This is a genomic window from Pseudidiomarina indica (assembly GCF_900104245.1).
Taxonomy (GTDB): Bacteria; Pseudomonadota; Gammaproteobacteria; order Enterobacterales; family Alteromonadaceae; genus Pseudidiomarina; species Pseudidiomarina indica.
Map to the genome: position 1 here is coordinate 57672 of NZ_FMXN01000001.1, position 57671 is coordinate 115342.

Sequence of the window (57671 nt, forward strand, 5' to 3'; positions counted from 1 at the left end):
ACGCTCGGATCACTTTTAATAAACCCGCCTGTTTCGGACGGGGATACCGTAAGTGGGCCTTCGCGCTTCCATAGATACTGAATGAAGCCTTTGGTCATTTGAGCCAAGCCTCGAGGTGTGATGCTGATGCCGTCTTTTAAGCGGTTATGGCAATGCACCATGACATCAACATGCTCTTGAAGGTTTTGCCCTACCTCGGCGCGATTGGCTACCACCGGAATATTGAATTCTGCTAAGTGCTCAGCGGGGCCAACCCCTGACAACATCAGCAGTTGGGGGGAGTGAATGGCACCACAGGCCAGAATCACCTCACGGCGGGCGGTTGCTACCTGGGAGCGGCGCCGACGTTTAAATTGAACCCCCGTGGCACGAGCCGGAATGAGGGTTTGATCAAACAGCACCCGTTCGGCCTGACAGCCGGTCAACACCGTGAGATTGGGACGGGTTAAGGCAGGCTCTAAAAACGCTTTGCGCGCACTCCAACGTTGATGATCTTTGATCGTGAACTGGTAGGGGCCGACGCCTTCTAGCTGCGGGCCGTTAAAGTCAGGGTTGTAGGGAATACCAGCCGCCACCGCAGCTGCCACGAATTGACGTGCAACGGGAAAGTAGGTGGGCACATCGCTCACATGCAAAGGCCCCGCGGTGCCGTGGTATTCCGAGGCACCCCGCTGATTATTTTCCAATTGTTTAAACCGTGGCAGGACGTTGCGCCATGCCCACGCGTCGGAACTCACGCTCGCCCAATGATCGTAATCACTCGGCAAGCCGCGGGTATAGATCATGGCGTTAATCATACTACTCCCGCCTAAGCCCTTGCCGCGAGGGGTGTAGAAGCCTTGTCCTGCCCGTAACGGACCTGGGTCACTGCTGCGGAGTAACCAATTAAATTTACGACTGTGCATAAAGCGGATCACGCCACCGGGCATGGTACTAAAGAACGAGCGACCGGAGCCGCCTGCTTCAAGGAGCAACACCTGATAACGCCCACAGGCGCTCAGACGATTGGCGAGCACGCAGCCCGCGGTACCGCCGCCAACAATAATGTAATCGTAGGAAAGATTAGAGCTCTTGAACGTAGCGGTAGAGGTCATGGAGCACTCGCTGGGCGGATGGATTCTCAGGGTGTTGTAGCAATGCAGCTTCAAGCTCTTGCACGAACTGTTCGGCACCAAGCATGCGGCCTGGCGGGTCCATTAGACGTTGCTGGCAGAACTCTCGCCAGCGCAGCATTTCCTGCTCAGTGAGGGTGGCTGGATAGTTGCGCGCGCGATAACGAAACAACATTTCCGGCAAACGTGGGTCTTCAAAATTCAAGCTTAGGCCAGCTAGCTGCTCGGGCGGTGTGGCACGAATGATGTTCATACTGGAGCGATCTTGGTCACTAAAAAAGGAACCACTGTAAAGCATGAAATCAGGATCTTCTAACGCGTCATATTGCCGTTGGTAACTGGCGATTTGTAGAATACGGTCGCGTAATTGCGGTTGTTCCAACAATAATTGACGGTGCTGTTCGCATTGCTGTAAATCGATGTCCCAACGTTCTTGATTGGCGGCATCGAGCACATTTAAGGGGGCAATAAACGGGCATTTATTAAGCTGGAATTGTCCCCCTGCAAATGGCGGCAAGCCTTGTTCTGCGAGTTCAGCACGACGGGTAAAACGGTGTTCAATCAGGGCTTCATCCGAGTGGTTTGTCAGTTCACCAGGGTGATAGCGTAAGTCCCAATAGATGACGTTATTCGGTTGCTCAGGGTGGAAGCCTAGCGGCATGATCACACTGACATAGCCCTGCGCCGCACCGTAATACACGCTGACATGCACCAGTGGGGTAAACTGGATCAGGTTCACTTGGGCGGCCACGGCTTGTTTGCGGCGTAAATTCAGGGCGTATTGGAACAGCCGTGGTTGTGCTTGCTGAATTTTCTTCGCCAACTCGATGGTTGCATGCACATCGCTAAGGGCATCGTGAGCGCGGCCATGATCAATCTGGTTGGCCCGCGTTAAATCTTCCAACCGCAAGCTGACCCGTCCATCTTCGTGATAGGGCCATTCGATGCCTTCAGGGCGTAGGGCATAACAGGCTCGCACTAAGTCGATTAAATCCCAGCGGCTGGACTGGTTCTGCCACGTGTGGGCGTACGGGTCGATAAAGTTCCGATAAAATAAATGGCGGGTGACTTCATCGTCAAACTGAAGATTGTTATAACCAACGCTAATGGTTTCGGGCTGCTGCATTTCGGCGGCAATTTTTTCAGCAAAAGCCGCCTCACACATGCCTTGGTTTAACGCATGTTGGGGTGTAATGCCCGTTACCAGTGCCGCTTGTGGGTGCGGTAGAAAATCAGGGGTCGGCTGTGCATAAATGCTGAGCGGCCGCCCCACTGGTGCAAAATCGAGGGTGGTTCGCAGACCCGCAAACTGAGCCGGTCGATCAAACAGTGGATTCGCTCCCCAAGTTTCGTAATCATGCCAGTAGAAGGTTGGCTGTGTCATAGTAATACGAAGTTCTCTAAATAAATGAGTTTATTCACGTCAATTTACCTGAATTGAGCGGTAAAACAAAGGTTATCTCCTATCGGCACTGAGGGCTCTTTGCTATGATTCAATCACAGTTGATAACAATAACAGGGGGCAATATGAAACGAATCATTGGCGCAGGAGTGCTGGCAGGGCTAGTTGGGTTAACGGCAACCCCAGTGGCGGCTGAAGAACCATTTGCTATCGCAATTCACGGGGGCGCTGGAACCATTACACGCGCTACCATGACACCGGCGCGTGAAGCGGAATATCACGCCAAATTAAAAGAAGCGGTGGATGCCGGTTACGCCATTTTGGAACAAGGTGGAACCAGTCTTGATGCGGTCACTGTCGCGGTACAAGTGCTGGAAGATTCGCCGCTCTTTAATGCGGGGCGTGGGGCGGTGTATACCTGGGATGGGCATCATGAGTTGGATGCCTCCATTATGAATGGCGCCACGGCTGAAGCGGGTGCGGTAGCAAGCGTGACCACGGTGAAAAGCCCGATTGCATTGGCGCGTGAAGTGATGGAAAACTCCGTGCATGTGATGTTGACGGGGCCGGGAGCTGAAGCGTTTGCCAAGCAACAAGGGCTCGAATTGGTCGAGAATAGCTATTTTAATAGCAAATCACGTTACGAAGCCTTGCAACGCATGAAGAAACAGGTCGGTAACCCCCAAGATAAAACCGCGTGGCAGCAACTCCCTGCCGATTATAAGCATGGTACTGTGGGGGCGGTGGCTTTGGATAAAGACGGCAATTTGGCGGCGGCTACCTCCACCGGTGGGATGACCGGCAAGCGCTGGGGCCGGGTCGGGGATGCCCCTATTATTGGCGCTGGCACTTGGGCTGATAATGAAAGCTGTGCGATTTCAGCAACCGGACACGGGGAGTATTTTATTCGGTACCATGTGGCTGCGGATATTTGTGCTCGGGTGAAATACCTGAATCAGGATATTTTTACTGCCGGTGATGCCGTTATTTTTGATGTATTAGAACCCGTCGGTGGCACCGGTGGCGTGATTATTGTGGATCCGCAAGGTCAGGTGCATATGCCATTCAATACCGAGGGCATGTATCGTGCCAAACGGCAAGCAGGCCAAGCGGCGGAAGTTGCGATTTATAAAAATTGACTATACTGATGACTGTGTTACCCAACAACAAGGAGGGGGAATGCAGTCATTAAAAGTCAGTGATTACATGAATCCGCAGCCCGTTACCTTTGCCCCGGATATGTCCATTGAAAGTGCCGTAATGCGATTATTGCAGACCGGCCAACGAGGAGGCCCTGTGGTGGATCAACAGGGGCAGTTAGTCGGGTTTTTTTCGGAGCAAGATTGCTTAGCCACCTTGCTTCTTGAAACTTACCATAATGAGCAAGGCACAAAGGTGGGCGATTGCATGTATCAAGGGGCTGTGGTGACGGTCGCTGCTAATGCAAGCATTGCTGATTTAGCCCAACAGATGACCAATAATCGCCCTAAAATATATCCAGTGATGGATGACAGCGGCCAATTGCTTGGCGTGATTACGCGCACGGATATTTTACGCGCCATTAAAGATCACTGTCAGACACTGTCACCGGGTAAGGTCTCCGTCGCCTCGTAATGACAATCATTAACAAGCGAAGCTGGCACTGGTAAACTAGGGCCAGCTTTTTTTATTGTCTGAAGGATCGTTGTGCAGTCCATTTCATTTCCGAACGATTTACCCGTTGTTCAAGAAAAACAACAAATACAAGATGCTATCCGTCAACATCAGGTGGTGATTATTGCTGGTGAAACGGGCTCTGGTAAAACCACTCAGCTTCCCAAAATGCTGCTTGAAATGGGGTATGGCAGCCGTGAAAGCGGTCAACTCATTGGGCATACGCAACCTCGTCGGTTAGCCGCTCGTAGTGTGGCTGCGCGTATCGCGCAGGAGTTACAGAGCGAATTGGGGCAGTTGGTAGGCTATAAGGTTCGCTTTCAAGATCAAACCGCGCCCGGCACCCGCATCAAACTAGTGACTGACGGCATGCTGTTGGCCGAACTGCAAAATGACCCGTTGCTGCGTCAGTATGATGCGTTAATCATTGACGAAGCTCATGAACGCAGCCTCAATATCGATTTTTTATTGGGGGTATTGGCCACCATTTTACCGAAGCGGCCAGAGCTGAAACTGATTATTACGTCGGCCACCATCGAAACTGAACGCTTCGCTCAACATTTTAATCAAGCGCCCATTATTACCGTCACTGGCCGAACTTATCCGGTTGAAATCCGTTATCGACCGCTGCATGACGCGGAACAAGGGCAGGATGATTCCGATAACGACGTGATCAGTGGGGTGACGCAGGCGGTCACAGAATTGATGCAAGAGCCGCCGGGCGATATTCTGATTTTCGCCAGTGGCGAGCGTGAAATTCGAGATTTTGCTGAAGCGATTGGCGAGCTGGGGCTGCACCGAGTTGAGGTGTTGCCGTTGTACGCACGGTTGTCGGCGGCAGAACAAAATCGTATTTTCCAACCTCATCAGGCGGCGCGACGCATCGTGATTGCCACCAACGTGGCCGAAACCTCGTTAACGGTACCAGGAATCCGTTATGTGATTGACCCTGGTACTGCTCGGATCAGCCGCTACAGCTACCGCACCAAAGTGCAGCGGCTGCCCATTGAAAAAATATCTCAAGCAAGCGCCAATCAACGGGCAGGACGTTGTGGGCGGGTGGCACCTGGAATCTGTATTCGGTTGTACAGTGAAGAGGATTTCTTAGCCCGTCCTGAATACACGGATCCGGAGATTCTACGGACAAACTTGGCTGCTGTTATTTTACAAATGACTGCGGCTAACTTAGGCGATATACGACACTTTCCATTTATTGATCGTCCAGACGAACGCTTCATTAATGATGGCATTCAGTTATTACAAGAATTAAATGCCACCACCCATGGGCGAGGGCAGCGAGCACGCCGCGGCGGCAAGCGTAGTACTAAGCTTACCCGTATTGGTCGGCAGCTGGCTCAGTTACCCTTAGATCCGCGCTTGGCCCGGATGGTGCTTGCAGCCAATGAATTTGGTTGCATGCAAGAGGTGATGGTGATTACCGCTGCCATGAGTATTCAGGATCCGCGGGAACGCCCGCAACAACAGCGCCAAAAAGCGGACGAGTTGCATCAGCGGTTTCATGATAAAGATTCTGACTTTATTGCCTATTTGAAGTTATGGAATTACCTACGGGAATGCCAACAAGAACTCTCGAAAACCCAATTCAGAAAGCGGGTGAAGCAAGAGTTTTTACATTTTTTGAGGATTCGTGAGTGGCAAGATATTTACACTCAAATTCGGCAAACCGTGCGTGGGCTAGGGCTGCGGATTAACCAAGAGTCGGCCAGTTATGAAGCCATTCATCGCGCCTTACTCACTGGCATGTTGTCGCAAATTGGTCAGAAGCAAGAAGGGCATGAGTTTTTAGGTGCACGGAACCGAACGTTCTACATTTTCCCAGGGTCTGGCTTATTTAAAAAGTCACCGAAATGGATCATGTCAGCGGAAATGGTGGAAACATCGCGGCTGTTTGCCCGCGTTAACGCACGAATTGAACCCGAATGGATCGAACCTGCTGCGATGCATTTGGTGAAACGCCAGTATTTTGATCCTCACTTTTCACGCCGCCAAGGCTCTGTGGTTGCCGATGAACAAGTGACTTTGTATGGCCTGATTGTGGTGCCACGGCGCAAGGTGCAATACGGGCCGATTGATGGCAAAGCAGCGCGCGATATTTTTATTCGAGAAGGCTTGGTACAAGCGCAATTAAAGCGAAAATTGCCTTTTATTCAACACAACACCGCATTGATTGATGACGTTAAAGCGTTGGAAGAAAAATCCCGTCGGCGTGATATTTTAGTGGACGATGATGCCTTATTCGACGCCTATGATCGGGTGATTCCTGCAGATATCTATAATGAGCAATTGCTGGCTGGCTGGTGGCACAAAGCAGTGAAAGAGCAGCCGCAGTTGTTGTATTTCACCCGCGATGACTTGATGGCGCAAAGTGCCGAGCATGTCACTGCCGCAGACTACCCCGAGACGTGGCAACAGCACTCGTTACGGTTGCCGTTGCGCTATGTGTTTGAGCCAACAGCGGCGGATGATGGAGTGACGGTGATGATTCCGGTGGCGCTGCTGAATCAAGTGACTCCAAGCGGCTTCGATTGGTTAATCCCAGCACTGCGGCATGACTTAGTGGTCGCTTGGATTAAGTCGCTCCCAAAACCAATTCGCCGGAACTTTGTGCCTGCGCCAAACTACGCGGCGGCATTTTTGGCTGACTGTAGCGCAGAAACCATCGCCACCCAGCCGTTGTTAAAGGCTTTATCGGATAAATTGCGACGGATGACTGGGGTGACCATCGACCCTGACGCCTGGGATGCTGACCAGCTGCCTCATCATTTACGTATGAACTTTGAAGTGGTGGATGAACAAGGGAAATCCTTGGGCATGGGGCGCGATTTGGTGCACTTGCAGCAGCAGCTGCAAGGCACGGTAAAACAGGCCATTCAACGGGCTGTCGAGCAGCCTGAAGCCGCGCCTCAAAGTGTGAATGAATGGGCATTTGGCAGTTTGCCGACCACGTTAGAAAAAAATCAGCATGGCTATGCAATTAAGGCGTATCCTGCGATTACTCCGGCCAAAGACGGGGTCAAGCAGGAGTTATTTGATAGCGAACTGGAAGCCCAGCATGCCCATCAACAAGGGTTGCGGCAGTTATTATTGATTCAATTGCCATCCCCGATCCGTCATTTGCAGCAATCCTTGTCGAACAAAGCCAAGTTAGCGATGTATTACAACCCGTGGGGGCAAGTGAACGAGCTGATTCAAGATTGTGTTGTTGCGGCCTTGGATGAATTTATTCAAGCGAACCCAGCACGAGACGCCACGGCGTATCAGCAACTGTATGATACAGCTCGAGCGGAGTTGAATGAGCGGGTGACCGCCATTGCGACCTTGGTAGAACCCTGTTTGGTGCTAAGCCAAGCCATTCGTAAGCGCATTAAAGGCAAGGTGACGCTTGACCAAGTGCAAGCCCATGCTGATATTAAATCCCAACTGGATGGATTGATTTTTCCTGGCTTCGTTAGTGACATTGGTGCCCAACGTTTACCCGATGTGGTGCGTTACTTAACGGCCATTGAACGCCGGTTGGAGAAATTACCATTGGATCCCACCAAAGATCGCGCGCATTTGGTTGTGTTGACGCAATTGCAGCAAAATTATCGGGAATTGTTGCAAAAAGTACCGAAAGGGCAGCCGGTACCGAGTGAGTTAATCGAGGTGCGTTGGATGATTGAGGAATTACGGGTGAGCTTTTTTGCGCAAACCTTGGGCACCCGTTTCCCAATCTCTGAAAAACGGGTGCGGCAGGCGTTAGCTCGCGTACAACTCTAAGTTGGCGCGGGCGTACGCTTCAAAGTCATCACAGCCACCAATGTGTTTTTCATCGATGAAAATTTGTGGCACGGTCAGTACGGGCTTGCCGACTGTTTTTTCTAAATCAGCTTTGCTAATACCTTCGGCGTGCATATCGATATAACGGAATTCGAAATCATCGCGTTGTTCCGCTAGTTTTTCTGCGATTTGTTGGGCACGAACGCAATAAGGGCAACCTGGGCGACCAAAAATAACCGTAAACATGAAAACTCCTGTGTTGAATATAATACGTCGTCAATCTGTCTATTTTCCTATATTCCGTGGTGACTTGCCAATGTGTTTCATGAATATAGTTAATCGACAAAAACGATTTATTGCTTAATTTCAACGTCTGAGATGGGGGTACAGCAACAGGCCAAACAATCACCGGGACGAATGAAGGCTAAAGGATCGGTCAAGTAACTGACTTCCCCTTGAATGAGCTGCACCCGACAAGCGCCACAAAAGCCATTACGACAGTGGTAATGAGGCTTTAAACCAGCTTGCTCCATGACTTCAAGCAATGTGGTCTGTTCGGATGGTTCAACGGTCAGCTGATGCTGACCGTTGACTGTTACTTTGTAGGAATCAGCCATGGGGGATTACAGTTCAAAGTCTCCCAAATCAGCAACACTCACTTCACTATCAATTTGGCCGACCAGATAGGAGGTGATTTCAGCTTCTTGTGGAGCAACTTGAACGTTGTCCGATACCAAGTACTTATTCATCCAGGGTAACGGGTTGCTCCGCTGCTCAAAGGGAGCATCGAAACCAAGAGCTTCCATTCGCATGTTGGCAATGTACTCGACATACTGACACAGCATTTCTTCGTTCAAGCCAATCATGGAGCCGTTACGGAATAAGTAATGGGCCCATTCTTTTTCTTGTGCGACTGCGCTCATAAAGATATTGCGCGCTTCGTCACGGAGCTCTTCGGCAATTTCTTGCATTTCTGGGTCATCTTTGCCGTATTGCCAGAGGTTCAGAATCTGCTGCGTTGACACTAAGTGAAGGTTTTCATCGCGCGCAATCAAGCGAATGATTTTGGAGTTTCCTTCCATTAAATCACGCTCAGCAAAGGCAAAGGTACAGGCAAAACTAACGTAGAAGCGAATGGCTTCGAGCGCGTTGACTGAGTTCATGCATAAAAATAAGCGTTTTTTGAGCTCACGCAAATTGACGACGTGTTTTACCCCATCAATTTCCCATTCACCTTCGCCCAATGTTTGAGCTAACTGGGTGTAGAAAATCAGGTCGTCGTAATACTTTGAAATATCATTCGCTCGTTTTTGAATTTCAGTGTTGATCACAATGTCTTCAAAAACTTCACTGGGGTCGGTAAATAAGTTACGCAGAATATGCGTATACGACCGTGAGTGAATGGTTTCGAAAAACGACCAAGTCTCAATCCAAGTTTCGAGCTCTGGAATCGACACAATGGGTAAGAATGCTACGTTGGGACTCCGACCTTGCACGGAATCGAGTAAGGTTTGATACTTTAGGTTTGAAATGAAAATGTGCTTTTCACTGTCAGTCAAACCTTGGAAGTCGACGCGGTCACGACTGACGTCGACTTCTTCAGGACGCCAGAAGAAGCTGATTTGTTTTTCAATCAGCTTTTCAAAAATGGCGTGCTTCTGTTGGTCGTAACGGGCAACGTTAACTGGATTCCCAAAGAACATCGGTTCATGCAGGGGATTGACCTGATTCTGATTAAATGTTGAATATCTCATAAGTTAGCGCACCTCCATTCCTGCCAATCACATTAAATTTTACAAGCACCGCCGGCACAGTCATCATCTTCTTCAATGACAGCAACTGTGGCTTGTTGGTTTTCTTCAGCTTGTGTTTTGGCATCAGCTTTATCGCGAAGATCGACTTGGTTATCCGATGCTCCATCGCGGGTATTGTGGTAGTACAAGGTTTTCACACCCAGTTTGTACGCATACAACAAGTCTTGTAACAGCTGCGTCATGGGAACTTTACCACCCTCGAATTTACTTGGGTCGTAGTTGGTGTTCGCAGAAATGGTTTGGTCAACAAACTTTTGCATGATCCCAACCAACTGCAAGTACCCTTTGTTATTCGGAATTTGCCAGAGCAATTCATAAGCGTCTTTTAAGCGCTCGTACTCAGGCACCACTTGCTTGGTAATGCCATCTTTAGAAGCTTTAACACTAATGTGGCCCCGCGGCGGTTCGATGCCGTTGGTGGCGTTCGAAATTTGCGACGACGTTTCTGAAGGCATTAATGCCGACAGGGTCGAGTTCCGCATGCCGTATTTTTTAACATCCTCACGTAAGGCGTCCCAATCAAGCTGCAATGGCTCGCTACAAACAGCGTCAACATCGCGCTTGTAGGTATCAATGGGCATGATGCCTTTCGCATAGGTGGTTTCGTTAAACTTCGGACAGGCACCGAGCTCTTTGGCCAAGTTCATGGACGCCTTCATTAAGTAGTACTGAATGGCTTCAAAGGTACGGTGGGTGAGGGCATTGGCCGACCCATCGGAGTAACGTACCCCATTTTTTGCCAAATAGTAGGCGTAGTTGATCACACCAATACCTAACGTACGGCGGCCCATGGTTGCATTGTAGGCAGCTGGCACTGGGTATTCTTGGTAATCCAGTAAGCTATCTAAGGCACGCACCGCTAGATTCGCAAGTTCTTCAAGCTCATCCAGTGAATCAATGGCGCCAAGGTTAAAGGCTGATAAGGTACACAGCGCAATTTCACCTTCTTCATCGTTCACGTGTGATAACGGCTTGGTAGGCAAGGCGATTTCTAAGCACAAGTTGCTTTGACGAATTGGGGCAACGGCCGGGTCAAATGGACTGTGGGTGTTACAGTGGTCCACGTTTTGTAAGTAAATTCGGCCGGTGCTCGCACGCTCTTGCATGAATAAGCTAAATAGTTCGATAGCACGGATACGTTTTTTACGAATACTCTCATCCGCCTCGTATTGGGTGTACAAGCGCTCAAAGGTGTCTTGATCAGCAAAGAATGCATCGTATAAGCCAGGAACATCCGATGGGCTGAATAGGGTGATGTAATCGTCTTTGATTAAGCGCTGGTACATTAAGCGGTTAAATTGCACACCGTAATCCAAATGACGGACACGGTTTTCTTCCACCCCACGGTTATTTTTCAGCACTAATAAGCTTTCTACTTCTAAGTGCCAAATAGGGTAGAACAAGGTTGCTGCACCACCGCGCACACCGCCTTGTGAACAGCTTTTCACCGCTGTTTGGAAATACTTATAAAACGGAATACAGCCTGTATGGAATGCTTCACCACCGCGAATTGGGCTGCCTAAGGCGCGAATACGGCCGGCGTTGATCCCAATCCCTGCACGTTGTGAGACATACTTCACAATGGCACTGGCCGTGGCGTTAATAGAGTCGAGGCTGTCATCGGTTTCAATTAACACACAGGAGCTGAACTGTCGGGTGGGTGTCCGAACACCAGCCATGATGGGCGTCGGCAAAGAAATTTTAAACAGTGACGCGGCATCATAGAAACGCTGGATGTAATCCATCCGAGTTTCTTTGGGGTAGTTCGCAAACAAGCAGGCAGCCACAAGTACATACAGGAACTGCGCGCTTTCGTAAATTTCACCGGTCACCCGGTTTTGCACCAGGTATTTCCCTTCTAATTGTTTCACGGCAGCGTAGGAGAAGTTTAAATCGCGCCCGTGATCAATAAAGGCGTTCATTTGCTCGAATTCTTCACGGGTGTAATCCGTGAGCAAATGACGGTCATAACGGCCCGCTTCAACCATCTTGGTAACTTGGTCGTACAAGTGAGGTGCTTCAAACTGGCCGTAGGCTAATTTACGTAAATGGAAGATGGCAAGCCGAGCTGCCAAATATTGGTAGTCGGGTGCTTCTTCAGAAATGAGATCGGCCGCTGCTTTAATGATGGTTTCATGAATATCTTCAGTTTTAATGCCATCATAAAACTGAATGCGAGATTTAATTTCGACTTGAGAGACCGAAACATTATTCAGGCCTTCAGCGGCCCAGCTGATCACACGATGGATTTTGTCTAAATCGAGAGGTTCGCGTTGACCGCTGCGTTTGGTGACGAAGAGCTGTTGATTCATGAGGCACATCCATATTCTGTCGTTAATTATTCTGTAGAGAGCCACAAGATATGGTGGGACTTGGGGTTGTTCGTGTAATTTTCACACAATATCTTGGGGTGCTGCATTTATCAGTATCCTAGCAGTTATCGCCCTATGATCAAGCCCAATTATGTAAAAGGTAGGGTAGTTTTATGACAAAAAAGTACTTGCTTTCGCTGTAACGCTTATCAGCTGTGAGTCATAGAAATTTGCGGTCGCTAAAAAAATAAACCGTCAGCCTATGACCAGAGTTGAAGTAATTCGAGGGGGTGGTGAATGTGCTTGTCAGCTCCCCATTGTGCCGGTTGGTCGTCCTCACTGAGATACCCATAGGCGGCTAACACGGTGGTCATTTGAGCGCGTTGACCGGCTTCAATATCGCGTTGTGCATCGCCCACATACCAGCACTGTTGCGCTGGAATCGCGAGTTGCTCAGCGGCGAAGAGGAGAGGTTCAGGATGTGGTTTCGCCACCGCCAGGGTATCGCCACTAACCACCACCTCAATGGCCGCCAGTTGTGGGAAGTAGGGCAGCAATTGGTTGGTCAGCGCGCTGGGCTTGTTGGTGACAATGGCCACCGCAATCTGTTGTTCGACCAGCTTGTTGAGCAAGTGAGATACGCCATCGAACAGCCGCGTATGTTTCGCAATCGCCGTGGAGTACGCGGTTAAAAATGCGCGGCGCAGTTCTTCTTGGCGCGCGTCAAACTCTTCACCGAAAGCGTGCTTTAATAAGCGCACCGAACCATGGGACGCCAGCGGGGTGTATTCTTTTGCGGTCACTTCAGGACGTTGTTCCGCCCGCAGCACAGCATTCAGTGCCGCACCTAAGTCGGGGGCGGTATCCAATAAGGTGCCGTCCAGATCGAACAGAACGGCACGAGGTGGGGTTAAGCTGGTTTGCGTAAACATACGATATAGTTGACATCCACGTTGTTGGAATCAAGGTAGAAACCACGCCAAGGCAAGTAATGAATACCTGTCATTGCAAATGGCTCAAGCCCAGCCGCATCGGTCATCCGTAATAATTCGGCCGGTTGGATAAACTTTTGGTGTTGATGGGTACCTTTGGGAACCCAGCCCAGCACGTACTCAGCAGCCACAATCCCCAGTAACCATGATTTAATGTTGCGGTTCAGCGTCGAGAAAAAGACATAACCACCGGGTTTCACGGCATCCGCTGCGGCTTGTACAATGGCGTTTGGGTCAGGCACATGCTCAAGCATTTCTAAGCAGGTGACCAAATCAAACTGCGCCGGATGGGCCGCCGCAAACTGCTCGGCAGCAATCAGCTGATAGTCAATCGTCAGCTGGCTTTCGAGGGCGTGTAAGCGGGCAACTTGCAGGGCTTGCTCGGCTAAATCAATGCCGGTTACCTGAGCACCAGCCTGGGCTAAGCCTTCGCTGACCAAACCGCCACCACAGCCGATATCAAGGGCAACTTTACCGAACACACCGTCACATTGTTGGGCGATATAATCGAGTCGTAACGGGTTGATTAAGTGCAGGGGTTTAAACTCACCTTGCGGATCCCACCAACGGGATGCGATGACACTAAATTTCTCAATTTCAACAGGATCTACATTCGATTTATAAGTCATAGGGCTTCTGCTACGGCCAAAAAGTCGGTACAGTGTACTCAACCTCACAAGATAAAAAAAGATGCGAGAGTGGCCTGCTACGGGTACAATGCGCTATTAGACGATAATAAAGAAGACCAGAGCTTTTAGGGATATAACGATGATGAGTGATCTCGCTAGAGAAGTCGTTCCGGTAAATATTGAAGATGAACTGAAGAGTTCATACCTCGATTACGCCATGAGCGTAATTGTCGGGCGTGCATTACCGGACGTACGTGATGGGCTCAAACCTGTTCATCGCCGCGTATTGTTTGCGATGAACGAATTACGTAACGATTACAACAAGCCATACAAGAAATCAGCGCGGATTGTAGGTGACGTGATTGGTAAGTATCACCCTCATGGTGATATCGCGGTCTACGACACGATTGTCCGTATGGCCCAGCCGTTTTCATTGCGCTATATGCTTGTTGATGGCCAAGGTAACTTTGGTTCCGTTGACGGGGACTCTGCAGCAGCCATGCGTTATACCGAAATTCGGATGGCGAAAATTGCTGGCGAATTGCTGTCAGATCTAGAAAAGGAAACCGTCGACTTTGTTCCTAACTACGACGGCACAGAACAAATTCCAGAAGTCTTACCGACTCGGGTTCCCAACTTATTGGTGAACGGTTCATCCGGGATTGCAGTCGGTATGGCGACCAATATTCCTCCGCATAACTTAACTGAAGTCGTCAATGGCTGTTTAGCCATGATTGATAACCCAGCCATTGAGCTGGAAGAGTTAATGGAGTACATCCCAGGGCCTGACTTCCCAACTGCAGCCAGTATTTCAGGCCGTGCAGGCATTATTGAAGCCTACAAAACCGGCCGGGGCCGTATTCACTTACGTGCCAAAGCCGACATTGAAACCGATAGCAGTGGTCGCGAAGCCATTATCGTGACTGAAATTCCTTACCAGGTAAACAAAGCTCGACTGATTGAAAAAATTGCCGAGTTGGTGAAGGAAAAGCGTTTGGAAGGCATCAGCGGTCTACGCGATGAGTCTGACAAAGACGGCATGCGTATTGTGATTGAGCTGAAACGTGGCGAAGTTGCAGAAGTAGTGTTGAACCATTTGTATGCGAACACTCAAATGCAAGTGGTGTTTGGCATCAACATGGTGGCATTGGATAAAAACCAGCCGCGCTTGTTCAACTTACGTGACATGCTGGAATGCTTTATTCTGCACCGTCGTGAAGTGGTTACCCGCCGCTCGGTGTTTGAATTGCGCAAAGCGCGTGAACGCGCTCATATCCTAGAAGGTTTGGCCATTGCGTTAGCGAATATTGACGATGTGATTGAATTGATTCGTCGTTCACAAACAGCCGCGGAAGCCAAGCAGGCCTTATTGGGTCGCGCCTGGGTGCTGGGCAATGTTGCTGCCATGCTGGAACGCGCGGGTGTTGACGCTGCGCGGCCAGAGCATTTAAGTGCCGAATTTGGAATTCGCGACGGTCAATATTACCTGACTGAAGAACAAGCCCAAGCCATTCTTGACTTGCGTTTGCATCGCCTGACTGGCCTTGAGCATGAGAAGATTTTGGATGAGTACAAAAATCTTCTGCAACAAATTGAAGAATTACTGCATATTTTGAATAGTTCTGAGCGGTTGATGGAAGTCATTCGTGAAGAGCTTGAGCAAGTGAAAGCTGAATATGGCGATGCGCGGCGGACGGAAATTACCGCAGCTGCTCACGATATCAGCATGGAAGACTTGATCAATGAAGAAGACGTGGTGGTGACCCTGTCACACCACGGCTACGTGAAGTATCAGCCGCTGACCGAGTATGAAGCTCAGCGTCGTGGGGGCAAAGGAAAATCTGCGACCCGCATGAAGGATGAAGACTTCATTGAACGGTTATGGGTGGCCAACACGCACGATACCATTCTCTGTTTCTCAACCCGTGGCCGTATCTACTGGATGAAGGTGTACCAGTTGCCGTTAGCAACCCGTACTTCACGTGGACGCCCGATTGTGAACTTGCTGCCGCTGGAAGAAGGCGAGCGGATTACTGCTATTTTGCCAACCCGTGATTATCCAGAAGATAAATACGTGTTTATGGCAACCCGTCAAGGCGTGGTCAAGAAAACGCCAATGGAGGCTTATTCACGGCCACGTAATGGCGGGATTATTGCGCTGAACTTAAATGATGGCGATGAACTGATTGGGGTGGATGTGACCACCGAAGGCGACGAGATCATGTTGTTCTCTGATGCTGGTAAAGTGGTGCGCTTCAGCCAAGAACAAGTTCGTTCCATGGGGCGGACGGCCACTGGTGTCCGTGGTATTCGTTTGGATGAAGGCCAGCAAGTGGTGTCATTGGTGGTACCGCGTGGTAGCGAAACCGATGAAATGCCATGCATTTTGACCGTGACTGAAAATGGTTTCGGAAAACGCACGCCGATTGTTGATTATCCAGCGAAGAGCCGTGCAACCAAAGGTGTGGTTTCGATTAAAGTGAGCGAGCGTAATGGTGCCGTGGTCGGTGCCATGGAAGTTCTCGACGCCAACCAAATCATGCTGATTAGTGACAAAGGAACACTGGTTCGTACCCGTGTTAGCGAAGTCTCCGTTGTGGGTCGAAATACCCAAGGGGTACGGTTAATTCGTACCGGTGAGGACGAGCACGTGGTTGGCATGCAACGCATTGATGAGGTTGATGAAGACGACGAAACCGATGTGTTGCTCAACGAGCCCGTCGAAGGTGACGACAACCACGAGCCGCTTGATGATGAAGCGGATGAGGATGTGGTTGACGACGATAGCGAGGAATAACGCCATGAGTGCCCCGTTTAATTTTTCTGCGGGGCCGGCCATGTTGCCGGCAGAGGTCATGCAACAAGCCCAAGAGGAATTCCTCAATTGGAACCAATTGGGCATTTCCGTGATGGAAATTAGTCATCGGGACCCGGTGTTTGTACGAATGGCGGAGCAAGCCGAGCAAGATTTGCGTGAGCTGATGGCCATTCCAGAAAATTACCGAGTGTTGTTTATGCACGGTGGTGGGCGCGGACAGTTTACCGCTGTGCCGCAAAATATCGCCGGTCCAGAAGACACGGTTGATTATCTTGACAGTGGCATTTGGTCGGAATTTGCCATTCGTGAGGCGAAAAAGTACGTCAAGCACGTCAATGTGGTGGCGGGTGCGGTAACCACCGAACAAGGGAAAGCCATTGCTGCGGTCAACGATTGGCAGCTTTCGCCTCAAGCCGCTTATTTTCACTATTGTCCCAATGAAACTGTGGATGGGATTGCACTGCACGGTGTACCGGATGTGAACGTTCCCATCGTCGCAGATATGTCCTCTAATATCTTATCGGAGCCCCTCGATGTGAGCCGCTTTGGCGTGATTTACGCTGGTGCTCAAAAAAATATTGGGCCATCGGGATTTGCGATAGCGATTGTGCGTGATGATTTATTAGGTCGAGCCCAAGGGAATACCTCCACCATCATGGATTACACGGTGCAAGCCGCTGAAAACTCCATGTATAACACGCCCAATACCTTTGCTTGGTACTTGGCTGGGTTGGTCTTTCAATGGCTAAAACGTCAGGGTGGGGTTGCCGCTATGGGCCGTCTCAACCAGGCCAAAGCTGCGAAGTTATACGATTATATTGATCAATCATCGTTTTACCGTAATCCCGTTCATCCAGCATATCGTTCCATGATGAACGTACCGTTTTTGTTGGCTGATGAAGCACTGAATGATGCATTTTTGGCGCAAGCCGAAGCTGCGGGGTTGCTGGGCCTGAAAGGGCATCGTTTTGTGGGCGGGATGCGAGCTAGTATCTACAACGCGATGCCGATGGCTGGCATTGATGCCTTGATCGAGTTTATGCGTGAGTTTGAGCGAAACGCCTAACCATAAAAAATAATAATTATCCAGAACAACAAGTAGGTCATCATGAGTTCATTTAAAGCAGTTGATTTAGCGAACCCAGGTGTTCGTACCTTAAGCCCTTATCAAGCGGGCAAACCCATTGAAGAAGTTGAGCGGGAGCTGGGCATCAAAAATATCATTAAACTGGCGTCCAACGAAAATCCATTAGGCTTGAGTCGCCAAGTGAAAGCGGCCTTGCAAGAGACGCTGGCCGGGTTAGCTCGTTATCCTGATGCCAACGGCTTCTATTTAAAATCAAAATTAGCAGCCAAGCATCAGGTGGCAGCGAATCAAATCACCTTGGGTAATGGCTCCAATGATGTGTTGGAACTGGTCGCGCGCACCTACGTCAGCGCCGATCATGAAGTAATTTTTGCGCAGCACGCATTCGTAGTTTACCCTTTGGTCACGCAAGCCATTGGCGCAACCGGTGTGGCCGTACCAGCAAAAAATTATGGGCATGATTTGCCGGCCATGCTGCAAGCCATCACGCCGCGCACGCGGATGATCTTTATTGCCAACCCCAACAACCCAACAGGCACCTTTTTAACGGCCAGCGAGCTGTATGAATTCTTACAGCAAGTGCCAGCCAATGTGCTGGTGGTGTTGGATGAAGCCTATTATGAATACGTGGACGAAGCCGAGCGTGCCCCTTCCATTCAATGGATTGCGGAGTTCCCGAATTTAGTGGTGTGTCGCACGTTCTCGAAAGCCTACGGGTTAGCGGGGTTACGAGCGGGTTATGCGGTGACTCATGCGGATGTTGCCGATTATATGAACCGGGTACGACAGCCGTTTAATATGAATAGCTTGAGTTTGAAAGCTGCCGAAGTGGCGTTGGATGATGTCGAGTATTTGGCGGAATCCATTCGCTTGAACCAATTAGGGATGGCGCAACTGGTAGAGTTTTGTGAGAGCAAAGGGCTGCCTTATATTCCGTCCCATGGCAACTTTTTAACCATTGAAGTGGGCGATAACGCGGCAAAAATCTATCAGCAGCTGCTGCAAGCTGGCGTCATTGTTCGGCCGGTTGCGGGCTATGAATTACCGCGGCATTTACGCGTTAGTATTGGTTTGAAACATGAGAACCAAGCCTTTATCGATGCGATGTCAGCGCTGTTGTAACCCTGACAAGAAGGTGGCAGTGTGAATACCGAGTGGGCTGAAATTACCTTAAAAAACCTACGCCAATGCCAGGGAGAAGTGATTTTGCCTGGCTCTAAAAGCATTGCGAACCGCGCGTTGCTAATGGCTGCGTTGTGTGACCAAGGGCAACGAACCACGCTCACTAACGTTCTACGTAGCGATGACACCGACCGCATGATCGAAGCATTGCAAGCGCTCGGGGTTCGGTTAGAAGTTGAGTCGGCGACCAGCACCACCGTGCATGTGCATGGCTGTGGCGGACATTGGCCGCAGCAGCCGGCAGAACTTGATTTAGGCAATGCCGGAACGGCGATGCGGCCGTTGTTGGCGGTATTGAGTGCCACGTGGCAGGCCGACGCTCGAATCACCTTAACCGGCGACGCTCGTATGCAAGAACGTCCCGTTGCGGCATTGGTTGATGCCTTAGTGCAGGGCGGCGCGCCACTTCAATGTTCGTCTCAGTGGGGCTATCCACCGGTTCGTATCGCCGCTGGGTTACAAGGCGGCACCTTTACTATTGATGGCTCCGCATCAAGCCAATATATCTCTGCGTTACTCATGGCCCTACCATTATTGCCACAAGATTCCGTCCTACGGTTAGTTGGGGAAGTGGTATCGCGTCCATACATTGAATTGACCTTGGCCATGTTAGCCCGCTTTGGCATTGATATTATCGTGCAAAACGACCATCAATTCCTGATCGCTGGAGGCCAACGTTATCAAAGCCCAGGTCACTATTGGGTGGAAGGGGATGCCAGTGCTGCATCCTATTGGTTGGCTGCCGCTGCCATTGCGGGCGGACCGCTCACGATTCGTGGTGTGGGACGGTTAAGTATTCAAGGGGATGTGGCCTTTGCCGATTGCGTGGCACAGATGGGCGCCAAGGTTACTATCCATGACGAATACATTGAAGTGGAAGGGGCGGCCTTGTACGCTCTCGATGCCGACTATAATGCCATTCCCGATGCCGCCATGACCATGGCCACTTTAGGCTTGTTCGCGACTGGCACCACGCACATTCGTAACGTTGCCAACTGGCGGATTAAAGAAACCGACCGCTTGGCGGCAATGGCCACTGAGTTGCGCAAAGTGGGGGCGCAAGTCGAAGAAACTGCCAGTAGCATTCATATTACGCCCCCCGCCGAGCTTCGTCATGGCGTGATTGATACCTATCATGACCACCGCATGGCAATGTGCTTTGCCTTGTTGGGTTTCAGCAACGCTGGAGTGACCATTCGTGATCCGTTGTGCTGTGCTAAAACCTATCCGACATTCTTCGACGAATTACTGCGTTTAACCGCAGCTGAGTAAGCTTATTCACCTATCCTTAACCAAATTGAGATGCAATTTTTTACTAAAAACGTATAATTGCGGCGCTCATTCTTGGTAGGGGACCCCATGAATAAAAACATTCCAGTGATTACCATCGACGGACCTAGTGGTGCCGGTAAGGGAACTGTTTGTCGCTTGTTAGCCGAGCAGTTAGGCTGGCATCTGTTGGACAGCGGAGCGATTTATCGCGTGTTGGCATTAGCTGCAATTCACCATGGCTTTGCTGCGGATGACGAAGAAAGTTTAGCAGCCTTAGCAGGGACTCTGGATGTCAAATTTGATGTGGAAGAAAACCCAGCGCTAACGCACATTATTTTAGAAGGCGAAGATGTGACCATGGCCATTCGCACCCAAGAAGTAGCGAACATGGCGTCTAAAGTAGCTGCTTTACCGCGAGTTCGGGAAGCGTTGCTACGCCGCCAACGTGCCTTTAAAGAACTGCCAGGATTGGTGGCCGATGGGCGCGATATGGGAACCGTGGTGTTCCCGGATGCTGCGGCCAAAATTTTCTTAACGGCCAGTGCTGAAGAACGTGCCGAACGTCGCTTTAAGCAATTGCAGGAAAACGGAATCGATGCTAAAATTGACCAATTAATCACCGAGATTCGTGAGCGTGATGAACGTGACACGAATCGCTCTGTTGCTCCTTTGCGGGCGGCAGAAGGTGCACTTTACATTGATTCGACAGATTTAAGTGTCGAGCAAGTCATGGATCAAATTTTGCAGTTTGCCCACGGTAGACTGACACAAACTGAGACAGGCACCTAATTAACAAGGGGCCGGCTTCGGGGTCTGTAGCAAGGAAAGCTCACAGATTAACTTTAACAACCCCGCCAATCGGGACTGCTTGGTGGACGTACTTAACTTATAGTAGTTAAACTTTATGATCGAAAATTTTGCACAACTGTTTGAAGAAAGCCTCAAAGAGGTTGAAACCCGTCCAGGTTCTATCGTTAAAGGAACCATCGTAGCCATCAACCGTGATGTTGTTCTTGTTGATGCCGGCCTGAAGTCTGAAAGTGCTATCCCTGTTGAACAATTCCGTAACGCTGACGGCGAGTTGGAAGTTCAAGTAGGTGACGAAATTGATGTGGCTTTAGACGCGGTTGAAGACGGATTTGGTGAAACCATTCTGTCACGCGAGAAAGCGAAGCGCTACGAGGCTTGGTTAGTACTAGAAAAAGCTTACGAAGACCAAGAAACTGTTATCGGTTTAATTAGCGGTAAAGTGAAAGGCGGCTTCACAGTTGATTTAGGTGGTGTTCGTGCGTTCTTACCAGGTTCATTGGTAGACGTTCGTCCAGTGCGTGAAACCACACACTTAGAAAACAAAGAATTAGAGTTCAAAGTTATCAAGCTTGACCAGAAGCGCAACAACGTTGTTGTTTCACGTCGTGCAGTGATTGAAACTGAGAACAGTGCAGAGCGTGATGAACTGCTTGAGAACCTACAAGAAGGCCAAGAAGTTAAGGGTATCGTTAAGAACTTAACTGACTACGGCGCATTCGTAGACTTAGGCGGTGTTGACGGCTTGCTGCACATCACTGACATGGCTTGGAAGCGTGTGAAGCACCCAAGCGAAGTAGTGAACGTTGGTGATGAAATTAACGTTAAAGTATTGAAGTTCGATCGTGAGCGTACGCGTGTGTCTTTAGGTCTGAAGCAATTAGGCGCAGATCCATGGGCAGATATCGCTGCACGTTACCCAGAAGGCCACCGCTTGACGGGTCGTGTGACCAACTTAACAGACTACGGCTGTTTCGTTGAGATCGAAGAAGGCGTTGAAGGCTTAGTTCACGTTTCTGAAATGGATTGGACAAACAAAAACGTTCACCCATCTAAAGTTGTGAACTTAGACGACGTTGTTGAAGTGATGGTGCTTGAAATTGATGAAGAGCGTCGTCGTATTTCTCTGGGTCTGAAGCAGTGTAAACCAAACCCATGGGAAGAGTTTGCGAAAAACTTCAACAAAGGCGACAAAGTTTCTGGCAAAATCAAGTCAATCACTGATTTCGGTATCTTCATCGGTTTAGATGGTGGTATTGACGGTCTGGTTCATTTGTCAGATATCAGCTGGAACGCAACTGGCGAAGAAGCGGTACGTGACTTCAAAAAAGGCGAAGAAGTAACAGCAGTCGTTCTGCAAGTTGACGCAGAGCGTGAGCGTATTTCTTTAGGTATCAAGCAACTTGAAGAAGATCCGTTTAACAATTACCTAGCAGCGAATAAAAAAGGTGCTATTGTTAAAGGCAAGGTAATCGAAGTCGATGCCAAGGGTGCTAAAGTTGAGTTAGCTGATAGCGTTGAAGGTTACATTCGTGCTGCCGACATTTCACGTGACCGCGTTGAAGACGCGAGCACTGAATTGAAAGTAGGCGACGAAGTTGAAGCTCGTTTCATGGGCGTAGACCGTAAAAACCGTACCTTAAGCCTGTCAATTCGTGCTAAAGACGAAGTTGAAGAGAAAGAAGCGATTGAGTCAGTGAATAAGCAGCAAGACGAAGCTGACTTCACTAACGCAATGGCTGAAGCTTTCAAAGCGGCTAAAAACGACGAGTAATTCGACTAAACGTGGGCTTGATGCATTGACGCATAAACAAGGAGCAATGTGATGACAAAATCGGAACTGATTAACCAGTTGACGAAGTCGTACCCAGAGCTGTCTTCGCGTCAAGTAGAAGAGGCAGTGAAGGAAATTATCGAACAGATGGCCCAACAAATGGCCGCTGGTGGACGTATTGAGATACGTGGCTTCGGCAGTTTCTCTCTGCACTATCGGGCTCCACGCGAAGGGCGTAATCCGAAAACTGGTGAAAAAGTTCAATTGGACGCGAAATACGTGCCTCACTTTAAACCAGGAAAAGAACTGCGCGAGCGGGTCAACAATATCGGATAATTTAACGTCGAGATAATAAAAACGGCATGCTATATTAAGCATGCCGTTTTTTTATGAGCGCCAAACAGGAAAGGTTATGATCCGATTCATTTTTATAGGTCTTCCGCTACTTATCTTATTCTTTATTGCGTTAGCTTTTGGCGCGCTGAATAAGCAGGTGGTGGCGGTGGATTTTATTATCCTGCAGCAACAACTCAATTTGGCAACCGTCGCCGTGGCCTTTCTTATTTTAGGTTTTATTATTGGTTTGCTCAGCATGTTCGGGGCTTATTGGGTCGCTCGCCGCGAAGTCCGGCAATTAAAAAAACAGTGGGCGAAGGCTAAGAGCGCGAGTTAATGTTAGAGCTATTGTTTCTATTGCTACCTGTTGCCGCTGCCTATGGCTGGTTCATGGGGCGGAATAGTGTACGCAATGAGAATCGGAAAGAGCATGAGCAATTCTCTCGCCAATATGTGACTGGCTTACATCTTTTGCTTTCTGATCAGCCTGACAAAGCGGTTGATCTCTTTATTGAACTCCTTGATGTCGACTCTGACACCTTAGAAACCCATTGGGCCTTAGGAAAGCTGTTTCGCCGACGCGGTGAATTAGAACGGGCCATCAAAATCCATCAAAACCTTACCTCACGACCCACCATTTCGGACCACGAGCGGCGCCAAGCCATGTTCGAACTGGGGTTGGATTATCTTGCGGCAGGCATTTATGACCGGGCCGAAGAAATGCTGCTGGCATTGCAGCAAGACAAACAATTCAGCGAAGCCTGTTTACGCCACTTAGTAGAACTTTATGAGTCGACTCACGAGTGGGATAAAGCCATTCGCGTTGCGCTGAAACTACTCCGCTATGATGCCTCGGTGGGCGTAGTGGTGGCGCAGCTATATTGTGAATTGGCGGAACTCCAAAACGAGTCGGAACAAGCAGAAAAGTTCTATTTAAAAGCTCGTAAATACGATCCCCATTGTGTTCGAGCCGCATTGGCATTAGGGCGGATGTGGTATAATCAAGGCGCTTATCGGAAGGCTCAAGCTATCTTAATTGGCATCCTTGAAGATGATCCAGAATTCTTAAGTGAAGCCTTGCCGTTAATTAAGGCCTGTTATGAAGAAATGGATGATTTAGGCGGGCTTATTTGGTTCCTACAACGAGGAGTCAAAGAAGCAAAATCCACCACGGCTGCCATGATGCTGTCGGAAATGATTGCCCATGAGAATGGACTAGAAGCGGCAGAACAGTTTATTCAAGCCACTTTGCTGGAAAACCCGACCATGCGAGGTTTCCATAAGTTAATGGACTTTCATATCCGCACCGCGGATATGGGGAAAGCACGCGATAGTTTGAAAATGTTGCAACGAATGGTGCAACAACAAATTCAACAACGGCCGAAGTATCGTTGTCGTAACTGTGGATTTTCTGGGAGTACCTTGTATTGGCAGTGTCCCTCGTGTCGGACATGGGGTGATATCAAGCCCATCATCGGTTTAGACGGAGAATAAATGAGTCAGCAGCCCATCATTTGTATTGCTTTAGATTACCCCGATGCCGCCTCAGCGTGGCCACTTATCGATCAACTGGAACCGCAGCACTGTGCCTTAAAAGTCGGTAAAGAGTTATTTACCAGTGCGGGACCTGATTTTGTGCGAGAGTTGGTCGCGCGTGGGTTTAAGGTGTTTTTAGACCTGAAATTTCATGATATTCCAACCACGGTGCACAACGCCGTGCGGGCGGCGGCGGAACTCGGTGTCTGGATGGTGAACGTACATGCAAGTGGCGGACGCCGAATGTTGGAGGCGGCCGTTGCGGCGGTGGCCGATGTCAAACAGCGCCCCTATGTGATTGCGGTGACGGTATTGACCAGCATGACCGCAGAGGACTTGGCAGAAGTCGGCATTACGGCGGCACCAGCAACTCACGTGCTTGAACTTGCTAAACTCGCGCAAACTGCGGGCTTAGATGGGGTGGTCTGTTCAGCCCAGGAAGCAGCCGCTATTGCACAGCAATGTGGTGCAGGTTTCTTGCGGGTAACGCCTGGCATTCGCCCAGCCGGAGCGGCACAAGGCGACCAGCGGCGCATTATGACGCCACCTGAAGCGGCGGCCCTTGGTATCGAAGTATTAGTGATTGGCCGACCGATTACCCAAGCCGCTGACCCGGTCGCGGCATTACTGGAAATTAAGCAATCACTGATGGCTTAATCCGAGCTATTTATTCGTATTCAACACCATTCCTTCCTAAACTTTTAAGGTAGCTCACCGCGATATAGCGGTGGGCTACAGGCAACTAACAGGTCAACCCAATGCATAGGTTGATGAGCTTAAGGAGGAAGGAGTTTATGTTACGGATGACAACGCTTGCTGCGAGTCTTGGCCTCGCTTTGTTGTTAGCGATGAACCCCGCTCAGGCATCACCGTTGGTGGCCGGGGTGATTGCGCAACAGCTGGCAACGGTGAACATCAATACCGCCGATGCCGAGCAATTGGCGCAAGGTTTAACCGGAGTTGGTCTAAAACGGGCCCAAGATATCATTAAGTTACGTGATGAACTGGGGCAGTTCACTGATATCCATCAATTGATGCAAGTGAAAGGAATTGGGCCGCGGGTGATTGAACTCAACAAAGAACGAATTGTGCTTTAGTGAGGTGAACGCTGTGCTGGCTTCGATTGCTTGGCAATTGAAGCCAGATACCGACGGTGTAAGCGCCACGCAATTAATCCGCCCAGAATTCCCGCTGCATGAATATAGCCAAAGTCAGCGCCAGCATTAAGCAGCAAACTGCTCTGCATTAAACCGGCAATTTCCAACACGACTTTAACCACCAATAAGGCCAGTACCGTTGGGAGCAGCCATTGTGAACGATGGTATTGGTGACTGCCCCAGTCCAGTAATAGCCCCGTGACAAACAAGCCATGAATAACCCCAGACAAGCCAACAAAACGGCTGGGAGCGCCCCAGAGCCAGATAATGATGCTGGTACTAGCCGCAATGATGATGAAAGCATTGAGCCAGGTTCGGACGGTAAAGTGTCGTAAAAAAAATACGGTGGGTAAGAGAACCCCAATGGCATTGCTAATGGCATGTTGGGTATCAAGATGGAACAAATGAGCGCTGAATATCCGCCAGGGTTCAGCCCAGAGTACCGCCGCGTCAAAATCAAATTGATCCAGCAATGACTGAGTTTCTAACTGATAAAACTGGAGCCAAATGACGATGGCTGCAAGTAATAATGCCGTGATGAGTACTTGGATTCGCTCGAACATGGTGGACCTTTTGCTGATTGTTCTCCTGAAGCGGTGGCCGTATGATAGAGATTCGGGGAAAAGGGTGCAAACCCTTCTCATGCTGAATCCCTAGAAGGTAAGGACAGTGACTTATGCGTTATTCTATTCTAGCAGTGCTATTTACGCTAACGGCATGCCACAGTGCGCCCTCAACGCCACCGGCCAGCCCGCTCAATTACGATCCTGAAGCCGCCACGGGGCTGACCCAGAAAACCGGTGTATTCGCCCATCACTATATGGTCTCAGCGGCAACGCCAGCTGCTGCGCAAGCAGGGGCAGAAATTTTAGCACAAGGAGGCAGTGCGGCAGATGCGGCGGTAGCGGTCCAAGCCATGTTAACACTCACCGAGCCCCAATCTTCAGGAATTGGGGGCGGGGGCTTCATTTTGTACTGGGATGCGGCGACTAAGCAGTTGTACACCATTGATGCACGTGAAACTGCCCCACAAGCTGCGACACCAGATTTATTTCTTGATGAGAATGGCCAGCCACCGCAACATTTTATGGCGGCAGTCACGGGCGGTCGCTCGGTGGGAACGCCTGGTGCGTTGCGTGGCTTAGAGCTTGCCCAGCAGCGGTGGGGGAAGTTGCCATGGGAAGAGTTATTTACCACAACGATCACGAAAGCCGAGCAAGGTTTTGTGGTCTCCCCTCGGCTACAACGCTTGTTGGAAATTGAAATGAGCCCAGGGTTATTAGAGCTGTCACCGGGCAAAGAGTACTTTTATCCTGACGGGAAACCGTTACAAGCCGGTACCATCAAGCGAAACCCTGAACTGGCCCACACCCTAAGGCTCATTGCGAAAGGAGGCGCTGATGCGTTTTATCACGGGGAATTGGCTGAGCTGATAGCCCAGGCGGTGCAGCAGTCTCAGCTTCATCCAGGGCGTTTGCAAGCAGCGGATCTCGCCAATTATGAGGCCATTGTTCGCGCCCCCGTCTGCGTTGAATACCGAGTATATGATGTTTGTGGCATGCCACCGCCAAGTTCTGGTGGTATCACTATTTTGCAAATGCTCGGAATGTTAGAACACTTTCCAATGGCAGAGTTAGACGTTAACTCAGCCGCAGCCATTCATTACTTCACTCAGGCATCGCGGTTGGCGTTTGCGGATCGCGACCGCTATATTGGCGACCCTGCATTTACCGATGTGCCGGTGGCAGAGATGCTGGATCGGGACTACTTAAAACGTCGGGCAGCACTTATTAGCGAACAGGATATGGGGCGTGCAACGGCGGGTGAGTTTGCGGCCTATGCCTATGCTGACGGAGTCACGCCAGAATTACCAAGCACCACACATTTTTCGATTGTGGATGGTGAGGGAAATATTTTTGCCATGACGTCCAGTATCGAAATGGGCTTTGGCTCGGCGGTGATGGTCGGGGGCTTTTTACTGAATAACCAATTAACCGACTTTTCGCTGGTGCCTGAAGTGGATGGGGTGCCGGTAGCGAATCGGGTGGAGCCCGGAAAGCGGCCACGCAGTTCCATGGCTCCGGTGATGATTTTCAATGATCAAGGGCAGCCCATTCATGCCTTAGGGTCGCCCGGTGGCGCGCGGATCATCAACTATGTGGCGCAAACCATTATTGCTTTATTGGATTGGGACTTGGACATGCAAGCGGCGATTGACTTGCCTCATGTGACTAACCTGAATGGAGTGACGGCGTTGGAGCAGGGCACAACATTAGAAGCATTGGCGGATGATTTACGGCAGCGTGGGCATGAGATTCGCATTCAAGACCTTAATAGTGGCTTGCATGGGATCACAATTTTACCGGATGGTCGGTTGTTTGGCGGGGCAGATCCGCGGCGGGAAGGCCAAGTAATTGGCGACCCCGCACACTAAACCTGCATGGCTACAGGGACTTATTTAACGTATTTAATCCAGTCGCTGTAGCCGCGCTCGGCCATTTCTTCCAATGGAATAAACTCCACGGCGGCTGAGTTGACACAATGACGAGTGCCTAATGGAAGAGGGCCATCGTCGAACACATGGCCTAAATGAGAGTCGGCAGTCGCACTTCGAATTTCGGTTCGAATCATCCCGAACTTCAGATCTTTACGGGTGGTGAGTAGCTCATCGTCAATGGCTTTGGTAAAGCTGGGCCAGCCGCAGCTGGAAGCGAACTTGTCGGCCGACGAATATAAGGGTTCACCACTCACAATGTCCACGTAGATACCCGGGCGCGTTTCGTTCCAATAGGCGTTCTGAAACGGTGGTTCGGTGCCATCTTCTTGGGTGACATGATATTGCATGTCGGTGAGCCGCTGTTTCAGTTCTTCGGGGCTAGGCTTTTGAAATTTACTCATGGGCTTACCCAGCTGATTTTGGCTGATGGTTGGCAAACGGCGGCCAGCCCATGGTCACCCCAGCAAGCATGTGCAGATGCAGGTGGTAGACGGTTTGGCCACCATCTTGGTTGCAATTCATCACCACCCGATAGCCATCACTGGCGAAACCAAATTGTTGGGCCAACCGAGCGGCAACGACATAGAGATGCCCAACCACTTCACGATCCTCTTCTTGAATGTCGTTAATGGTTGCAATGCGCCGCTTCGGGATGATCAGAACATGAAACGGGGCCTGCGGGTTAATGTCTTTAAACGCTAGGCTTAATTCATCTTCATAGACAATGTCAGCGGGTATTTCTTTGGCAATAATTTTGTCAAATATCGTTGCGCTCATAATTTCCTCCGTTATTTGATTCGCATGCCAGGCTGTGCCCCCTCATGCGGATTCAGAATATAGAGCTCTTCACCACCAGGACCAGCCGCTAACACCATGCCTTCAGATAAGCCGAAGCGCATTTTCCGTGGTGCTAAGTTGGCGACCATGACGGTGTGTTGGCCAATCAATTTTTCTGGGGAATAGGCTGATTTGATGCCGGCAAACACAGTGCGGGTTTCGCCTCCTAAATCAAGGGTGAGCTTCAGCAGCTTATCGGCCCCTTCCACATGTTCAGCGTTGGCGATCAGAGCGACCCGCAAATCCACTTTGGCAAAGTCATCAAACTGGATTTCTGGGCTGATTGGATCCCGTTCTAATTCACCGTTACCGGTACTTACCGGTGCTTCATTTTGTTGCTTTGAATCTTCAATCATTGCGTTTACTTTTTCCATATCAATACGTTGTAATAATGCATTAAACGGACGAACTGTGTGGTTCGTTAAAATTGATTGATGACTCTCCCACTGGAATTCTTCATTCAGGAACTCTTGCACGCGCTGAGCCAAAGTTGGCACCACCGGAGTCAGATAAATCATCAGCAAGCGGAACAGGTTGATGCCGATAGAGCAGATTTCATGAACTTCTGCTGCCCTAGCAGGATCTTTAATAAGTTGCCAAGGCTCTTTCTCGGCAATGTAGAAATTGGCTTTGTCAGCTAAGGCCATAACTTCTCGCATGGCTTTGGCAAATTCACGTTTCTCAAAAGCATCGGCGATAGGCTCTGCGGCTGCTTGGAATTCATTCAGCAGGGAATGGTCATGAATTTCGGCGGCTAATTTGCCGTCAAATTTCTTGCTAATAAAGCTGGCACAGCGGCTTGCAATATTCACCACTTTCCCGACTAAGTCCGCGTTCACGCGTTGGGCGAAGTCGGTTAAGTTCAAATCTAAATCATCGATACGACTGGTGAGCTTGGCCGCAAAATAATAGCGCAAATAATCCGGATCTAAATGATCAAGATAGGTGCGCGCCATAATGAAAGTGCCTTTCGACTTCGACATTTTGGTGCCGTTCACGGTAATGAAACCGTGCGCCCACACGTTGGTCGGCTGGCGGAAATTTGCGCCCTTTAACATGGCCGGCCAAAAGAGGCTGTGGAAATAGATAATATCTTTGCCAATAAAGTGATACAGCTCAGCGTCGCTATCGAGCTGCCAGTACTGGTCAAAGTTGGCTTTTTGGGTGGTATCGCAGTAGTGCTTGAAGCTACTCATGTAACCAATAGGAGCATCGAGCCAAACATAGAAGTACTTACCCGGGGCATCGGGAATCTCGAAGCCAAAATAGGGCGCATCACGGCTGATATCCCACATTTGGAGGCCAGACTCAAACCATTCATTGAGTTTGTTGGCCATTTCTTCTTGCAAGGAACCTGAGCGCGTCCATTCTTTCAGCATGGACTCAAAGGCGGGCAAATCGAAAAAGTAATGTTCCGACTGGCGCAATTCCGGCGTTGCACCAGAAACGGCTGATTTCGGATTGAGTAACTCCGTCGGTGAATAGGTGGCACCACAGACGTCACAGTTGTCACCGTATTGCTCGGTTGCTCCACATTTAGGGCAATCACCTTTGACAAAGCGGTCTGGCAAAAACATTTGTTTTTGCGGATCATAGAGTTGTTCAATGGTTTTGGTATGAATGTAACCTTGCTCACGCAAGCGACCATAAATCAGCTCTGATAATTCACGGTTCTCGTCACTGTGCGTGGAGTGGTAATTATCAAATTCAATATGGAAGTCAGCAAAATCCGCTTGGTGTGCTTGTTTGACTTCTGCAATTAACTGTTCTGGCTCAATGCCTAATTGCTGCGCTTTGAGCATAATAGGCGTACCATGTGCGTCATCAGCACAAACATAGTGGCATTCATGACCACGGAATTTTTGAAAGCGAACCCATATATCCGCTTGGATATATCCCAACATATGGCCAATGTGGATCGGGCCATTGGCGTAGGGAAGCGCATTAGTGACCAGTATTTTACGAGTTGCTGTTGGCATGTAAGGTTCCATTCATTCAACGTTACTGAAAGCCTTGGAGTGTACCTGAATCGGCGCTGGCAATCCAGTTACACACACCGTATCATGCGGCTTTATGCCCGCATAGGGAGACAATCATGTTCGGTCGTTTTAGAACCTCAAAAAGCACAAAAAAGCAGTCCATGCCGACCCCGATGGTCGATGCCCTCGCGCAACTAACCAGTCCTTATTTTCCCCATGGCGTGCCGGCCGAATGGGTTCAGTTAGATGACGCCAAAACGGCTTGTTTAACGTTACCTTTTGCCGCCGATAATACCATTTTAGAGCCGTTTACCACGCATCCGGAATTAGGCCAGTATCAATGGCGCTTGGCCATCAACATTGCCAAATTACCCAATTCACAGCCGGAACTGCCGATGACCTTTGGTAATGTCATTATGGTGTCATCGGGAAAAGGCGGCGTTGGCAAGTCATCGGTGAGCGTGCAGTTAGCGATTGCGCTGCAGCAACTGGGGGCAACGGTGGGGCTGCTCGACGCCGATATTTATGGCCCCTCACTACCAACCATGCTGGGCGGGCAAGAGCAGAAACTTGAAATTAATGAGCAAAATAAAATGATTCCCCACCAGCGCCATGGGGTGTGGGTGAGTTCGTTAGGCTACTTAACCGAAGCAAAAGATGCGGCCATTTGGCGCGGTCCGATGGCCAGTGCAGCCCTGCAACAGCTGTTTCGTGATACCAAGTGGCCACGATTAGATTACTTGGTGGTGGACATGCCACCCGGCACCGGTGATATTCAACTCACCTTTGCACAAAAGCTACCAATTACCGGCGCTGTGATTGTGACCACGCCCCAAACCGTGGCCTTGGCGGATGCGGAAAAGGGCATTAGCATGTTCCGCAAAGTTAGCGTTCCCATTACCGGCTTGGTGGAAAATATGAGTTATTACCAATGTAGCCAGTGTGGGCATCAAGATGCTATCTTTGGGGACGGCGGTGGTGTGGCGGTTGCGGCACGTGAACAAGTACCAGTGTTAGGTCAATGGCCCTTGGATGCACGGTTGCGAGCAGCGCTGGATGAAGGACAGCCTTGGCTGGCACAACATCCCACCGATCCATTGAGTCAGCTCATGCGCACGAGTGCAATGCGACTTGCCAGCGAGTTGTATTGGCAAGTGCAAGCCAAGTCAAAGGAATCTTAAAATACAATGAGGGTAGCAGTGGCATGCGTTTAACCGATCGACAAATCGAACAATACTTAGATGATGGGCGCATTGTTTTAGAACCGCGGCCGAGCGTTGATGACATTAGTGGGGTGACGGTTGATATTCACCTGGGTAATGAGTTTCGTGTATTGCAAGATCACGCGGCGCCATTTATTGATATTAGTGGGCCGCGGGAAGAAATTGAACGCGCCATTCAGTCGGTCATGAGTGAACCGATTACGTTAACCCCTGAGCAAGCATTTTTTATTCATCCCGGTGAATTTGCATTGGCGGTCACCCATGAATCGGTCACCTTACCGGCCAATATGGTGGGCTGGTTGGACGGCCGTTCTTCTCTTGCACGATTGGGATTAATGGTCCACGTCACCGCACACCGGATTGATCCGGGCTGGTCAGGGCAGGTGGTGTTAGAGTTCTACAACAGTGGGAAATTACCCTTGGCGTTGCGACCGATGATGAAAATCGGTGCCTTAAGTTTCGAACTGTTGGAAGAAGACTGCTTGCGCCCTTATAGCAAGCGAAAAGACGCTAAGTATAAAGGGCAGCGTGGCGCCGTTGCGTCTCGCATTGGCGCCGATAAAACCGATTAAACCATTAGCGCAGTGGGGTGGCGTGTGCCGCCCCACCGAAAATCGCATTCAGGAGCAACACATTGAGCCCATCAAGATACGCCCGATAGGTCGGCTCTTGGGTGAAGCTGATCACCATTCCTTGGCGTCGTGGTTGCCACATTAAAAAAGGCTTATGGCGCAATTGCTGTTGATTTTCTGCCCACAGGTAGCCGCTGGCTAACACGTCATCACTATAGCTAACAATGTTACGACCATGCTGAATATTCAGCGGGCGATAGATCTTGTTGCCCACGGTGACATTGATGAGATGCGGTTTCACGCCTGCGCTCAACCAATGTTCTTGATCCACGTCAAGTTTGGCTAACACACCTGAAGTCCAATACGGGTCAACATCGGCCGGGGTGATGTAATGCTGCCATTGGGCTTTGGAATCAAACACCAAGGCATCAACATACTTCTCGTCACCATGGCGGTTGGCTGGTTCGCTGATAGCGCGTTCTAAGGCGCTGCTGAGCAAGTCTTCTTGAACTGCCCATTCCGTAGCATTGCCTAAGGTGATTAACACCCCTCCTTGTTCCACCCAGCGGGTGAGGCTCGCGGTGCCATGCTCGCCTAGTACCTGTGATAACGAGCCCGCGAGGGCGGGCAAGATCACCACTTGGTAATGGGCCAAGTTGGCGGCTCGTAATTGTTGGGCGCGCATCGCCGTCACTGGATAGCCGAACTGTTGCTCAATGACATAGCGGGTATGACCGGCGCTAAGGCTTTGCACGGGTTCATCCCACAACAGCAAAATATTGGGGGCATGAATTTTCTTGTTCTGGTTGGAACCAAAATTCGGGCCAGCGGTGACCCAACTGGTATCCACGCCATGAACTTGAGCGCCAGTTTGTGCCGCAAGGCTTTCAATCTGTTGACGCAGTTGCGGGTTGTCAGCATGGGTTAAAATTAAACTGCCGGCGGGGTAATTGGTGCCGTTTTTATGGGTGAAGCTTGCGCCTGCACGTTTAACCGTGAATCCAGCACGTAGGGCGGCCGTTAAGAAACGTCCGGCGTTCATATCTCCCCAAGGCACCAGGTAGCCGACCTTGGCATCCACGTGCTGCACTTGCCCCGGTTTGATGAAGTCGCGTGTGGCTGGCACGCTGGCAACTTTGGGAGCTTGGGCACAGGTTTGATAATCAAGATTAAACATCAGTGGCAAGGACCATGCCGTGACGTCATATATCTGATCAGGAAGGTTGTTGGCGCGGCGCCGCTCTTGCTCCGCTAAAAACTCGTCATCCATGGCAATATCACTATCTAAGAGCGTGCGCACCATATAGTGAGCGGGTTGCGCCGAGTCGACCCAGAAGGTGCCGGCAGGATAATTGACGCCACATAGCTTAAAGGCTTGTTTGGCTTGGTTCACTTGCACCCCATGGCGAGTGAGCAGTGCTGCTAACCGCTGGGCACCGGCGCGGTCATCCGTGCCCGGGAATAAATAGGTGCGTTGTTTGCTTTTTGCCCCGAGACGAATACCTTGCTGGCGATATTGCCAAAAGTTTTCTAGTAAGGCTTGGCGTTGCTGTGACACACTTTCAATGGTGGCCAAGGACGCAATAAAGTGCCGTTGGACACCGTCGCCGTAGGTCAAAATGGTACCATCTTTGGTACGGAAGTGGTGGCCACGCGCTGAGGCCATTTCATAAGTCATTGAAATGGAGCCGTGGTAAAGCGGCCAGCTGGCACCATAGCCTGGATAAAAGGCATCAAAAATTTCCCGCGTAAAGTAATCATACCCCTGGGCATCAAACCAGCGCGCATTGTTTTCACCAATATCCCATAACGACTGTCGCTGCTTGGGCGTGATCAAGGGGTTATAGGGATCGGCTTCAGGAGTGAAGTAGTAGCTGGTATCACCGCCCATTTCGTGCAGATCAACATACACGAGAGGCATGTTCACGAGCAAGGTATCCACCTGACCGCTAATTTCGGGTTGAGTTAATGCCAGCCAATCACGGTTTAAATCGAATAAGTAATGATTGGAGCGGCCACTGGGCCATGGCTCATTGTGCTCGGCAGAGAAGCGGTCGGCACTGTGCTCTAAGCCCGCGGTCATATAATAGCGACTGACGAAGCGTGCGCGCCCATCGGGGTTTTGCAAGGGATCAATAAATACGATGGTGTTGTTCAGATAGCCTTGCGTTTGTTCATCGGTTGCGGCCAACAGGTGATAAGCAGTGAGTAGCGCCGCTTCTGGGGATGAAATTTCATTCCCATGAACACCATAAGATAGCCAAATGCTGGCGGGCAGGGTGTTGATCAGTTGCTGGGCTTCACGCTCACTGGTGGTATCGGCGGCGCTGAGTTGCTGCATGCCGCGTTGAAAGGCTTCAAAATTGTTCATATTCGCGGCACTAGAAAGGGCGATCACGTACAAATTACGGCCTTCCCAGCTTTGCCCGTAATGAATCATGCGGACCTGTTCGGGAAACTGCGCTGCTAACTGATTAAAATAGTGTTCAATTGCGTCAGGGCTACTAATACGGCTGGCGATAGGGTAACCGAGTACCTCTGCTGGGCTTGGGGTAGAGGTTGAATAGGTGGTTGATGCCAGCCCAAGTTCTTGGGCGGATAACGCAGGATGCCATTGACTGACTGTTGCGACCAAGAATGACGCAACCAGATGTTTCAAACGCATACACATTCCTTAATAAAAATGACTGACCGCAGCGTTAATTGATGCGAGCAGTGCTTCTGGGTCGTGGTGATGAGGAGTGCTTAAATTGTTTGCCTGATACAGGAACACAGGAATTTCGAGCTGGGGTTGTGGGGACTGGCTGATGGCCGCATCCACAAGATCCAATTGGAACAGGTCGCGCATCCATTGCAAACGCTCGGCTAAGCTTAACTCTCCCGCAGGGCTGTGCTCAGGCACTAGGTTATCAATAAATAGTACGGGAGCCTTAGATTCTTTAATGGCTTGGGCAAAGTTTGCGACCAGCAGCGGTGGCATAATGGAGGTCAGAAAGCTGCCTGGCCCAAGAATAATTAAATCGCTGCGGCGAAGGTGATTCAGTGCCTCAGGGGGCGGTGTTACATGATGCGATAGGGTGAGTTTGCGTGGCATTTTTAAGAGCCGATCCACGTGCAGTTCTCCGAAACACTCCAACCCTTCATGGGTTGAAGCCACCAAATCAACCGGTGTTTCGGACATGGGGAGAATGCGCGTATTAATGTTTAAAAAGCGACTGAGCAGTTGAATGCTTTCTAACGGACGCGCACTGATCTTATCCAGGGTATACAGGATCAGGTTGCCGAGATTATGTCCTTTGAGTTCATGGTTGGAATCAAAGCGAAAATTGAGCACATCGGCCGCCAGTGGTTGCTGGGCAAGCTGGGTTAAACAATTGCGAATATCGCCCCATGCAATGCAATCGTGGTTGCGCCGCAATAAGCCGCTTGCCCCCCCATCATCGGTGGTTGCGACAATGCCAATTAAACGCCGTTCAAGAAATGAGAGCGTTGACAGTACACGCCCTAAACCATGTCCTCCACCAATGGCGGTGACGCATTTTAATTGCGAAATAGCATCGGTGGCAGGTAAGGCGGCAGTGACTGGCAGTGTGTTTAGGTTCATGTTAGGTTCGTGTTATTTTAATAAACTGCGCTACTTTAAGCGTTAATGCCGTTACAATCAATGATTGAGGGCCTTTACAGGGTTCATTTAGCGTCAAGTTTAGCTCATTATATAAGAAATACTTGGAGTTGCTTTTTTTCTCGAAGCAGACAAGCGATACTGACAGCGTACCAGCTCATCTAGGAATGGAAGTATGAAGAAGTTAATGTTTGCCGCACTCGGCTTAATGGCAACGCCAGCCATGGCGACGACGGTAGACCTTTGTGTGGCTGACCATCCACATCAAATTACGGTTGAAGTAGCGGATACCTTTGAGTCACGCGCGCGGGGCTTAATGGGCCGCGACCATTTACCTGAACATGCAGGGATGTGGTTTGTGTATGACGAACAACGACCTGGGGATGCAGGGTTTTGGATGTACAACACGTACATTCCGTTGGATATTGCTTATTTGAATGAGAACATGGAAATTGTTTCTATTATTACGATGGAGCCTTGTCCCAGTATTATTCCAGAGCAGTGTCCGGGATATCGACCGAATGTTCCTTATTATGGTGCCATCGAACTCAATAAAAACTATTTTAAACGCTACGGGATTGGTTTAGGTCGCCAATTTAAGCTTTGTGACATGGGGGAATAATCATGCATAAGTACCTGCCTTATTTGGCAATGACAGGGTTGCTGGTGGCTGCGTGCAGCCCAAATAAACCGACGCAACCCATCGAACCAGACACTGGGTCTGCGGCGGTGATGGTGGATCAATATTCGTTCAATGAGAACTTCTCAAGTTATCTTGAAACCTTGAGCTCGGATGAGTTTGAGGGGCGCGCGCCGGCTTCGGAAGGTGAGCGTAAAACGGTGGAGTTTGTTGAAGGAAAATTCCGCGAGTGGGGCTTGAAGCCGTACGATGCGGAGCAGGGTAACTACCAGCAGCAAGTACCACTGGTGCGTATTATGCCCACACAAGTTTCATCCATGACCTTTGATAGCGATGACTTGGGTGAATTTGAATACCGTTCACAAATGTACGCCTGGACACCTCGCGTCCAAGATTCGGTGTCCTTAGAAAATAGTGAATTAGTATTCGTCGGGTTTGGTATTGTCGCCCCAGAATACGGTTGGAATGATTACGAAGGGCTCGATGTGGAAGGTAAAACTGTGGTCATTTTAGTCAATGACCCGGGCTATGATACTCGTGATCCGGAAGTCTTTAATGGCTATGCCATGACCTACTATGGTCGTTGGACCTATAAGTTTGAAGAAGCCGCCCGTCAAGGCGCCGCTGGAGCCCTAGTCATTCATGACACCGGCCCAGCTGGTTATGGTTGGGGTGTGGTCGCAGGCGGTTCGCCGATGCGCTTTGACTTAGCCCGAGAAAACAAAAACATGGATCGGGCGCAGATTGAAGGCTGGTTAACCAAAGAAAGTGCTGATCAACTGTTCGCACGCCTTGGGGCCAGTTATGCTGAAATGCGTGAAGCAGCGTTAGCTCCTGATTTTAAACCCGTGCCATTAAACACCAGCATGTCGATTCAGGTGAACAACAAGTTCGATTACCTGAACTCACCGAACTTGATTGGTTATATTGAAGGTAAGTCTAAGCCTGAAGAACATGTGATTTACATGGCCCATTGGGACCACTTGGGCGTAGACCCGGTGAATCCAGATGATGGGATCTTTAACGGAGCACAAGACAACGCCAGTGGCACTGCTGGGGTCATGGCTTTGGCCGAGTTCTTTGTGAGTCAACCGCAACCAGAACGGACCATTGTGTTTGCGCTAGTTACCGCTGAAGAGCGTGGCTTATTGGGCTCAGATTGGTATGCCGATAATCCGATGTTGCCGTTAAGCAAAGCGGTGGGTGGCATTAACATGGATGTGCTCAACGTGTATGGTCCCATGCGTGATGTGGTGGTTGTAGGACGCGGAAACTCTGAATTAGAAGACTATTTAGAAAAGTATGCGGTATTACAAGATCGCTATTTAGCCGCCGAGCCAAACCCTGAAGTAGGCTCGTTCTATCGCTCAGATCATTTCAACTTAGCCAAACGTGGCGTGCCAATGTTGTACGCTAAAGGCGGTAACGATCATATCGAATTAGGCCGCGCTTATGGCGAAGAAATGCGAGCGATTTATACCCGCGACGCGTATCATAAACCGGCTGACGAATTTGATCCGAACTGGGATTTACGTGGTATTCAACAAGACCTATGGTTGTTCTATTCCATCGGTCATGAACTGGCAAACTCTGATGCTTGGCCCAATTGGCACGCAGGCAACGAATTCCGTGCAATTCGTGATGCCAGTGCCAGTGAGCGGCAGTAAGCGAGTCGTTAATGGAAGCGGTAGTGGGAAACCATTACCGCTTTTTTTATGGGTGATCTGTGATATCTACGGCTGAACTCTTTGGCCTTTGTGCCATTATTATTAACTTTATCGCGTATCGGCAAAGTAACGCCAATCGATATCGCTGGATCAGTGCTTTGGCGCTGGCGGCGTTGTCGATCCATTTTTTGTTGATGGGAGCGATAGCGGGTTGTGTGGTGACCGCCATTGCAGTGGCTCGTAATTTTATTGCCATACGCTGGCGCGGCTCGATCGTGCTCTGGACCTTTGTGGCAATTAATCTGGGCTTTTTAGCCTGGGAAATAACCACTCCCGCTACTTGGATTGCCTTGTTTTTCGCTTATAGTTCATCGCTCATTTTTACCGTCGGGGCCATTCGCCTGAATGATGCCCAGCAAATCAGACGCTGGTTTTTGTTAGCCGAATTGCTTGGCTTGTGTTACGCCATTTATGTTGGCAGTGTAAGCGGAACTGTTTTTAATCTGTTTAATCTAACCAGTATCATTTTAAAATTATTGCAAGATCGGCGAGGCTAACGCTTGTCTGCCGTCAAACCATCCCCATATCTAAGGGGACATTATTTTATGATGGAATAAGTGACTTCAATGTTGATATATATTCGCCACTGGCAAGAAAAGGTAAAACCACGTCCTAATGCCAATCTGTTGATGGTTATTGTCAGCTGGTTGTTATTCGGTTTATTGCTGCTTGTAGGGTTATTTATCGGCCTTATTGTTTTGCTATTTGGCTGGATTCTGATGTTACCGACCCTGTGGCGTCGCCGCCATGAGTTGAAGCAAATGTGGCAATTTACGAAAGCGGCTCGTGCGGCCCAACGTGATGCTCATCAATATGCTCGCAAACAACACGAATATCGGCAAAATCAAGCCGATGATTCAGTGATTGAAGGCGAGTTTAAAGTGAAAGATCGCGACCAGTAGGGCGATGCTTACGCCGTATGCGCCGTATGCGACGTATGACCATACGGCATCCTCCTGTTACGATATCCAGTAACAGCACCACCACTAGGGCAGCGACCACGCCGGTGATGACCGCGCGTTGGTTGAGTGGCACATTAAAACTATACATGCGCCAAGTATGTTCCCGTAGCTCTGGGCTGGCGGCGGTGGCAACAAACCATAGCTGCTGCAAATACCCTTGTTGCAGCTGAGATTGTTCATACTGGAACCGTTGCACGCGTTCCACTAATTGGCGTAGTGGTACGGCCTCATCTTGAAATACTGGGTTCTCACTCGTTTCATGCAGCGTGATGAGCGCCGTCATATCCCCGTCAAAATACTTATCTGCAATTCGTTGATACTCATTGTAGTACACCAGTGCCTCGGTGAGCTGAGCATCGAGCCGTTGTTGGTATTGCGTGAGGTAATTAGGAATTTGCACACCAATGAGTGCGGCGGCAATGGCGAGGGCAATGATGAAGTAGCGATAGAGCATAAAAAAAAGGTTGAGTGATGAAACACCACTCAACCTTAGCATGTCTTTAATTCAATTGACTAGTCTTCATAGGGCGGCTTCGGTGGGAAGAAGCGACGCACAATGTAGAACAATAATGGAACGAAGAAGATCGCCAGAATGGTACCACCGACCATGCCTCCAATGACCCCAGTACCGATGGCTTGACGGCTCACCGCACCGGCACCGCTTGACGTTGCAAGTGGGAGTACGCCGAAGGTAAAGGCCAGAGACGTCATCAGAATTGGGCGGAGACGTAACCGGACCGCTTCAAGCGTTGCTTGTAACAACTCTTTGCCTTGAGCTTGTAAATCTTTGGCAAACTCAACAATCAAAATAGCGTTACGCGCTGATACCCCGACGGTGGTCAACAAGCCAACCTGGAAGTACACGTCATTTTCAAGCCCACGCATGGTTGCTGCAATGACGGCACCTAGAATACCCAACGGTACCACTAACATGACTGAGAACGGAATCGACCAGCTCTCATACAGAGCCGAGAGACACAGGAACACAATCAGCAGCGACAGGGCATAAAGCAGTGGCGCTTGGTCACCCGAGGTACGTTCTTCCAAGGAGATTCCCGTCCATTCATATCCAATTCCCGTAGGCAATTGGCTGATCAGCTCTTCCATTTTCAGCATGGCATCACCCGATGAATACCCTGGGGCAGCTTCCCCTTGAATATTCATGGCTGGAACACCGTTATAACGCTCTAGACGCTGCGGGCCGAAATCCCAGTGGGTGGTAGCAAATGATGCAAAGGAGACCATTTCGCCGTTGTTGTTACGGACATACCACTTATTGAGATCTTCAGGGCTCATCCGAGCTTCTGGCACCCCTTGCAGGTAAACCTTTTTCACCCGGCCACGGTCAACGAAGTCGTTCACGTAGGTGGTTCCGAAAGCGTGGGTGAGCGTTGCGTTAATATCGCCAATGGACAAGCCGAGTGCTTTGGCTTTCTCATAATCGACATCAATCCGTAACTGTGCGGTATCTTCCATGCCGTTAGGGCGGACGCCGACCAACGTTGGTTCTTGAGCTGCCATACCAAGTAATTGGTTACGGGCTTCTAAGAGACCTGCGTGACCGAGACCTGCACGGTCCTGGATATACAAGTTAAAGCCACTGGCCGTTCCTAACTCAGGAATTGATGGCAAGTTAAACGCAAACACCATGGCTTCACGAATGGTCGAAAAGTATGCAAACGCATTGCCGATAATGGCATCAATTTGCAATTCAGGAGTCGTCCGCTCGCTCCAATCGTCCATCCGTACGAAGGCAACCCCGGCGTTTTGGCCTTGGCCACTGAAACTAAACCCAACCACACTAAAGATTGAGCTCACACCTTCGGCTTGATCCAAGAAGTAATCTTCGATTTTTGCCATGGTTTGCAGTGATTGCTCTTGGGTTGCTCCAGACGGAAGCTGCATTTGTGTTAGGAATACCCCTCGGTCCTCGTTCGGAATAAAGGAGCTGGGCATACGTGCAAACAAGAAGCCTAATACCACAATCAAGCCCAAATAGATCAACACAAAACGACCGCTGCGTTGAATGATATTTTGGACCGACGTGGTGTAGCGTTTGGTGCTGCGCTCAAGGGTGCGGTTAAACCAACCCAGTGGACCACGCTGTGCTTTTTCATGAGGTGTGGCCTTAAGAATGGTCGCACACAGTGACGGGGTAAAGATAATTGCCACCAAGACCGATAAGCCCATGGCGGAAATAATCGTAATTGAGAACTGACGATAAACCGCCCCTGTGGAACCACCAAAGAAGGCCATTGGGACGAATACTGCCGCCATGACCAAGCCGATTGCCACAAGCGCACCGGTGATTTGTTGCATGGACTTAATGGTTGCTTGACGAGGAGACAGTTTCTCTTCGGTCATTAAGCGTTCGACGTTCTCTACCACAACAATGGCGTCATCCACCAGTAGACCAATCGCTAACACCAAACCGAACATGGTGAGGGTGTTAATCGAAAAGCCTAAGGCCGACATAATACCGAAGGTCCCGAGGAGTACGACGGGAATGGCAAGGGTCGGGATAATGGTCGCGCGCAGGTTTTGCAGGAACAAGAACATCAATAAGAAGACCAAAATAATGGCTTCAAATAGAATCTTGACAACTTCTTGAATCGAAATCTCAACGAACGGGGTGGTGTCGTATGGAATCACCAGCTCAACGCCTTGCGGGAAGAACTGTTCCAACTCAGCCAAACGCTCTTTGACCAATTTCGCGGTATCCAGCGCGTTTGCGCCGGTGGCCAAGTTAATCGCTAACCCGGTGGATGGCTGACGGTTATAGCGCGCAACAATGTTGTAGTTTTGCCCGCCTAACTCAACGTAAGCAACATCACCCACAGTGACTTTTGAGCCATCTGCGTTGACCCGCAGTAAGATGTTTTCAAATTGCTCAACGGTTTCTAACCGTGTTTGAGCAATGATTGACGCGGTCAAACGTTGGTTTTCAATGGCTGGAGTACCACCGACTTGTCCTGCTGCAACTTGGTTGTTCTGCTCACGTAACGCCAGCACGACATCAGTTGTACTCATGTTAAACCGAACCAATTTGGCTGGGTCGAGCCAAATCCGCATGGAGTATGGAGCACCGAACAGTTGGACGTTACCAACGCCAGGGGTACGGCTAATGGGGTCTTGGATATTACTAGCGATGTAATCCCCAAGGTCAATTTGGCCCACCTCTGGGTTCTTTGATACCAGTGCCGCAACCATTAAGAACGAGTTGTTCGACTTGGCAACCACTAACCCTTGGTCTTGCACTTCTTGCGGGAGCAGGGGCAGGGCAAGTTGAAGCTTGTTCTGCACTTGTACCTGCGCAATATCGGCATCGGTGCCAGACTCGAAGGTCAGGGTGATACTGGCGTTACCCGCCGAATCACTGGTTGATGAAAAGTATTTGAGGTTATCAATACCGTTCATGTTTTGTTCAATCACCTGCGTCACGCTCTCTTCCAAGGTGGCCGCAGTGGCACCCGGATAGGTTGCGTTAATTTGCACCGATGGTGGCGCAATTTCAGGGTATTGCTCAACCGGGAGTTGGGTAATCGCCAACCCACCCGCTAGCATGATAACGATAGCGATAACCCACGCAAATATTGGGCGATCGATGAAAAATTTTGCCATGGTTTACTTCACTTCTTCAGTTTTGACAGTCATACCTGGTTGAATTTTTTGCAGTCCTTCGACCACGATTTTTTCGCCGGGCTGTAAGCCGCTGGTGACAACCCAGTTGCTACCCATGGTTTGATCGACCTCGATAAAGCGCTGTTCAATGACGTTGTCACCGTTCACCACAAAGACCATTGCACGGCCGCGCGGGTCACGAGTTACGCCTGACTGTGGCGCTAACAGGGCGTTCTGAAGGTTCCCAGTGTCCACCTCAGCGCGGACAAACATGCCAGGTAAAATCACATGATCTGGGTTTTCAAGACGCGCACGTAGGGTAATGGCACTGGTTAATGGATCCACGGTCACTTCATTAAATAACAGCTCACCGGTGGCAGCGTAACCTTCCGATTCGCCCAAGCGAACGGTCACTTGAGCCCGGTTATCCGCATCCGTGACGATTCGGCCTGACGCCATCAATTGCTGTAAACGCAGGTAATCGTTGGAGCTTTGTGAAATATCAATGTAAATCGGGTCCAATTGTGTGATGGTTGTTAGCGGCTGTGCTTGACCCACACTCAACAAGGCTCCTTCAGTTAACTGCGAACGACCAATGCGACCGGAAATAGGGGCTTTTACTTGTGTGTATTCAAGGTTTAATTCAGCACGGGCTAAATTTGCTTGCGCCACTTTTAGTTGAGCTTCGGCTTGCAAATAGCTGGCTTCAGCTTCGTCAAAGTCTTGCTGACTAATGGCATTGTCACTCAGCAACCCTTTGCTTCGTTCAAATCGTGATTTGGTTGCTTTCACCGCCGCATTGGCTCTGGCAATTTCTGCCTGAGCACTGGCAAGCTCCGCTTCGTACATGGACGCATCAATTTGATACAACTGCTCACCAGCAGTCACCATGGCGCCTTCATCGAATAACCGTTTTTCTAAGATCCCATTCACCTGTGGCCGTACTTCAGCGACACGATAGGCGCTTGCACGACCGGGTAGGGTGGTGGTTAAATCGATGTTCTGTGGTTGAATGGTAACAATACCGACCGTCATTAGTTGTTCTTGTCCAGCGGCAGGAGCAGCAGGCCCTGACTCACTGCAACTAGCAAGAAAAATACTAGTGGCTATCACCGATACGAACAACGGCTTACGGAAACGTTGTTGCATGAAACTACCTCATTTATTGTTAATGGTTTTATACTGCCCCAAATTATACATACATTGGTGTATGTTTGTAAGATACTCGGCGCATTAAGTTCACGTGTTAAAATACCAAAATTCACTTAGACGATGAGATTAAGAATATGCCAAAACCCTGGCGAAAGCCCATGCTTATTAGTATTTTCACCATTTTAGTTGTTGGTATTTTGGCTCTTCAATGGAATCGCGATGACGATCCTTACTCTGTAAAAAATCGTAACGATTTGTATCAAACGTTAATCGAACGCTCTGGCATCCTGAATCGAGACTTACCGAAACTCATCGATATGAATACCCGTTTCGAGCGTGCCGAGGTGGTTGATTATGGCATGCGCTACATTTATAGCTTGGTGAAAGTGGATCGTTACCAGCATGACATTCCATCGATTCAGGCACAAGTGGAGCCTGTTTTAACAGACTATTATTGCACCTTAGAGTCGATGGCCTTTTACCGGACCCAAGCTGACCATTTCACCGTGCGCTATTTGGACCGTCAAGGAGCCACTTTGTTCGAACTTCGGTTAACCCCAAGCCAATGCTAAGGCATCTGTGTTACTTTACAGCATCCGATTAGAAGTTAAGGATTGATTATGTTTCGTTGGTTTGAACAACGTCTGAACCCATTTCCAGATGAACAGCCACGGCAACCACCCTCCAGCTTAGTGGCATTTTGTTTGTATTACTCCAAAGGTGCTTGGCCATTTATTTTTGTTGCCGGGTTATTAATGACGCTTATTGCCATTACCGAAGTCTGGTTATTTAGCTTTATTGGGAACTTGGTGGATTGGTTGTCAGAGCAAAGTCGCACCACCTTTGTGGACGACCAGCTGTGGTACTTAATCGGGATGGCGGCGGTGGTGTTAATCGGGCTGCCGTTGCTGGTGATTGGTCATTCCTTTATTACCTACCAAAGCTTGCTGGGAAATTATCCCATGCGAATTCGTTGGTTAGTGCATCAATATTTACTGAATCAATCGGTCACCTTCTATCAGGATGAATTTGCCGGACGCATCGCAACGAAAGTCATGCAAACAGCATTGGCCGTACGCGAATGCGTGATCAAACTGTTTGATGTGTTGAACTACGTTTCCGTCTATTTCATTGGTACGGTCATCATTATTGGCACGGCGGATTGGCGACTGGCGATTCCGCTGGTGATTTGGCTGGTATTTTACATTGTGTTATTGCGCTACTTTGTGCCGCGATTAGGGCAGGTGGCAGCGCAGCAAGCGGACGCTCGCTCGGTGATGACTGGGCGAATTGTGGATAGCTATACCAATATCCAGACAGTAAAACTGTTTTCTCACGCGCAGCGAGAGCTCGATTTTGCCAAAGAAGGCATGGATGGCTTTTTAGGCACGGTTTACCGCCAAATGCGATTGGTCACAAAGCTCTATACCTGCTTGTACTTGTTGAACTCGCTGTTGCTGTTTAGCGTGGCGGCCACGGCAATTTATTTGTGGGTCGGCGATTTAATTTCGGTGGGCGCCATTGCGGTGGCACTCAGCTTAGTGCTGCGGTTATGGGGCATGAGCCAGTGGATTATGTGGGAAATCTCGGCCCTGTTTGAAAACATTGGGACGGTGCAAGACGGCATTAAAACCGTGGCGGTGCCGCAAGCAATTCAAGATGCGCCAAATGCTCAGCCGTTGGTTGTTAGGCAAGGAGCCATTGAATTCAAAGACATTAACTTTGCTTATCATGACGATCAGCCGATCCTTCGGCAATTAAATCTCACCATTCAACCGGGTGAAAAAATTGGGTTAGTGGGGCGCTCAGGGGCGGGTAAATCCACCTTAGTGAATTTGTTATTGCGGTTTTACGAATTAACGGATGGCAAAATCACCATTGACGGACAAGACATTGCGACGGTGACCCAAGACAGCCTGCGGCAGAATATTGGCATGGTGACGCAAGATACCTCACTGCTGCATCGTTCTGTGCGTGGTAATATTGCTTATGGTCGGCCGGATGCCACCCAAGCGATGATTGAGCAAGCGGCACGCCGAGCCGAAGCAGAAACCTTTATTGCACAATTAGAGGACGCAGAAGGAAGACGTGGCTATGATGTGCATGTGGGCGAGCGGGGCGTGAAACTTTCTGGGGGGCAGCGCCAGCGGATTGCGATTGCGCGCGTCATGTTAAAAGATGCGCCCATTCTCATTCTCGATGAGGCCACTTCGGCGTTGGACTCAGAAGTTGAAGCAGCGATTCAGGAAAACCTGTATCGGCTGATGGAAGGTAAAACCGTGATTGCAATTGCCCACCGATTGTCGACCATTGCTGCCATGGATCGCTTGGTGGTGATGGATCAGGGGCAAATTGTTGAGCAAGGCACTCACGACGAATTACTTGCCCAAGGTGGGCTCTATGCGCAGCTGTGGGCACGTCAGTCGGGTGGCTTTTTGGCGGAATAAGCATGACGAACTGGTTTCAGCGTTTTAATCGTGTTTGGTTAGTGGAAGTGGTGCGGCGCTATGAGTTAGAGCATGGCACCCTGCATGATGAGTCCATTAACCAGACCGCTTGGGCACCAACACAGCTGACCGAACGACTTGCCGTGCGCGCTGAACTGCTTGCGGAGAAACTGGGCCTTGCTCGCACCGCCCAACAGTGGCAACAGCTTTACCGGATGGTGTGGGGAGCTTTGTTGTTGCTGGCCGTGGTGAGTGCGGTGGCGATCGTGCGCAGCGCCTTGGTCATTCAGCAACCCATTTCATTAAGTTATGCGTTATTGGTGTTATTGGGATTGCAACTGGCGATGTTTGTGTTGTGGTTGCTGAGCCTTCCGTTTAAATCTCATCTTAGTGCGATCGGGCGGCTGCTGCTATGGCTCTATCGCCGCTTAGGACGTGATCCTTTGCGCCAGCAACGACAGAATACGTTTCTGAGTGTGCTGAACCAGCATGGTTTAACCACGCCGCTAGCCGCAGTGCTTTCTCATGGCTACTGGTTATTGGTGATGTTGGCCGTGTGGCTGCTATTGGCCTTGCACTTAAGTACCGATGCCTATCGATTCACCTGGGCCACCACCATTCTGGCACCCAGTACGTTGCAAACGATTGTGGATAGCATTCATTGGCTGCCGCAACAATTAGGTGTTACCGCACCTTCTATTACCGCATTATGGAATGAACCTGATGCCCGGTTGCAACTGACCGCAGGGCGTTGGTTGTTGAGTTGTGTGTTTTGGTATGGCGTGGCATGGCGCGGGCTATGGTGGTTAGGCTCCTTGCTGGTGCTGCTGTACAAACTGCGACGGCTGCGCATTGATGTGCAGTTGCCGGGCTTCGCCGCCGCGTTGCGCCAATTGCAAGATAGCTCATCCACAACAGTGGTCGATGCTGATACTGGTACTGACGCAAGGCATGAACAGAAAACTCCCACAACCTCCTTGATAGGCGCGGGCACTCGGGTGCTAAGTTTGGATTATGAGGCAGATAGCCAATGGTTGACTGCACACCAGCAGCACCCCAACTATTTGGGAGTGATTGCGAGCCATCACGACAAACAGCAGGTACTGGAACAGTTGCGGCATCAGCCGGTGACGCAATTAACCGTCCGGATCAACACGCAACTGTCACCGGATAGAGCTACGTTGCGTTATCTAAATCAGTTGCAGCAGTTCACGGAAGCGTTACAGGTGCATTTTGTGCAACCACAGGGCGGGGATATGACGCGACTGCAACACTGGCAGCAGCAACTCACCACGGAGGCGATTCCATGGCAACTTCAGCCCCATTAAAGCTTGCGGTGGTCGGTCATACCAATACCGGGAAAACATCGTTATTACGAACGCTTCTGCACGATGCACAATTTGGAGTGGTGGATTCGCGACCGAGCACCACCCGCGAGGTGATTCAAACGGATGTTAAAATTGCCCAGCAGGTGTTGCTGCAATTATTTGATACGCCTGGGCTGGAAGCGGGAACCGACTTATACGATGCGTTAAACCAATTGACGGAGCAGCATCGCCATGATGGCCCTGCGCAAGTACAGGTATTTTTATCCTCCCCAGCAGCCAGCGAAGCGTATGAGCAAGAAGCAAAAGTTTTACGCCAGCTATTGCAGTCGGATGCTGCTTTGTACGTGATTGATGTGCGTGATCCTGTATTACCTAAGTTTCAAGATGAATTAGCGGTATTGGCGCGTTGTGGCAAGCCCATTCTGCCAATTTTGAACTTCGTGGCGCAACAACCGAACCATCGCGCCGCCTGGCAGCAGGCATTGAATCACGTGCATCTGCATGTGCAAATTGAGTTCGATGCGGTGACCCCGCCCGTTGAAGGAGAAGAAATTCTCTGCCAGCGATTAATTGCCTTAGTGCCGGAATTTGAGCCGCAATTGCAGGCCTTCGCCCAGGCGCGCCAGCAGCAACGACAGCAACGATGGCTCGTCGGGTCGCAGCAGATTGCCGAATTATTAGTGGATGTCGCCGCGTACCAGTATCGGGTGCAAGGCCACGAAACGAGCGAAGAACATCACGAATTCCTGATGCGCCAAGTGCAGGAGCGGGTCAAACAGCGCGAGCAACAATGTGTGCAGGAATTGCTTGCCTTGTATGCGTTTGAATTAACCGCCGTTGAATTACCCCAATTGAATCGTCAAACCGGTCAATGGCGTGATGACTTATTTGCGGCGCAAACATTTGCTGATTTTGGGATCAAAACTGGGCTAGGGCTGGGCAGTGGCGCAGCGATGGGCGCAGGCGTCGACGTGCTTGTTGGGGGCCTGAGCTTAGGTGCCGGTACGGCGATCGGAGCCTTGGTGGGAGGCGTCTGGCAAGGCTGGAATCATTACGGCAAACGCTTAGTCGGCCACTTGAAAGGGGAACGTGAGCTCATTGTTGAGGATAAGGTGTTGCAGTTGCTGTGCTTGCGGCAATTGGCGCTGATCCAACAGCTGGCGCAACGAGGGCACGGAGCCCAACACATTGTGCAGGTGGCAGATGCCCAGCCGCTGCAGCAAGAATGGTTGCGGCAGGTGCTCCAACTGTTGCATAAAGCACGGAAAAAACCGTATTGGTCGAGCATGGTTCCTGCGCAATTTGTGGTCGGCAAAGAACGGCATCAATGCGTTACTAAACTCCAGCAGCTCCTGCAGGACAATGTAAAGTTTTTATTAATTCGCAATTGACAATGAGAATCATTCTCATTACGATCTGAGCCCTTATTACAAGGGGGGAATGATCGTGCTTAAAAAATCATTAATACAGTGGCTCATCATCGCAACCAGTGTGCTATTAGTGGCATGTGGGGGCAGTGATGAGGATGAGGTTGAACAGGTTGTATTGAATGTCACTCTTGCGCAGGGCAGCTCCTGGCAGCAAGATTTAGACTTAGGGAATTTTGCGGCGATTATCAGCGCACCAAAGCATGGGGTGTTATCGCTGAATAATAACCGTGTGAGTTATGTGCCTTATCAATCCTATCGCGGCACCGACCAAGCGCGGATTGAAGGCAGTCGTAATGTTTATACCATTCAATTTACGGTGACTGCGGTTAACCAGCCACCGATCCTACAAAATACCGAAATTGAAGTGGTCGCGAGTCGCGAAATTACCGGTCACTTGGTCGTCTATGATCAAGATAATGACCCCATTCAATTCGAGCTGGTTACCCCGCCTGAGAGTGGTGAGTTTGAGCTTCATCAGGACGGTCGCTTTCGTTATCTTTTGGATGATTTGATTTTACCCAACGCGACTTTTACCGTGAGCCTGAGCGATGGCGTGAATCAGCCCGTGATTGAAGACGTGCTACTGTTGCCGGCTTACACCACCAATGAAGAGAAAGCGGCGTACTACTACTTTTCAAACGCTTCACATTTATCGGCCAGTGAACGTCGGCTCGCTGAGATTCAGTCATCGTTGGATACGGAAACAGCGTATCAAAGTGTTGCCTTGGGCTATGTTGGCGCAAGCTTAGACGATGAAGTGCAGCGCATTCTAACCAATTACATTCAGTCGCAGGCGGAACAAGCGAATACCTTGAAAGCCTTAGCCAATGCCTATGACGAGCGCAATGAAAGTGATAAAGCAGCCCAATTTCGTCAGCTTGCGTTAGAAACCCACGTTCAAATGGTGCTGGATAATGGCATCGAGAACATGGTCAACGCAGATGGGCGTTATTATTTAGGCTTATTGCGGGATGCATTAGCGGCGCAGGATGATGTTCTTGCCAATCGTATTATTCACCAAGTGAACCTTTATTTGGATGCATTAGCTGGCGGCGTGTATAAAAATGCCATTGGGTTTATTGCCCAAACGGCTCGCACCAACTCCGTTGAATTGGCCTCGGCTTACTTGAAAAGTGGGGATCAAGAGCTGCTCGAGCAAGCCATCGAAAACCTCGATATTATGGCGCGTGCTGCCGCATCGGCAGGGTACCAAGAGTTTTCAAATCGCCCAACGCACTATCGGTTAGCGCCGTTATACTATGTTTGGGCGGCCGAGCAGTATTTCTACATTGGCGAAATTGACAAGGCGAAACACGCCTTAGCTGAAACTTTAGCGTACTACGGTCCGGTGGATTATGATCCAAACTTGGTGTTGCCAGCGAAAAACTTTGCTGAAAACACCGTGGATCAATATCGTGCGCCGCTGACCGAAGCATCGGCTCTGTTCTCAGCGTTATATCCGAACTCGGCAAACTATCCGCAGCAGATTTTAGCCACCTACGGAACCGCTCGAGAGCAGGAAAGTGCAGAGCGTAGCGTGCAAGCCATGACGTATTTTCTGCGGGTATTGAACGATGGCACGGGAACCAACGCCATCGAACAAGTATTGGCTGATATGGCGACCGCCTACGGCAGCAATCCGCGCACCTTCGTATCAGAAATTATTGAATCATCGGAGCAATTCCCGAAACTTGCCGCCTTGTTGTGGCGTTACAATCGTCAAGATGAAGCCCGAGTTGCTTACCAATATGCTCTCGACATAGTCGCTTCGGATGCCTATGCCCAACAAAACGCGAACACCCCAGCGTTCTACACCGGGAATAATGGCTGTTTTAGAATTGTGAACCGCATTTTGGGGAATAACGACGTGGCCTTTGCCCAGCAAGCAGCGAATCAATGTGCCGGCTTGTTGAATCATGTTTCTTCGAACCATTTCGCGCATTTAAGCAATGTGATCAAAATGCAACATGCGGTCGGCCAATCGAACTTAGCGGAACCATTGTTTATGCAGGCAAGTGCGGTGATTGAAACCGAACTCACTACCGAAATCAGTCAAGCCAATGCCTGGTTTGATCTTGCGAAGCTGAGCGCCAATGCGAAACGCTACCATGAAGTTTTAGCTTATGTGGAGCAGGGCTTTGCGCAGCTGAACGAAGCCCCAAGAGTGACAGTGAATGAGTTCAAAGGGGTGCTGACGGCGCTGGATAAAATCATGTCGATTAGCACGAGCACGACGGTTTATGAGCCGGCCGTTGCGGTGTTAACAGAATTACGCAGCCATGCGTATAACGACAGTCAATATCAGACCTTGCTGACGGATATTCAAGCACCTCTCAATACCTTGCTTACCACCTTAGATAGTGAGTTAAAGCAACGTCCAGTAGTGGAGCAGGGTGACTTGATTTTCGATTTAGTCGAAGCCTTGGCGCAAGTTCGCCACTACACCTTGGCGGAACAAACCATTCAAGCTCTGGATATCGGTACAGCCGAGAAGTTTGCAAGCCTTGCCGTGCTATCCGAGCTCCAAGCCTTGCAAGATGATTTCCCAGCGAGCCCTATTGCGACCGTGGATACGGACCAAGACGGCAAAGCGAACTTCTTTGCCATTGCAGCGACCCCAGAGCAGTTGGCAAATACCGATATTGAATTAGATGATGACGCAGATGGTGATGGAGTTGCTGATGAAGAAGATCCGCAGCCACTTGGCTCCCTATAATTATCTGCGAATGCTGATTCGTTTAAGCTTATCGTTACCGCTATTAGCGGTAGCGGCAAGTAGCCAGGCCTCCGTCTCCCTCGATAAGGAGACGGCGGCTGTTCGTGACGGGGCGGGCGAACAGGTCGAGCAAAAAGATGATGCAGAGAAAACTGCCAAGGGTAAAAAGAAGCACCGGGCAATGGAGCGTATCAGTGTTTATGGTCGGCGGTGGCTCCCACAAACGCATCGGGCGGAAGGCAGCTATACGTTGAATCGTGAGTTCATTGATAACGCATTAAAAGGCAATGGCAACATCACCGATATGTTGCTGTTTTTACCTGGTGTTCAGGGTTCTGAAGACGCATTGGACGTGAATCAGCAGGCTGAAATCCGAAGCAAACTCATTTCTATTTCTGGGGCGCAGCCTTGGCAGACCTCCTTTTTGTTAGATGGGGTGAGCAACAACTCCATGCTTGACCCGGGGAGTTTTAGTCGCTCAGTGACCGCTCAGAACGATGTGCAGGGGCACCCAGAAGCAAGCTTTATTAACCAAGAACTGATTGAATCAGTGACCGTGTATGACAGCAATATACCTGCTCGTTATGGTTCTTTTGGTGGCGGCGTGGTGGACATGCAACTCCGTGAACCCACGCGTAAACCACGTTTCAGCGTGAATTATCGGCGCTCCCACAGTGATTGGGGCAGCTATCGTTATCTCGATTTGCGTGAGTACAATGAGGATGCCGAAGCATCCGCAAAAGATGTGAATTGGCCCGAAGAACCCAACTTCACTAAAGAAACGATCAGTTTTACGGCCAGCGCGCCCATCACTAAGAAGCAGTCTGTGACGCTCTCCGTGGCGCGTACGACGTCCACTATTACGGATATCTCCTTACAAGATGCCGTCGAAACCGACCGCGAATCGATAAGTATGGCAGCAACCTATGTGATTGATGATTGGCTGGTGGACCGCATTCGGATTCAAGCCAGTCATGCGCCTTATACGGGGCGTCACATTCTATCGAACGTCTGGAACTCAAACTTTGAGCTAAAGGGCGGTGGGCAGCGTTTGTCCTTACAATTAGAGGACACCCTGTGGGGCGGGGAATGGAACGCAACCCTGGCCTATAACCGCAGCGAGAATAGCCGCAAGGCACCGGGGGTATTTCTACCTTGGATTCGGGCGAAAGGGAAAGAATGGGGCATCGATAGCGGCGAACCGCCATTAAGCGTGGAAGGTGGCTATGGTGACCTAGAGAAAACTCAGCAGAGCTGGTTAGCGCGAGGCCATTTGACGCTGCCATTAGGCATGAATTGGGGGGCCGAACATCAGTTAGAAGTTGGGGGAGCACTCCAGTATCTCGAGGTGCAACGTGAACGCCCAGAAGCGACCGCAATCTATTCATCGGCATTTCGTGATGCCAATTTAAACTGTCAGGGGCAATCGCTGGACTGTATTGAACAGCAGTACGCCATGCCGTTGGATGAGTTGGCTCTTGAGTTAGGGGGCACCATTGACTTTACCAACCCCGAGCATGTGCAAGCATACTTAGATAACTTGTTAGCGCGAGGGCAATTCTTCCGCTATCGTCGCATTTATCTGGAAGAGTTTATCGACGTTGGGCTGTATCAAACGGATCTCTACGCTGAATATAGCGCACAGTGGGACCGCGTTGATCTCAGTTTGGGGGCGCGGTTGGACTATGATGACTTTTTAGGAAATCTGAATCCTTCTTTTAGAAGTCGTATTAGTATTGATGTGTTTGGCGATGATCGCACTCGTATTCATAGTGGTCTTAATCGGTATTACGCGACCAATTTATTGACCTATAAGTTGCGTGAAGGGCAGCGACCCTATCTGACTCAGTACCGATTAATGCAGGACGGAAAGGTAGGGGATTGGGTTACTTCTTCCGCTGCTGCTCGTTTTACCTATCGTTTTGACGACGTTAAAACACCTTATTCGGATGAGGTGGTATTTGGGGTGAAACAGCGCGTGTTCGATCATGGCTTAGTGAGCTTGAACTATGTGTATCGCCAAAGTCACGATCAGATCACCCGGGGTGAGTCAGAACTCATTGATGGCATTACCCACCTTTATCAGACCAACGAAGGTGAAAGTAAGCATCAACGGGTGTCATTGTCATACACTCATGCATGGCGCAAACATGCCCTGAATTTTAATGTGAACTACACCGAAAATACCTCATCCGCGGAATCCTACGACAACACGGTGCTGAATGTGCCAGAGGATGAATTGGTGGTACTGCGTGACTTAAACGGCAATCACCGTTTAGTGAGCTATGACGATTTAACGCGTCGCCAACTCGATTTTAGTCGCCCACTTACCGCCAACTTGGTCTGGAATGCTCAATGGGGACGTCAATTAAATACAACGTTAACAGCTAATTATGTGAACCGATTTGATACGGTTGTTGACTTGGGCATGCAGTATGAAGTGGATCGTAGCGATTTAATTCTGTGCCCGCAGTGCGATATTAATCAATTAACCTACCCGCTTGTTCAGCGAAACAGAAAAACCGGGACGTGTGTTATTTGGTGGGCGAGTGGCGTATGAAATTCCAGTCTCCCAAAAGTTGGATTTAGGGGTCAACCTTGAAATCAGTAACCTCTTTAATCAACGGACGTATGCGGTCAGTGAAGGAATGGCCGGCATTGAAGTGGGTCGTGAGTTTTGGTTAGGTGTGCAATTAAAATGGTAAAACAATCACGCAGTTTTGTTGTCGCAGTGGTGGTTTTTTGTGTTGCGGCTGCCGCTAGCGTACAGGGTGCGCAGAATGTGGCAGAGAGCACTGTAAGCCAAGCGTATCTCCAGCCCGTGTCTGATTGGCCCGCGTTGCATCCCAATGCTGCGGGAGAACTTGCGGCATTACCTGAGCCACTTCCTGTGGATGAGACCTTAGTTCGCATTGGTGAACGTTTATTCCACGATCCAAAGCTCTCGAAAGACGGCACCATTAGTTGCGCAAGTTGCCATAAATCCAATCATCACTTTGCGGATAACGTGCGCATTTCTCCCGGCGTCGCGGGAAAAGAAGGCCGCCGTACCGCACAGATGCTGCGCTTGGTTGGGCATTGGGACAAGTTGTTTTGGGATGGCCGAGTTTCACAGTTAAAAGAACTGGTTGAGCAACCACTGACTGATCCGGTCGAAATGGCTAGTAGCATTGAGCATGTGATGGCGTACGTGATGGCAAAACCCGGTTATCATGATGCGCTGGCGGATTACTTTAAAGAGGACCTACAGTGGGAGCAGGTGGCATCAGCGATTGCTGAATACATTATGAGCTTGGATGCCCCCATGCGTCGGTTTGATTACTTTATGCAAGCCATCGCTGCCGGCGATATGGCGCAAGCAGCCAATTACCTGTCTGAGGAAGAACGTTGGGGCATGCATTTATTCCGCACCAAGGCGGGGTGTGTTCAATGTCACGCAGGGCCGCTGTTTTCTGATCAGCAACTGCATAACATCGGGCTTGCTTACTATGGTCGCCACTTTGAAGACTTGGGCCATTATCGGGTTAGTGGGCAAGCGGAACACGTCGGTGCTTTTCGGACGCCATCGCTCCGTTATGTCAGTGAACGTCCGCACCTGATGCACAATGGGTTATTCAACGATCTGAATGGCATTGTACGAATGTACCGTCATGGCGGGCCGCGTCCACGCCCCAAAGGCGATCAGGTCAACGATCCATTATTCCCAGAAACATCGCCCTTACTGGTGCCATTTGAGTTATCCCAAGAAGAAGAAAATGCCATCGTGAGTTTTCTGAAAACGCTGTAACAAAAAAGGGGCTTAGATTTTTGTCTAAGCCCCTTTCTTATTAAATTTGTTGGTCGGCGTGATAGGATTTGAACCTACGACCCCTGACACCCCATAGCTGCCACGTCGAATGGCTGAAAGCCGCATAAATAAAGGGTTTGACCAGTATTTATAAGGGCTGCAGCTTGATTGGTGATTGCTTTTAATGTTACCGTTTGTAGCTTGATGTAGCCATTTATTGCGTTATACTGGCTACATATCGGCTACACGGAATAAGGCGGCTACATGAAAACTTCAATCAGTACCACAGCAGCGAACCAGTTTGCTAAGACAGCAAGCGAGCGCCAGCAACTATCATGCAAAGTTATAAAAGGCTTTCACTTGCTACGCTTGAAATGCGTTTCATCGTGGCGTTATCGGTACACTGACGCGGCAGGAAAGCGCAAGACGCTAACTATTGGTGAATACCCAGCATTAAAGCCACAGGAAGCCGCGCAAATCGCCCTAGAATGGCGCGTAGGGATCACAAAGGGCGAAGCTGACCCGATTGCTAAGCGGCAAGCGATAGCAGCGCAGAAACGCGCACAGGAGCAGCTGCAAGCACAGAGAGAAAACCTAAAGCTAGGGCGCTTTTTTGAGCATTACAGCAAAGTGCTAAAAGACAGCCCGGACGTGCTAGGCAAAATTAGCCTTGCTTTTAGTTTTCTGTTTGAGCGTGACATGGACATGATAACGCCACACGACATAGATAAATGGTATCAAGAAAAACGCGAAGCTGGGCTAAAGCGTTCAACCCTTGTGGGCTACTTTGGTGCATTAAAAGCTATGCTCAATTATGCCGCTGGCACTAAAAAAGGCCAGTCAAACCATGAGCCAGTTTTAACGGTGAACCCATTAGCCGGGTACACGTTGCCACAGCTAACCAAAGAGGAACGCAAAGCACTGCGCCAAGAAGATAATAAAATGATGGCCATGCGCGACATATTCAGCCCCGAAGTAAAGGCCGCCATTCTCAAAGGGCTAGATAGCTACGCAGAGGAATTAAGAGCCAAGCGCCGCCGTAGTTTACGCCTTGCAAAAAACCAGCACTTACCCAGCCTTGATGATGTGGCTTTTCCGCATTGGTTTATACCATTCACGCAAATAGCCATGATGACAGGCATGCGCCCCGGTGATATTTACGCCCTTAGATGGGAAAACCTTGATCACAACCCTTTTAACGGCAAGTACACGCTAATTTATACGCCGAAGAAAACAGAGCATAAAGGTGATGACCCGATAAAGGTAATCTTTAATTTAGGCACACAGCACCCCCTTATTGATACGCTGACGACTTGGCGCAAACAGCAAGGCAACCCAAAGACCGGGCTTATATTCCCGTCCGAGCGCGTTAGCGGTGAGATGGATAGAAAAGCCCACCTAAAGCACTGGAAGCACGTTAAAGAGCTTGGCGGCGTTCCTGATGGGCTGCAGTTCTATTCATTCCGTC

The 57671-nt window shown here is 49.9% G+C and carries 47 protein-coding genes (2 of these 47 cut by a window edge); 30 read left to right on the top strand and 17 right to left on the bottom strand.

What is annotated here, in order from left to right:
• On the bottom strand, window positions 1–1094 hold the 5' portion of the coding sequence (locus tag BLP64_RS00255) for a GMC family oxidoreductase (protein WP_092590548.1). It extends 559 nt beyond the left edge of the window; the window shows 1094 of its 1653 coding nt (coding positions 1–1094); the start codon lies at window positions 1092–1094; its stop codon lies off the left edge, out of view.
• Window positions 1063–2496 carry an exodeoxyribonuclease I gene (sbcB, locus tag BLP64_RS00260; protein ID WP_092590550.1) on the bottom strand — a complete coding sequence of 478 codons (1434 nt, stop codon included), beginning with the start codon at window positions 2494–2496 and terminating at the stop codon, window positions 1063–1065. The genes BLP64_RS00255 and sbcB overlap by 32 nt, the downstream gene beginning before the upstream one ends.
• A 143-nt stretch (window positions 2497–2639) precedes the next feature.
• On the opposite strand from sbcB, the gene BLP64_RS00265 reads away from it, so the two are divergent.
• The 3 genes from BLP64_RS00265 (at window position 2640) to hrpA (ending at window position 7947) form a co-directional block, all read left to right on the top strand.
• Complete coding sequence (locus tag BLP64_RS00265) at window positions 2640–3653, top strand: isoaspartyl peptidase/L-asparaginase family protein (RefSeq protein WP_092590552.1); 1014 nt, start codon at window positions 2640–2642, stop codon at window positions 3651–3653.
• A gap of 40 nt (window positions 3654–3693) precedes the next feature.
• Window positions 3694–4128 (top strand): CBS domain-containing protein, encoded by a 435-nt coding sequence (locus BLP64_RS00270; protein WP_092590554.1) that lies wholly within the window; start codon window positions 3694–3696, stop codon window positions 4126–4128.
• Window positions 4129–4200: 72 nt separating this feature from the next.
• On the top strand, window positions 4201–7947 hold the full coding sequence (gene hrpA / locus BLP64_RS00275) for an ATP-dependent RNA helicase HrpA (RefSeq protein ID WP_233340063.1): 3747 nt from the start codon (window positions 4201–4203) through the stop codon (window positions 7945–7947).
• Here hrpA and BLP64_RS00280 read toward each other — a convergent pair.
• The 6 genes from BLP64_RS00280 to ubiG form a co-directional block, all read right to left on the bottom strand.
• Window positions 7927–8193, bottom strand: a complete 267-nt coding sequence (locus BLP64_RS00280; RefSeq protein ID WP_092590558.1) for a GrxA family glutaredoxin — start codon at window positions 8191–8193, stop codon at window positions 7927–7929. The two genes, hrpA and BLP64_RS00280, sit on opposite strands and share 21 nt — an antisense overlap.
• Before the next feature lie 107 nt (window positions 8194–8300).
• Complete coding sequence (gene yfaE / locus BLP64_RS00285) at window positions 8301–8564, bottom strand: class I ribonucleotide reductase maintenance protein YfaE (RefSeq protein ID WP_092590560.1); 264 nt, start codon at window positions 8562–8564, stop codon at window positions 8301–8303.
• Window positions 8565–8570: 6 nt separating this feature from the next.
• Complete coding sequence (gene nrdB / locus BLP64_RS00290; RefSeq protein ID WP_092590562.1) at window positions 8571–9701, bottom strand: class Ia ribonucleoside-diphosphate reductase subunit beta; 1131 nt, start codon at window positions 9699–9701, stop codon at window positions 8571–8573.
• 32 nt (window positions 9702–9733) lie between these two features.
• On the bottom strand, window positions 9734–12073 hold the full coding sequence (gene nrdA / locus BLP64_RS00295) for a class 1a ribonucleoside-diphosphate reductase subunit alpha (RefSeq protein WP_092590564.1): 2340 nt from the start codon (window positions 12071–12073) through the stop codon (window positions 9734–9736).
• A gap of 260 nt (window positions 12074–12333) precedes the next feature.
• Window positions 12334–13005 carry an HAD family hydrolase gene (locus BLP64_RS00300; protein ID WP_092590566.1) on the bottom strand — a complete coding sequence of 224 codons (672 nt, stop codon included), beginning with the start codon at window positions 13003–13005 and terminating at the stop codon, window positions 12334–12336.
• Window positions 12984–13694 carry a bifunctional 2-polyprenyl-6-hydroxyphenol methylase/3-demethylubiquinol 3-O-methyltransferase UbiG gene (ubiG, locus tag BLP64_RS00305; RefSeq protein ID WP_092590568.1) on the bottom strand — a complete coding sequence of 237 codons (711 nt, stop codon included), beginning with the start codon at window positions 13692–13694 and terminating at the stop codon, window positions 12984–12986. Before ubiG ends, BLP64_RS00300 begins: the two co-directional genes overlap by 22 nt.
• A gap of 142 nt (window positions 13695–13836) precedes the next feature.
• On the opposite strand from ubiG, the gene gyrA reads away from it, so the two are divergent.
• The 11 genes from gyrA to BLP64_RS00360 all read left to right on the top strand — a co-directional run bounded on the left by gyrA (window position 13837) and on the right by BLP64_RS00360 (window position 25603).
• Entirely contained in the window at window positions 13837–16491 is a 2655-nt protein-coding gene (gene gyrA / locus BLP64_RS00310; protein ID WP_092591104.1) for a DNA topoisomerase (ATP-hydrolyzing) subunit A, read from the top strand.
• Between the two features lie 4 nt (window positions 16492–16495).
• Window positions 16496–17578: a 3-phosphoserine/phosphohydroxythreonine transaminase gene (gene serC / locus BLP64_RS00315; protein ID WP_092590570.1), complete on the top strand. Its 1083-nt coding sequence runs from the start codon at window positions 16496–16498 to the stop codon at window positions 17576–17578.
• Window positions 17579–17620: 42 nt separating this feature from the next.
• Window positions 17621–18721 (top strand): histidinol-phosphate transaminase, encoded by a 1101-nt coding sequence (gene hisC, locus BLP64_RS00320; RefSeq protein ID WP_092590572.1) that lies wholly within the window; start codon window positions 17621–17623, stop codon window positions 18719–18721.
• A gap of 21 nt (window positions 18722–18742) precedes the next feature.
• On the top strand, window positions 18743–20053 hold the full coding sequence (aroA, locus tag BLP64_RS00325) for a 3-phosphoshikimate 1-carboxyvinyltransferase (RefSeq protein WP_233340064.1): 1311 nt from the start codon (window positions 18743–18745) through the stop codon (window positions 20051–20053).
• Window positions 20054–20140: 87 nt separating this feature from the next.
• The gene (cmk, locus tag BLP64_RS00330) at window positions 20141–20842 is read left to right on the top strand and encodes a (d)CMP kinase (protein WP_092590574.1); all 702 of its coding nucleotides are present in this window, start codon (window positions 20141–20143) and stop codon (window positions 20840–20842) included.
• A 115-nt stretch (window positions 20843–20957) separates the two neighbouring features.
• Window positions 20958–22634 (top strand): 30S ribosomal protein S1, encoded by a 1677-nt coding sequence (gene rpsA / locus BLP64_RS00335; protein WP_092590576.1) that lies wholly within the window; start codon window positions 20958–20960, stop codon window positions 22632–22634.
• Between the two features lie 51 nt (window positions 22635–22685).
• On the top strand, window positions 22686–22970 hold the full coding sequence (ihfB, locus tag BLP64_RS00340; RefSeq protein ID WP_092590578.1) for an integration host factor subunit beta: 285 nt from the start codon (window positions 22686–22688) through the stop codon (window positions 22968–22970).
• 40 nt (window positions 22971–23010) lie between these two features.
• Window positions 23011–23307 carry a lipopolysaccharide assembly protein LapA domain-containing protein gene (locus tag BLP64_RS00345; protein WP_092590580.1) on the top strand — a complete coding sequence of 99 codons (297 nt, stop codon included), beginning with the start codon at window positions 23011–23013 and terminating at the stop codon, window positions 23305–23307.
• Entirely contained in the window at window positions 23307–24464 is a 1158-nt protein-coding gene (lapB, locus tag BLP64_RS00350) for a lipopolysaccharide assembly protein LapB (protein ID WP_092590582.1), read from the top strand. The genes BLP64_RS00345 and lapB overlap by 1 nt, the downstream gene beginning before the upstream one ends.
• Complete coding sequence (pyrF, locus tag BLP64_RS00355; protein WP_092590584.1) at window positions 24465–25163, top strand: orotidine-5'-phosphate decarboxylase; 699 nt, start codon at window positions 24465–24467, stop codon at window positions 25161–25163.
• Between the two features lie 137 nt (window positions 25164–25300).
• Complete coding sequence (locus tag BLP64_RS00360; protein WP_176754865.1) at window positions 25301–25603, top strand: ComEA family DNA-binding protein; 303 nt, start codon at window positions 25301–25303, stop codon at window positions 25601–25603.
• Here BLP64_RS00360 and rrtA read toward each other — a convergent pair.
• Complete coding sequence (gene rrtA, locus BLP64_RS00365; protein ID WP_176754866.1) at window positions 25600–26226, bottom strand: rhombosortase; 627 nt, start codon at window positions 26224–26226, stop codon at window positions 25600–25602. The two genes, BLP64_RS00360 and rrtA, sit on opposite strands and share 4 nt — an antisense overlap.
• A 113-nt stretch (window positions 26227–26339) precedes the next feature.
• Here rrtA and ggt point away from each other — a divergent pair, with 113 nt between their 5' ends.
• Window positions 26340–28097, top strand: coding sequence for a gamma-glutamyltransferase (gene ggt, locus BLP64_RS00370; RefSeq protein ID WP_092590590.1), 1758 nt, complete (start codon window positions 26340–26342; stop codon window positions 28095–28097).
• A gap of 20 nt (window positions 28098–28117) precedes the next feature.
• Here ggt and msrB read toward each other — a convergent pair whose 3' ends face one another.
• The 3 genes from msrB to metG are packed head-to-tail and all read right to left on the bottom strand — an operon-like array spanning window position 28118 to window position 30976.
• Window positions 28118–28561, bottom strand: coding sequence for a peptide-methionine (R)-S-oxide reductase MsrB (gene msrB / locus BLP64_RS00375; RefSeq protein WP_092590592.1), 444 nt, complete (start codon window positions 28559–28561; stop codon window positions 28118–28120).
• A 4-nt stretch (window positions 28562–28565) separates the two neighbouring features.
• Window positions 28566–28937: a histidine triad nucleotide-binding protein gene (locus BLP64_RS00380; RefSeq protein WP_176754867.1), complete on the bottom strand. Its 372-nt coding sequence runs from the start codon at window positions 28935–28937 to the stop codon at window positions 28566–28568.
• 11 nt (window positions 28938–28948) lie between these two features.
• A complete protein-coding gene (metG, locus tag BLP64_RS00385; RefSeq protein ID WP_092590596.1) occupies window positions 28949–30976 on the bottom strand; it encodes a methionine--tRNA ligase in 2028 nt (675 codons plus the stop codon).
• A gap of 161 nt (window positions 30977–31137) precedes the next feature.
• Here metG and apbC point away from each other — a divergent pair, with 161 nt between their 5' ends.
• Together apbC and dcd are read left to right on the top strand one after the other, a co-directional pair.
• Window positions 31138–32157: an iron-sulfur cluster carrier protein ApbC gene (gene apbC, locus BLP64_RS00390; protein WP_092590598.1), complete on the top strand. Its 1020-nt coding sequence runs from the start codon at window positions 31138–31140 to the stop codon at window positions 32155–32157.
• A 23-nt stretch (window positions 32158–32180) separates the two neighbouring features.
• On the top strand, window positions 32181–32771 hold the full coding sequence (dcd, locus tag BLP64_RS00395; RefSeq protein ID WP_092590600.1) for a dCTP deaminase: 591 nt from the start codon (window positions 32181–32183) through the stop codon (window positions 32769–32771).
• Window positions 32772–32775: 4 nt separating this feature from the next.
• Here the strand turns inward: dcd and BLP64_RS00400 are convergent, their stop codons facing one another.
• Together BLP64_RS00400 and BLP64_RS00405 are read right to left on the bottom strand one after the other, a co-directional pair.
• The gene (locus tag BLP64_RS00400) at window positions 32776–35436 is read right to left on the bottom strand and encodes a M14 family zinc carboxypeptidase (RefSeq protein ID WP_092590603.1); all 2661 of its coding nucleotides are present in this window, start codon (window positions 35434–35436) and stop codon (window positions 32776–32778) included.
• 9 nt (window positions 35437–35445) lie between these two features.
• Entirely contained in the window at window positions 35446–36375 is a 930-nt protein-coding gene (locus tag BLP64_RS00405; protein ID WP_092590605.1) for a gluconeogenesis factor YvcK family protein, read from the bottom strand.
• Between the two features lie 193 nt (window positions 36376–36568).
• Here BLP64_RS00405 and BLP64_RS00410 point away from each other — a divergent pair, with 193 nt between their 5' ends.
• The 4 genes from BLP64_RS00410 (at window position 36569) to BLP64_RS00425 (ending at window position 39662) form a co-directional block, all read left to right on the top strand.
• Entirely contained in the window at window positions 36569–37015 is a 447-nt protein-coding gene (locus tag BLP64_RS00410; protein ID WP_092590607.1) for a DUF192 domain-containing protein, read from the top strand.
• A gap of 2 nt (window positions 37016–37017) precedes the next feature.
• Window positions 37018–38700 (top strand): M28 family metallopeptidase, encoded by a 1683-nt coding sequence (locus tag BLP64_RS00415; RefSeq protein ID WP_092590609.1) that lies wholly within the window; start codon window positions 37018–37020, stop codon window positions 38698–38700.
• 59 nt (window positions 38701–38759) lie between these two features.
• Complete coding sequence (locus tag BLP64_RS00420) at window positions 38760–39257, top strand: YgjV family protein (protein WP_092590611.1); 498 nt, start codon at window positions 38760–38762, stop codon at window positions 39255–39257.
• Window positions 39258–39326: 69 nt separating this feature from the next.
• Complete coding sequence (locus BLP64_RS00425) at window positions 39327–39662, top strand: hypothetical protein (RefSeq protein WP_092590613.1); 336 nt, start codon at window positions 39327–39329, stop codon at window positions 39660–39662.
• Here BLP64_RS00425 and BLP64_RS00430 read toward each other — a convergent pair.
• From BLP64_RS00430 to BLP64_RS00440, 3 genes are read right to left on the bottom strand one after another with little or no spacing between them, the layout of a single operon-like run.
• Window positions 39637–40176 (bottom strand): DUF2937 family protein, encoded by a 540-nt coding sequence (locus BLP64_RS00430; protein ID WP_176754868.1) that lies wholly within the window; start codon window positions 40174–40176, stop codon window positions 39637–39639. The two genes, BLP64_RS00425 and BLP64_RS00430, sit on opposite strands and share 26 nt — an antisense overlap.
• A gap of 59 nt (window positions 40177–40235) precedes the next feature.
• Complete coding sequence (locus BLP64_RS00435; RefSeq protein ID WP_092590617.1) at window positions 40236–43343, bottom strand: efflux RND transporter permease subunit; 3108 nt, start codon at window positions 43341–43343, stop codon at window positions 40236–40238.
• Between the two features lie 3 nt (window positions 43344–43346).
• Window positions 43347–44492 carry an efflux RND transporter periplasmic adaptor subunit gene (locus tag BLP64_RS00440; protein ID WP_092590619.1) on the bottom strand — a complete coding sequence of 382 codons (1146 nt, stop codon included), beginning with the start codon at window positions 44490–44492 and terminating at the stop codon, window positions 43347–43349.
• 161 nt (window positions 44493–44653) lie between these two features.
• Here BLP64_RS00440 and BLP64_RS00445 point away from each other — a divergent pair, with 161 nt between their 5' ends.
• The 9 genes from BLP64_RS00445 to BLP64_RS00480 all read left to right on the top strand — a co-directional run.
• Window positions 44654–45067: a hypothetical protein gene (locus tag BLP64_RS00445; protein WP_143001051.1), complete on the top strand. Its 414-nt coding sequence runs from the start codon at window positions 44654–44656 to the stop codon at window positions 45065–45067.
• Window positions 45068–45115: 48 nt separating this feature from the next.
• Window positions 45116–46942: an ABC transporter ATP-binding protein gene (locus BLP64_RS00450; RefSeq protein ID WP_092590623.1), complete on the top strand. Its 1827-nt coding sequence runs from the start codon at window positions 45116–45118 to the stop codon at window positions 46940–46942.
• Between the two features lie 2 nt (window positions 46943–46944).
• Window positions 46945–48270, top strand: a complete 1326-nt coding sequence (locus BLP64_RS00455) for a DUF2868 domain-containing protein (RefSeq protein WP_092590625.1) — start codon at window positions 46945–46947, stop codon at window positions 48268–48270.
• Window positions 48249–49661, top strand: a complete 1413-nt coding sequence (locus tag BLP64_RS00460; protein WP_092590627.1) for a DUF3482 domain-containing protein — start codon at window positions 48249–48251, stop codon at window positions 49659–49661. The genes BLP64_RS00455 and BLP64_RS00460 overlap by 22 nt, the downstream gene beginning before the upstream one ends.
• Window positions 49662–49716: 55 nt before the next feature.
• On the top strand, window positions 49717–52416 hold the full coding sequence (locus BLP64_RS00465; RefSeq protein ID WP_143001052.1) for an Ig-like domain-containing protein: 2700 nt from the start codon (window positions 49717–49719) through the stop codon (window positions 52414–52416).
• Entirely contained in the window at window positions 52382–54976 is a 2595-nt protein-coding gene (locus tag BLP64_RS00470; protein ID WP_176754869.1) for a TonB-dependent receptor plug domain-containing protein, read from the top strand. The genes BLP64_RS00465 and BLP64_RS00470 overlap by 35 nt, the downstream gene beginning before the upstream one ends.
• Window positions 54966–55121 carry a TonB-dependent receptor gene (locus tag BLP64_RS10715; protein WP_143001053.1) on the top strand — a complete coding sequence of 52 codons (156 nt, stop codon included), beginning with the start codon at window positions 54966–54968 and terminating at the stop codon, window positions 55119–55121. The genes BLP64_RS00470 and BLP64_RS10715 overlap by 11 nt, the downstream gene beginning before the upstream one ends.
• Window positions 55115–56203 carry a cytochrome-c peroxidase gene (locus tag BLP64_RS00475; protein ID WP_092590633.1) on the top strand — a complete coding sequence of 363 codons (1089 nt, stop codon included), beginning with the start codon at window positions 55115–55117 and terminating at the stop codon, window positions 56201–56203. Before BLP64_RS10715 ends, BLP64_RS00475 begins: the two co-directional genes overlap by 7 nt.
• Window positions 56204–56467: 264 nt before the next feature.
• Window positions 56468–57671, top strand: partial view of a tyrosine-type recombinase/integrase gene (locus BLP64_RS00480; RefSeq protein ID WP_092590635.1) — the 5' portion only. It continues 200 nt past the right edge of the window; only the first 1204 of its 1404 coding nucleotides appear in the window; it begins with the start codon at window positions 56468–56470; the stop codon falls past the right edge of the window.

Bases quoted from the DNA above. Each gene is read 5' to 3' on its own strand.
- sbcB (WP_092590550.1), bottom strand. From the start codon at position 2,496: ATGACACAGCCAACCTTCTACTGGCATGATTACGAAACTTGGGGAGCG.
- BLP64_RS00265 (WP_092590552.1), top strand. From the start codon at position 2,640: ATGAAACGAATCATTGGCGCAGGAGTGCTGGCAGGGCTAGTTGGGTTA.
- BLP64_RS00270 (WP_092590554.1), top strand. From the start codon at position 3,694: ATGCAGTCATTAAAAGTCAGTGATTACATGAATCCGCAGCCCGTTACC.
- BLP64_RS00280 (WP_092590558.1), bottom strand. From the start codon at position 8,193: ATGTTTACGGTTATTTTTGGTCGCCCAGGTTGCCCTTATTGCGTTCGT.
- yfaE (WP_092590560.1), bottom strand. From the start codon at position 8,564: ATGGCTGATTCCTACAAAGTAACAGTCAACGGTCAGCATCAGCTGACC.
- nrdB (WP_092590562.1), bottom strand. From the start codon at position 9,701: ATGAGATATTCAACATTTAATCAGAATCAGGTCAATCCCCTGCATGAA.
- nrdA (WP_092590564.1), bottom strand. From the start codon at position 12,073: ATGAATCAACAGCTCTTCGTCACCAAACGCAGCGGTCAACGCGAACCT.
- BLP64_RS00300 (WP_092590566.1), bottom strand. From the start codon at position 13,005: ATGTTTACGCAAACCAGCTTAACCCCACCTCGTGCCGTTCTGTTCGAT.
- ubiG (WP_092590568.1), bottom strand. From the start codon at position 13,694: ATGACTTATAAATCGAATGTAGATCCTGTTGAAATTGAGAAATTTAGT.
- gyrA (WP_092591104.1), top strand. From the start codon at position 13,837: ATGAGTGATCTCGCTAGAGAAGTCGTTCCGGTAAATATTGAAGATGAA.
- serC (WP_092590570.1), top strand. From the start codon at position 16,496: ATGAGTGCCCCGTTTAATTTTTCTGCGGGGCCGGCCATGTTGCCGGCA.
- hisC (WP_092590572.1), top strand. From the start codon at position 17,621: ATGAGTTCATTTAAAGCAGTTGATTTAGCGAACCCAGGTGTTCGTACC.
- cmk (WP_092590574.1), top strand. From the start codon at position 20,141: ATGAATAAAAACATTCCAGTGATTACCATCGACGGACCTAGTGGTGCC.
- rpsA (WP_092590576.1), top strand. From the start codon at position 20,958: ATGATCGAAAATTTTGCACAACTGTTTGAAGAAAGCCTCAAAGAGGTT.
- ihfB (WP_092590578.1), top strand. From the start codon at position 22,686: ATGACAAAATCGGAACTGATTAACCAGTTGACGAAGTCGTACCCAGAG.
- BLP64_RS00345 (WP_092590580.1), top strand. From the start codon at position 23,011: ATGCCGTTTTTTTATGAGCGCCAAACAGGAAAGGTTATGATCCGATTC.
- lapB (WP_092590582.1), top strand. From the start codon at position 23,307: ATGTTAGAGCTATTGTTTCTATTGCTACCTGTTGCCGCTGCCTATGGC.
- pyrF (WP_092590584.1), top strand. From the start codon at position 24,465: ATGAGTCAGCAGCCCATCATTTGTATTGCTTTAGATTACCCCGATGCC.
- BLP64_RS00360 (WP_176754865.1), top strand. From the start codon at position 25,301: ATGTTACGGATGACAACGCTTGCTGCGAGTCTTGGCCTCGCTTTGTTG.
- rrtA (WP_176754866.1), bottom strand. From the start codon at position 26,226: ATGTTCGAGCGAATCCAAGTACTCATCACGGCATTATTACTTGCAGCC.
- ggt (WP_092590590.1), top strand. From the start codon at position 26,340: ATGCGTTATTCTATTCTAGCAGTGCTATTTACGCTAACGGCATGCCAC.
- msrB (WP_092590592.1), bottom strand. From the start codon at position 28,561: ATGAGTAAATTTCAAAAGCCTAGCCCCGAAGAACTGAAACAGCGGCTC.
- BLP64_RS00380 (WP_176754867.1), bottom strand. From the start codon at position 28,937: ATGAGCGCAACGATATTTGACAAAATTATTGCCAAAGAAATACCCGCT.
- metG (WP_092590596.1), bottom strand. From the start codon at position 30,976: ATGCCAACAGCAACTCGTAAAATACTGGTCACTAATGCGCTTCCCTAC.
- apbC (WP_092590598.1), top strand. From the start codon at position 31,138: ATGCCGACCCCGATGGTCGATGCCCTCGCGCAACTAACCAGTCCTTAT.
- dcd (WP_092590600.1), top strand. From the start codon at position 32,181: ATGCGTTTAACCGATCGACAAATCGAACAATACTTAGATGATGGGCGC.
- BLP64_RS00400 (WP_092590603.1), bottom strand. From the start codon at position 35,436: ATGCGTTTGAAACATCTGGTTGCGTCATTCTTGGTCGCAACAGTCAGT.
- BLP64_RS00405 (WP_092590605.1), bottom strand. From the start codon at position 36,375: ATGAACCTAAACACACTGCCAGTCACTGCCGCCTTACCTGCCACCGAT.
- BLP64_RS00410 (WP_092590607.1), top strand. From the start codon at position 36,569: ATGAAGAAGTTAATGTTTGCCGCACTCGGCTTAATGGCAACGCCAGCC.
- BLP64_RS00415 (WP_092590609.1), top strand. From the start codon at position 37,018: ATGCATAAGTACCTGCCTTATTTGGCAATGACAGGGTTGCTGGTGGCT.
- BLP64_RS00425 (WP_092590613.1), top strand. From the start codon at position 39,327: ATGTTGATATATATTCGCCACTGGCAAGAAAAGGTAAAACCACGTCCT.
- BLP64_RS00430 (WP_176754868.1), bottom strand. From the start codon at position 40,176: ATGCTCTATCGCTACTTCATCATTGCCCTCGCCATTGCCGCCGCACTC.
- BLP64_RS00435 (WP_092590617.1), bottom strand. From the start codon at position 43,343: ATGGCAAAATTTTTCATCGATCGCCCAATATTTGCGTGGGTTATCGCT.
- BLP64_RS00440 (WP_092590619.1), bottom strand. From the start codon at position 44,492: ATGCAACAACGTTTCCGTAAGCCGTTGTTCGTATCGGTGATAGCCACT.
- BLP64_RS00445 (WP_143001051.1), top strand. From the start codon at position 44,654: ATGCTTATTAGTATTTTCACCATTTTAGTTGTTGGTATTTTGGCTCTT.
- BLP64_RS00450 (WP_092590623.1), top strand. From the start codon at position 45,116: ATGTTTCGTTGGTTTGAACAACGTCTGAACCCATTTCCAGATGAACAG.
- BLP64_RS00455 (WP_092590625.1), top strand. From the start codon at position 46,945: ATGACGAACTGGTTTCAGCGTTTTAATCGTGTTTGGTTAGTGGAAGTG.
- BLP64_RS00460 (WP_092590627.1), top strand. From the start codon at position 48,249: ATGGCAACTTCAGCCCCATTAAAGCTTGCGGTGGTCGGTCATACCAAT.
- BLP64_RS00470 (WP_176754869.1), top strand. From the start codon at position 52,382: ATGAAGAAGATCCGCAGCCACTTGGCTCCCTATAATTATCTGCGAATG.
- BLP64_RS00475 (WP_092590633.1), top strand. From the start codon at position 55,115: ATGGTAAAACAATCACGCAGTTTTGTTGTCGCAGTGGTGGTTTTTTGT.